The 44,497-nt window shown below is 69.0% G+C and carries 46 protein-coding genes and 4 pseudogenes; 15 read left to right on the top strand and 35 right to left on the bottom strand.

Annotated features, from left to right (window positions below):
* Both IEZ31_RS49075 and IEZ31_RS57795 read left to right on the top strand, forming a co-directional pair.
* Positions 1–663 (top strand): transposase (locus IEZ31_RS49075; protein WP_229837037.1); only part of this gene is annotated, 663 nt, incomplete at its 5' end.
* Between the two features lie 13 nt (positions 664–676).
* Positions 677–814 (top strand): annotated as a pseudogene (locus IEZ31_RS57795) (transposase); the annotation flags it as partial.
* Between the two features lie 124 nt (positions 815–938).
* Here IEZ31_RS57795 and IEZ31_RS49070 read toward each other — a convergent pair.
* The 9 genes and pseudogenes from IEZ31_RS49070 to IEZ31_RS49035 all read right to left on the bottom strand — a co-directional run bounded on the left by IEZ31_RS49070 (position 939) and on the right by IEZ31_RS49035 (position 10,101).
* Positions 939–1,607 carry an ISL3 family transposase gene (locus IEZ31_RS49070; protein WP_190257028.1) on the bottom strand — a complete coding sequence of 223 codons (669 nt, stop codon included), beginning with the start codon at positions 1,605–1,607 and terminating at the stop codon, positions 939–941.
* Positions 1,608–1,780: 173 nt separating this feature from the next.
* Positions 1,781–3,319 carry a histidine ammonia-lyase gene (hutH, locus tag IEZ31_RS49065; protein WP_229837042.1) on the bottom strand — a complete coding sequence of 513 codons (1,539 nt, stop codon included), beginning with the start codon at positions 3,317–3,319 and terminating at the stop codon, positions 1,781–1,783.
* Between the two features lie 162 nt (positions 3,320–3,481).
* A pseudogene (locus tag IEZ31_RS57790) lies at positions 3,482–3,928 on the bottom strand (amidohydrolase family protein); the annotation flags it as partial.
* A gap of 33 nt (positions 3,929–3,961) precedes the next feature.
* On the bottom strand, positions 3,962–5,722 hold the full coding sequence (locus IEZ31_RS49060; protein WP_190257026.1) for an ABC transporter ATP-binding protein: 1,761 nt from the start codon (positions 5,720–5,722) through the stop codon (positions 3,962–3,964).
* A complete protein-coding gene (locus IEZ31_RS49055) occupies positions 5,719–6,495 on the bottom strand; it encodes an ABC transporter permease (protein ID WP_190257025.1) in 777 nt (258 codons plus the stop codon). The genes IEZ31_RS49060 and IEZ31_RS49055 overlap by 4 nt, the downstream gene beginning before the upstream one ends.
* An 11-nt stretch (positions 6,496–6,506) precedes the next feature.
* On the bottom strand, positions 6,507–7,457 hold the full coding sequence (locus IEZ31_RS49050) for an ABC transporter permease (RefSeq protein WP_190257024.1): 951 nt from the start codon (positions 7,455–7,457) through the stop codon (positions 6,507–6,509).
* 31 nt (positions 7,458–7,488) lie between these two features.
* Positions 7,489–9,039 carry an ABC transporter substrate-binding protein gene (locus IEZ31_RS49045; protein WP_190257023.1) on the bottom strand — a complete coding sequence of 517 codons (1,551 nt, stop codon included), beginning with the start codon at positions 9,037–9,039 and terminating at the stop codon, positions 7,489–7,491.
* Positions 9,040–9,100: 61 nt separating this feature from the next.
* Positions 9,101–9,529 (bottom strand): hypothetical protein, encoded by a 429-nt coding sequence (locus tag IEZ31_RS49040; protein WP_190257022.1) that lies wholly within the window; start codon positions 9,527–9,529, stop codon positions 9,101–9,103.
* Positions 9,530–9,555: 26 nt separating this feature from the next.
* Positions 9,556–10,101, bottom strand: a complete 546-nt coding sequence (locus IEZ31_RS49035; protein ID WP_190257021.1) for a cucumopine synthase-related protein — start codon at positions 10,099–10,101, stop codon at positions 9,556–9,558.
* Between the two features lie 283 nt (positions 10,102–10,384).
* On the opposite strand from IEZ31_RS49035, the gene IEZ31_RS49030 reads away from it, so the two are divergent.
* Entirely contained in the window at positions 10,385–11,089 is a 705-nt protein-coding gene (locus IEZ31_RS49030) for an IclR family transcriptional regulator (RefSeq protein WP_190257020.1), read from the top strand.
* 321 nt (positions 11,090–11,410) lie between these two features.
* Here IEZ31_RS49030 and IEZ31_RS49025 read toward each other — a convergent pair whose 3' ends face one another.
* On the bottom strand, positions 11,411–12,526 hold the full coding sequence (locus IEZ31_RS49025; RefSeq protein WP_229837036.1) for an acetamidase/formamidase family protein: 1,116 nt from the start codon (positions 12,524–12,526) through the stop codon (positions 11,411–11,413).
* Entirely contained in the window at positions 12,523–12,963 is a 441-nt protein-coding gene (locus IEZ31_RS49020; protein WP_190257019.1) for a cupin domain-containing protein, read from the bottom strand. Before IEZ31_RS49020 ends, IEZ31_RS49025 begins: the two co-directional genes overlap by 4 nt.
* Positions 12,964–13,191: 228 nt before the next feature.
* Here IEZ31_RS49020 and IEZ31_RS49015 point away from each other — a divergent pair, with 228 nt between their 5' ends.
* Positions 13,192–14,565, top strand: a complete 1,374-nt coding sequence (locus IEZ31_RS49015) for an amidohydrolase family protein (protein ID WP_190257018.1) — start codon at positions 13,192–13,194, stop codon at positions 14,563–14,565.
* 17 nt (positions 14,566–14,582) lie between these two features.
* On the opposite strand, the gene IEZ31_RS49010 is transcribed toward IEZ31_RS49015, so the two are convergent.
* Positions 14,583–15,443, bottom strand: coding sequence for a hypothetical protein (locus tag IEZ31_RS49010; RefSeq protein WP_190257017.1), 861 nt, complete (start codon positions 15,441–15,443; stop codon positions 14,583–14,585).
* Between IEZ31_RS49010 and IEZ31_RS49005 the strand changes: the two genes are divergently transcribed.
* From IEZ31_RS49005 to IEZ31_RS48980, 6 genes are all read left to right on the top strand, one after another.
* Positions 15,435–16,571, top strand: coding sequence for a methylenetetrahydrofolate reductase C-terminal domain-containing protein (locus IEZ31_RS49005; protein WP_190257016.1), 1,137 nt, complete (start codon positions 15,435–15,437; stop codon positions 16,569–16,571). The two genes, IEZ31_RS49010 and IEZ31_RS49005, sit on opposite strands and share 9 nt — an antisense overlap.
* 5 nt (positions 16,572–16,576) lie before the next feature.
* Positions 16,577–17,620, top strand: coding sequence for a phosphotriesterase family protein (locus tag IEZ31_RS49000; RefSeq protein WP_190257015.1), 1,044 nt, complete (start codon positions 16,577–16,579; stop codon positions 17,618–17,620).
* 188 nt (positions 17,621–17,808) lie between these two features.
* Positions 17,809–18,501 carry a GntR family transcriptional regulator gene (locus tag IEZ31_RS48995; RefSeq protein ID WP_190257014.1) on the top strand — a complete coding sequence of 231 codons (693 nt, stop codon included), beginning with the start codon at positions 17,809–17,811 and terminating at the stop codon, positions 18,499–18,501.
* Positions 18,488–20,086, top strand: coding sequence for an AtzH-like domain-containing protein (locus IEZ31_RS48990; RefSeq protein WP_190257013.1), 1,599 nt, complete (start codon positions 18,488–18,490; stop codon positions 20,084–20,086). Before IEZ31_RS48995 ends, IEZ31_RS48990 begins: the two co-directional genes overlap by 14 nt.
* A gap of 174 nt (positions 20,087–20,260) precedes the next feature.
* Entirely contained in the window at positions 20,261–20,878 is a 618-nt protein-coding gene (locus IEZ31_RS48985; protein WP_229837034.1) for a cysteine hydrolase family protein, read from the top strand.
* A 29-nt stretch (positions 20,879–20,907) separates the two neighbouring features.
* Positions 20,908–21,879, top strand: a complete 972-nt coding sequence (locus IEZ31_RS48980) for a bile acid:sodium symporter family protein (protein ID WP_229837033.1) — start codon at positions 20,908–20,910, stop codon at positions 21,877–21,879.
* Between the two features lie 4 nt (positions 21,880–21,883).
* Here the strand turns inward: IEZ31_RS48980 and IEZ31_RS48975 are convergent, their stop codons facing one another.
* From IEZ31_RS48975 to IEZ31_RS48900, 16 genes are all read right to left on the bottom strand, one after another.
* Positions 21,884–22,837: a phosphorylase family protein gene (locus tag IEZ31_RS48975; protein WP_190257010.1), complete on the bottom strand. Its 954-nt coding sequence runs from the start codon at positions 22,835–22,837 to the stop codon at positions 21,884–21,886.
* Positions 22,834–23,859 (bottom strand): carbohydrate kinase family protein, encoded by a 1,026-nt coding sequence (locus IEZ31_RS48970; protein ID WP_190257009.1) that lies wholly within the window; start codon positions 23,857–23,859, stop codon positions 22,834–22,836. Before IEZ31_RS48970 ends, IEZ31_RS48975 begins: the two co-directional genes overlap by 4 nt.
* A gap of 32 nt (positions 23,860–23,891) precedes the next feature.
* Complete coding sequence (locus IEZ31_RS48965; RefSeq protein WP_190257008.1) at positions 23,892–24,770, bottom strand: MurR/RpiR family transcriptional regulator; 879 nt, start codon at positions 24,768–24,770, stop codon at positions 23,892–23,894.
* A complete protein-coding gene (locus IEZ31_RS48960; protein WP_190257007.1) occupies positions 24,764–25,873 on the bottom strand; it encodes a carbohydrate kinase family protein in 1,110 nt (369 codons plus the stop codon). The genes IEZ31_RS48965 and IEZ31_RS48960 overlap by 7 nt, the downstream gene beginning before the upstream one ends.
* Positions 25,870–26,727, bottom strand: a complete 858-nt coding sequence (locus IEZ31_RS48955) for an ABC transporter permease (protein WP_190257006.1) — start codon at positions 26,725–26,727, stop codon at positions 25,870–25,872. Before IEZ31_RS48955 ends, IEZ31_RS48960 begins: the two co-directional genes overlap by 4 nt.
* Positions 26,724–27,602 carry an ABC transporter permease gene (locus tag IEZ31_RS48950; protein WP_190257005.1) on the bottom strand — a complete coding sequence of 293 codons (879 nt, stop codon included), beginning with the start codon at positions 27,600–27,602 and terminating at the stop codon, positions 26,724–26,726. The genes IEZ31_RS48955 and IEZ31_RS48950 overlap by 4 nt, the downstream gene beginning before the upstream one ends.
* Positions 27,595–28,428 (bottom strand): ABC transporter ATP-binding protein, encoded by an 834-nt coding sequence (locus tag IEZ31_RS48945; protein WP_190257004.1) that lies wholly within the window; start codon positions 28,426–28,428, stop codon positions 27,595–27,597. The genes IEZ31_RS48950 and IEZ31_RS48945 overlap by 8 nt, the downstream gene beginning before the upstream one ends.
* Positions 28,429–28,432: 4 nt before the next feature.
* Complete coding sequence (locus IEZ31_RS48940; RefSeq protein ID WP_190257003.1) at positions 28,433–29,503, bottom strand: ABC transporter substrate-binding protein; 1,071 nt, start codon at positions 29,501–29,503, stop codon at positions 28,433–28,435.
* Between the two features lie 12 nt (positions 29,504–29,515).
* Complete coding sequence (locus IEZ31_RS48935; RefSeq protein ID WP_190257002.1) at positions 29,516–30,637, bottom strand: hypothetical protein; 1,122 nt, start codon at positions 30,635–30,637, stop codon at positions 29,516–29,518.
* Positions 30,638–30,645: 8 nt separating this feature from the next.
* A complete protein-coding gene (locus tag IEZ31_RS48930; RefSeq protein WP_229837040.1) occupies positions 30,646–31,689 on the bottom strand; it encodes a class I SAM-dependent methyltransferase in 1,044 nt (347 codons plus the stop codon).
* A gap of 321 nt (positions 31,690–32,010) precedes the next feature.
* Positions 32,011–32,754 (bottom strand): helix-turn-helix domain-containing protein, encoded by a 744-nt coding sequence (locus IEZ31_RS48925; protein ID WP_190257000.1) that lies wholly within the window; start codon positions 32,752–32,754, stop codon positions 32,011–32,013.
* Positions 32,755–32,850: 96 nt separating this feature from the next.
* Positions 32,851–33,792: a CPBP family intramembrane glutamic endopeptidase gene (locus IEZ31_RS48920; RefSeq protein ID WP_190256999.1), complete on the bottom strand. Its 942-nt coding sequence runs from the start codon at positions 33,790–33,792 to the stop codon at positions 32,851–32,853.
* Positions 33,793–34,404: 612 nt separating this feature from the next.
* A complete protein-coding gene (locus IEZ31_RS48915) occupies positions 34,405–35,247 on the bottom strand; it encodes an alpha/beta fold hydrolase (protein ID WP_190257029.1) in 843 nt (280 codons plus the stop codon).
* Entirely contained in the window at positions 35,247–35,648 is a 402-nt protein-coding gene (locus IEZ31_RS48910; RefSeq protein WP_190256998.1) for a Rossmann-fold NAD(P)-binding domain-containing protein, read from the bottom strand. Before IEZ31_RS48910 ends, IEZ31_RS48915 begins: the two co-directional genes overlap by 1 nt.
* 88 nt (positions 35,649–35,736) lie before the next feature.
* Entirely contained in the window at positions 35,737–36,159 is a 423-nt protein-coding gene (locus tag IEZ31_RS48905; protein WP_190256997.1) for a (4Fe-4S)-binding protein, read from the bottom strand.
* Positions 36,160–36,190: 31 nt separating this feature from the next.
* On the bottom strand, positions 36,191–36,487 hold the full coding sequence (locus IEZ31_RS48900; RefSeq protein ID WP_229837032.1) for a GNAT family N-acetyltransferase: 297 nt from the start codon (positions 36,485–36,487) through the stop codon (positions 36,191–36,193).
* 496 nt (positions 36,488–36,983) lie between these two features.
* Between IEZ31_RS48900 and IEZ31_RS48895 the strand changes: the two genes are divergently transcribed.
* Complete coding sequence (locus IEZ31_RS48895) at positions 36,984–37,451, top strand: MarR family winged helix-turn-helix transcriptional regulator (protein ID WP_190256995.1); 468 nt, start codon at positions 36,984–36,986, stop codon at positions 37,449–37,451.
* On the opposite strand, the gene IEZ31_RS58725 is transcribed toward IEZ31_RS48895, so the two are convergent.
* Positions 37,448–37,717: an aldo/keto reductase gene (locus IEZ31_RS58725; RefSeq protein ID WP_268241756.1), complete on the bottom strand. Its 270-nt coding sequence runs from the start codon at positions 37,715–37,717 to the stop codon at positions 37,448–37,450. The genes IEZ31_RS48895 and IEZ31_RS58725 overlap by 4 nt on opposite strands.
* On the opposite strand from IEZ31_RS58725, the gene IEZ31_RS58720 reads away from it, so the two are divergent.
* A complete protein-coding gene (locus IEZ31_RS58720; protein ID WP_268241758.1) occupies positions 37,649–37,969 on the top strand; it encodes a hypothetical protein in 321 nt (106 codons plus the stop codon). The genes IEZ31_RS58725 and IEZ31_RS58720 overlap by 69 nt on opposite strands.
* 148 nt (positions 37,970–38,117) lie before the next feature.
* Here the strand turns inward: IEZ31_RS58720 and IEZ31_RS59910 are convergent, their stop codons facing one another.
* From IEZ31_RS59910 to IEZ31_RS48880, 3 genes are all read right to left on the bottom strand, one after another.
* Positions 38,118–38,354 (bottom strand): carboxymuconolactone decarboxylase family protein, encoded by a 237-nt coding sequence (locus IEZ31_RS59910; protein WP_229837038.1) that lies wholly within the window; start codon positions 38,352–38,354, stop codon positions 38,118–38,120.
* Entirely contained in the window at positions 38,294–38,605 is a 312-nt protein-coding gene (locus IEZ31_RS57780) for a hypothetical protein (RefSeq protein WP_229837031.1), read from the bottom strand. The genes IEZ31_RS59910 and IEZ31_RS57780 overlap by 61 nt, the downstream gene beginning before the upstream one ends.
* Positions 38,606–38,829: 224 nt before the next feature.
* Complete coding sequence (locus IEZ31_RS48880) at positions 38,830–39,513, bottom strand: TetR/AcrR family transcriptional regulator (RefSeq protein WP_190256994.1); 684 nt, start codon at positions 39,511–39,513, stop codon at positions 38,830–38,832.
* A gap of 93 nt (positions 39,514–39,606) precedes the next feature.
* Here IEZ31_RS48880 and IEZ31_RS48875 point away from each other — a divergent pair, with 93 nt between their 5' ends.
* A complete protein-coding gene (locus IEZ31_RS48875) occupies positions 39,607–40,305 on the top strand; it encodes an NAD(P)-dependent oxidoreductase (RefSeq protein WP_190256993.1) in 699 nt (232 codons plus the stop codon).
* On the opposite strand, the gene IEZ31_RS48870 is transcribed toward IEZ31_RS48875, so the two are convergent.
* Positions 40,274–40,471, bottom strand: a complete 198-nt coding sequence (locus IEZ31_RS48870; RefSeq protein WP_190256992.1) for a class I SAM-dependent methyltransferase — start codon at positions 40,469–40,471, stop codon at positions 40,274–40,276. The two genes, IEZ31_RS48875 and IEZ31_RS48870, sit on opposite strands and share 32 nt — an antisense overlap.
* 265 nt (positions 40,472–40,736) lie before the next feature.
* Here IEZ31_RS48870 and IEZ31_RS57775 point away from each other — a divergent pair.
* A pseudogene (locus IEZ31_RS57775) lies at positions 40,737–40,947 on the top strand (IS701 family transposase); the annotation flags it as partial.
* Positions 40,948–40,959: 12 nt separating this feature from the next.
* Here the strand turns inward: IEZ31_RS57775 and IEZ31_RS48865 are convergent.
* A pseudogene (locus tag IEZ31_RS48865) lies at positions 40,960–41,348 on the bottom strand (transposase family protein).
* A 495-nt stretch (positions 41,349–41,843) separates the two neighbouring features.
* On the opposite strand from IEZ31_RS48865, the gene IEZ31_RS48860 reads away from it, so the two are divergent.
* A complete protein-coding gene (locus tag IEZ31_RS48860; RefSeq protein WP_190256991.1) occupies positions 41,844–43,538 on the top strand; it encodes an RICIN domain-containing protein in 1,695 nt (564 codons plus the stop codon).
* A gap of 273 nt (positions 43,539–43,811) precedes the next feature.
* Here the strand turns inward: IEZ31_RS48860 and IEZ31_RS48855 are convergent, their stop codons facing one another.
* Positions 43,812–44,402 (bottom strand): hypothetical protein, encoded by a 591-nt coding sequence (locus IEZ31_RS48855; RefSeq protein ID WP_190256990.1) that lies wholly within the window; start codon positions 44,400–44,402, stop codon positions 43,812–43,814.
* Positions 44,403–44,497 lie beyond the last annotated feature (95 nt).

Raw genomic sequence — 44,497 nt, 5'->3', positions numbered from 1 at the left:
GAGCTGGCCTTCGGTCAGCATCACACCAGGATCGACGACCGACCCGACATAACGCAACCAGCATCACGCAACACTAGTGTGCATGATCCGGTTCGTGGGGCGGCGTTCGGGGGAGCTGCGACGGTTCCGGCAAGAGTTCTACGCTTGTCTGACCTCGCGTGCGGATGCGGTGTTCGAGCGGCCGATGCCGTGCTGTGTGCGGACGGGCCGGTGCGGTTGCTCGCGGAACTGTCGTTGGTCGCTGAGCACCGTCGTGGTCATGGCTCGGCCGATGTCGCGGTGGTCGATGGCCGTATCGACGTCGAGTGGTTGCGGACCGCGCTTGCCGGGGTGTCGTTGCCGCGCGCTGCTGACGGGCGGCTGGTGTTGGCCGTAGACATCACATGCTGGCTGCGGCCGGAGGCACAGACCTCGCCGGAACGGATCCTGTGCCACACCCGCAGCCGTGGCAGCCGTGGCAAAGGCCAGGCCACTATGATTCCGGGCTGGCCGTACTCGATGATCGCGGCTCTGGAATCCGGACGCAGTTCGTGGACCGCCCCTTGGACTTCCAGCGCTTGGCCCCGGGTGACGATGCCGCCCGCCTACGTGACCATCAGCATCGATACCGCTAGGGTGGCTGGGTGTTTCGGCCGCGGCGGGGTACCCTTCGGACCTGACTGACGGGCGGTGGGCGATGATCGAGCCGCTGCTCCCAGCCCCGAGGACCGGTGGCCGGCCGGAGTCGCACCCGCGGCGGTCCATTGTGGACGGCATCCTGTACGTGGCGCGGACCGGCTGCGCCTGGCGGTACCTGCCGGCAGACTTCCCGCCGTGGCAGACGGTCTACTGGCACTTCAAGCAGTGGGAGGAAGCCAAGGTCACCGAGGCGATGCTGGCTGCGTTACGTGAGCAGGCGCGGGTCCAGCAGGGCCGTGACCCGCAGCCCTCCGCGGGCATCATTGGCGGATCGCTTCGGCATAGGCAGCTGACCCGTCCCGGCACACCACCTCGATGCCGGGATGCTCCCGCAGCCACGCGGCGAGGGTGGCAGCCTTACGGTCCGGCAGCACATCGACCCGGCGGTGCGTGACCGCGTCGATGATCAGGCTGGCGTATCGGCGTCCCCGCCGCAACGCGAAGTCGTCCACGCTGACCACCACCGGTGCCGGCAAGTGCGGGATCGGCAATGCCATCACCTGCCGCAGCACGGTCGAGCGCGACACCCGGGTCCCGAACCCCGACAGCACCGCAGCCCCCGCCCGACCCGCCACGGCCACACCGATCCTAGCGATCAGCGACGTCAGCCGCAGCGTGCACCGCGCCCACCGGGCGGCCAGCCGCGGCACCTGCTCCCGGAACGTCCGCCTGACACACCCACTGTTACGGCACGCCAGACGGCGCACCCGCAGCTCGAGGACCACACCACGCCCACCGACCGGCAGGTCCGCCAACCGCCGCACGTGGTAGGCATGCACCCGCCTGGTCCGCCGTCCGCACGCAGGGCAGGCCACCGCCGCGGACCGGGTCCGCGCCCGAATACATACCGTCCCACCTTGGTCAACAACATCATCGACCACTATGGACGCCAGGCCGGGGAACAACACCTTGATCAGATCGAAGCGCACCGGCGACACCCTGCCGCACCGTGATCAGCGAACTTCGATCACCCCGGCCACCACCGTCATTGCGCCAGAGCCGTTTTTCTTACAGTCCCCCAGGGCTTGACGGATGGCGATGTCATGCATGCTTGGATGCCAGATTGGGAAGCATCGACCAACGTTCGTAGGGGCGACGCACGCTAGTCCAGCGGACCGCAGGCGGACTCCAGTCGGGCACGGAATGCGCGTTCGGCGATGAGAGTGCGGGCTGACTCGAGGACGGGTGCCAGGAAGAGGTCTGGGCCGGGCATGCCGGCGAAGGCTGCTACCTCGGCAACGGCGATCGCGGCGGCCGGCGCGGGTGTCATGGGGGCGCGCAATTGGATACCGCGAACGCCGGCAAGCAACTCGACCGCGAGCAAGCTGGTGAGGTTGTCCAGCACGGTGCGTAGTTTGCGGGTGGCGGCCCAGCCCATTGAGACGTGGTCCTCCTGCATGCCGGAGGTCGGCACGGAGTCGACAGAAGCGGGTGCGGCGAGACGCCGGTTCTCCGCGACGATGCCCGCCGCCGTGTACTGGGCGATCATCAGGCCGGAGTTGACTCCGGGGTCGGGGGTGAGGAACGGGGGTAGGTCTCGGGAGCGGGTGACGTCTAGGAGACGGTCGACCCGCCGCTCGGAAATGGCGCCCACCTCCGCCGCCGCGATGGCGAGAAAGTCGGCGGCGAAGCCCAGCGGCGCGCCGTGGAAGTTGCCGGTCGACTCGACCCGTCCGTCGGTGAGGACCACAGGGTTGTCGACCACGGAGAGCAGTTCACGGGCGGCGACGATGTTGGCGTGGTCGAGGGTGTCCCGAGCGGCGCCGGCTACCTGGGGCGCACACCGCATCGAGTACGCGTCCTGGACTGCGTGGGTCACGTCGTTGCGGTGGGAGTCCATGATGGCCGAGCGCTGCAGCAGGCGGTGGATGTTCGCCGCTGATGCGGCCTGTCCCGGATGCGGCCGAATGGCGTGCAGCTCGGGCTGGAACGGTCCGATGGAGCCGAGCATCGCTTCGATCGAGAGGGCCGCGGTGACGTCCGCCATGGCGAGGAGGTGGCGCGCGTCATCGAGTGCAAGCAGCAGCATGCCGAGCATGCCGTCGGTACCGTTGATCAGCGCGAGCCCTTCCTTCGCCGCGAGCGCGATCGGAGCCAGCCCGGCCTGGGCGAGGGCGTCGCTCGCCGGCTGCCGGTCGCCGTCCTTGCCCAGCACCCATCCCTCGCCGAGCAGCACGAGCGCGCAGTGTGCGAGCGGGGCGAGGTCACCGGAAGCGCCGAGCGAGCCGTGCTCGGGCACCCACGGCGTGACGTCATGGTTGAGTAGCTCGACCAGGGCGGCGGCGACCTGCGGGCGGACCCCGGAGTGGCCGAGCGCGAGCGAGCGGACCCGCAGCAGCATCATCGCCCGGACCACCTCACGTGGCATCGGCGCGCCGATCCCTGCTGCGTGCGAGCGGATCAGCGCGTGCTGCAGCTCCGCTCGACGCTGTGGCTCGATCGGCGTACTCGCGAGCGCCCCGAACCCGGTCGAGACGCCGTAGACGGGGCGCCCGTCGCGTTCGATCGCGTCAACAATGGCGCGACTGGCGGCCATGGCAGCGACCGCGGAGTCGGCCAGCTCAACCCGCTGGGATTGCCGGGCGACCGCGAGCACCTCGGCGGGGCTCACTACGCGTGGCGTGACGTACACCGTGCTCATGCTTCTTCTCCGTTGCTCCGGGCCGAGTGGATGATGGGGACGCCGGGCCGGTGGGCGAGCGCGACCGCGGTCGGTGCGTCGAGCACCAGGCGCCGCGCCCAGCTCCACCGCGAGCCGCCCGCCGCCACCGAGGGCGAGCTGGTTGGCGTGCACGCGGGGGCGCAGTGAGACGGTGACCAGGTCGGCGCGGGCGCCCGGACGTAGCTCGCCCGCGTCGGGCCAACCCAGGCTGCGGTGACCGGCGACGGTGGCGGCCCCGAGCAGCGCGCCGGGCCCGAAGTGGCCACGCTGCTGCGTGCGAAGCCGCTCGTGCAGCTCGACCGCACGGGCCTCCTCGAAGAGGTCCACCACGGCGTGCGAGTGGGAGCCGAGACTCAGCACGGCACCAGCGTCCACGACCGCCCGGGCCGGCCCGATACCGTCGGCGAGTTCGCGCTCGGTGGTGGGGCACACGCACACGCCACATCCCGCGGCGCCGAGTGTGCGCACGCCGGCTGCGTCGAGGTGGGTCGCGTGTACCACGGTCGTGAACGGTCCGAGCAGGCCGGCCTGGGCCAGCAGCGCGGTTGGGGTCAGCCCGTGCGCGCCGACGCAGGCCTCGTATGAGGCAGACGCCCCCATCGTGGATCGCGGAGACAGGCATCAGACGGTCTCCTCGTTGAGCAGGCTGCGGGTGTAGGCGTGCTGCGGCGCGTCGAGCACCACGTCGGTGAGACCGGCCTCGACGATACGGCCCGAGTGCAGCACGACGACCCGGTCCGCGACCGAGCGGATCAGCGCCAGGTCGTGCGTGATGAAGAGCATGGCGAGACCGTGGTCGCGCCGTAGGCGGGTGAGCAGCGTGACGATGCCGGCCTGCACCGAGAGGTCGAGAGAGGAGGTCACCTCGTCGCAGATCAGCATCTCGGGCTGGGCGGCGAGGGCCCTCGCCAGCGCCACCCGCTGCCGCTCGCCGCCGCTGAGCCGGTCGGGGCGTTGGTCGGCCTGGTCGCGGCGCAGCCCGACTTCGTCGAGCAGACGTAGCGCCTCGGCCATCGCCTCGCACCGGTCGAGGCGGCGCAGCCACTGTGCCGCCATCGCGATGCTCCGGCCCACGCTGCGGCGCGGGTTGAGCGAGGCGTAGGGGTTCTGGAAGACGTACTGGATCGCCTTCTGCTGAGCTGGGTTACGCGCGGTGACCTTCCGCTCGAGCGCTGTCCCGCCCAAGTGAATGGTGCCGCCATAGCTGGTATGCAGGCCGGCGATACTGCGCGCGATCGTCGTCTTGCCGCTGCCGGACTCTCCCACCAGGGCGACGCACTCGCCCGCCGCGACAGTGAGGTCGACGCCGGTGGTGACCTCGTGCGACCCATGCCGGGCTCGAAGGCCACGCACCTCGACCAACGCCGTGTTGGGGCGGCGCCTGCCCGAAGTAGATGGTTGTGCGGCCGGGGGTGTCGCGTGCCGCACCCGCGGAAGTTCCCGGCACCGTGCGGTGTGGTCGGGGGTGACTGTTTCGACTGCGGGAACCTCGGCAGTGCAGGCTGTTGTGGTGAAATGGCAGCGCGGCGCGAAGTCGCAGCCGGTGCCGCGCTCACTCGGGCTGGGGCTGCGTCCGGGCAGGGCGGTGAGCGCCCGGCGACTGGCCGGGTCGGGGAGCGCGGCGAGCAGCGCCCGCGTGTACGGGTGTGCCGGCGCCACGCCGATCTGGCTTGTCGGGCCGTCCTCCACGATGCGCCCGGCGTACATCACCGCGATGCGGTCGGTGAAGGAGAGCAGCAGCCGCAGGTCGTGGCTGACGAAGACCACGCTGGTGCCTTGGCGCTTGCTCAGCTCGCGGACGAGGGCAACCACCGCTGCCTTGGTGGCAACGTCCAGTCCGGTGGTGGGCTCGTCCATGATGACGAGCTGTGGTCGGCAGGCGAAGGCCATGGCGATCGCCACCCGCTGCTGTTGCCCGCCGGATAGCTGGTGCGGAAAGCGGCGGGCGAAGTCTGGCTCGGTGGGCAACTGCACGGCGGTGTAGAGCTCACGCATCCGCCCGGCCTGTTCCGCGCGGTCGCGGATTCCGTGCGCGCGCAGGATCTCGCGGAACGCGGTGCCCAGCCGCAGGCTGGGATTAAGCGCGGTGGCCGGGTCCTGCGGTACGTAGGCCACCGTCGATCCACGCAGCGCTCGCAGGGCGCGTTCGGTGCGGCCGGTGACGGAGGTGCCGGCGACCGTGACCTCTCCCCCGGCCTGCCGCAGCCCAGCCCGGGTGTAGCCGATCAGACTGAGCCCGAGCGTGGTCTTGCCGCTGCCGGTCTCACCGGCGATCCCCACGATCTCGCCGGGCGCCACCGCCAGCGACACCCCCTGCAGCACGACCTCCGTGCCGCGAGGCGCGGCCAGCGTGACCACGAGGTTGGAGACGACGACGGTCATGACGGCTCCCTTGTGTAGCTGCGGGAGAGACCGTCGCGCAGCAGGTTCATCCCGATGAGGAAGACACCGATCGCGATGACGGGGGCGAGCACCGCCCACGGCTGGATGGTCAGCCCGCCCTGGTTGTCGTGAATCATCCGACCCCAGTTCACTCCGGTGGAGCCGAAACCCAAGTAGCTCAAGGAAGCGAGCACCACCACCGACATCGCGAGCCGGATGCCGAACTCCACCAGGAGATGCCCGGCGATGTTGGGTGTGATCTCGCCGGTGACCAGACGGAACCGGGAGACGCCGAGCGATCGGGCGACGTGGAAGTAGTCCTGCTCGATCACTCGCGCCGTTGCGGTTCGCAGCACCCGGGCCGACTGCGGGACGTGGGAGAGGCCCACCACGAGGACCAACGTGAGCGGCGTGGCACCGAGCCGGGTGAGGACGAGCAGCGCGATGACGATTTGCGGCAGCATGATCAACGTGTCGTTGACCGAGAGGAGCAGCGCACCGACGCGGCGCGGGGAGAGCGCGAGGGCCACCCCCACCAGGAGCCCCGCCCCGACGCCGAGCAGCGTCGCCACGATCCCCTCGACGAGGAATTCGCGCCCGCCGACGAGCAGGCCGCTGAGCACGTCCCGGCCGAGGATGTCCGTGCCGAGCAGGTGTCCGTTGCCGGGCGCTTGGAATGGCCGCCCGACGAAGGCATACGGGTCGTGTGTTATGAGGATGGGTCCGACCAGTGCCGCCAACACGACGAGCAGGGCGGCGGCGGCACCGATCACACTACGCCAATTCATGCCGTCCTCCGGGTGCGCAGCCGCGGGTTGGTGAGTACACCGCCGACGTCGGCGACGACGTAGACGAGCAGGGCGATCGCGGCGAGCAGCATGGTGATCGCCTGTACCACGGGAATGTCGCGGTTGTTGACCGCCTCGACCAGGGCCGAGCCCAAGCCGGGGAAGGCGAAGACGGTCTCCACCGCGACGATGCCGCCGGTGAGGTAGATCAGGGTGGTGGCTGCGACCTGCAGGCTCGGCCCGATGGTGTTGGGCAACCCGTGGCGCCAGATGATGCGCCACTCCGGGACGCCGGAGAGCCGGGCCCAGAGCACGTGCTCGCTCGCCAACTCTTCACGCAGGGTCGTCTTGACCGACTCGGTCAGGTACGGCAGCGAGCCGACGACCAACGCGAGCGTGGGCAGGGCGAGCAGCTCCGGTTGCTGCCACGCGGGGTGCGCCGGGTCGACGACCGAGGTGGGTGGCAGCACGCGCAGCACATTGGTGGCGAGCACGACCACGACGAGGATGGCGATGATGAACTCCGGGATGGCGAGGACCACGAGCGCGGCCGCGGAGACGGCCTGGTCGATGAGGCCCTCAGGGCGACGGGCCGCGGCGGTTCCCAGCAGCAGGGCCAACGGAAACAGCAGCAGCGCGGTCGCCGCCACGAGGGTGGCGGAGTTGAGGATGCGGGTGCCGATGAGGTCGCCGACCGGGCTCCCCGAGGCCAGCGATGTGCCGAGGTCGAACCTCGCGAGGTTCCCGACCCAGTTGAGATACTGGTGCAACAGCGACTGGTCAAGCCCCAGCTGCTGCCGCAGCCGGGCGATCTGGTCCGGGGTGGCGTTCTGCCCGAGCACCTGCCGGGCGATGTCGCCCGGCAGGGCCTGGGTAAAGAGAAAGACCAGCAGCGACACGACGAACAGCATCAGCAGCGCGGTCACGAGCCTCTTGATGATCTTCATGTCGCTACCGACCCTCCGCAGATGATCTTGCTCACGGACTGGTGAAGCCCACTTCGTAGAAGTTGTAACCGCTCGCGCCGTCGCTGTTCGGGTACGACTTGTAGCCGGACACCCTGGCGCTGTAGCCGGAGATGTTGTTGAGGAAAACCGCGACCACGTACGGTCCCTCGTCGTACTCGATCTTCTGCATCTGGTGCACCAGATCGATCCGGGCCGCCTCGTCGACCGTGCGGACCGCCTTCTCGTAGAGGGTGTTGTACGCGTCGTTCTGCCATTTGGTGGCGTTGTACGGAGCGTTGTTGACGATGGTGAAGGCGGCCTGGTCGAAGATCGACAGCTGGCCCCAGAAGGAGAGCGAGAGCGGGTACGTGCCGTAGCCGTCGCCGTAGTAGGTGGCGGCGTCGACCTTGTTGAAGTGGATGGTGAAGCCGGCCTCCTTGGCCTGCTGGACCAGCACGTCGTTCTGCCGGTTGGCGGTGGGCTGGATCGGGGCCGCGGTCAGCTGCACCTCCACCCCGTTCGGGAACCCCGCCTCGGTGAGCAGCTTCTTCGCCTCCGCTAGGTTGCGCTCGCGCTGCGGCAGACTCTTGTCGTACCCGGCGTCGAAGGGTGAGAAGATGTCGTTGCCGACGACCGCGTGCCCGCCGTAGACCTGCTCGACGATCTGAGCCCGGTCCACCGCCAGCCGCAGCGCCTGGCGCACCTTAGGATTGTCGAAGGGCTTCTGCTGGACGTTCATCTGCCAGGTCAACGTGCCGCTGGTCGGATACTCGAAGACCTTGTAGCCGCTGCCCGCCGCCTGCACCACCGGGACCAGGCTGGAGTCCATGCTGGAGGCGACCTCGATCTGGTTGCCGATCAGCGCGTTGACCTGAGCGGTACCGTCGGCGAAGCTGATGAACTCCAGCTTGTCGGCGTAGACGGGCTTGAAGTAGCTGGCGTTCTTGGTGAAGGTGACCTTCTGCCCGGCGGTGAAAGCGTCCAGTTTGAATGGCCCGGACCCGATCGGGCTCTTCGGGTCGAACCCGGTCGGCACGATCGCCATGGTCGGCGAGGTCAGCGCGTCCGGGAACACCATCGTCGGGTACTTGAGGGCGAACTGCACCGTCCGGTCGTCGACTTTCGTCACCTTCTCCGCGTCCACGAACGGCAGCGAGCTCGCCGGGGGCAACGGGTCGGCCGGGTTCAGGATGCGCTTGATGGAGTAGATGACGTCGTCAGCGGTCACCGGCTTGCCGTCGTGCCAGGTGGCCTGGCGCAGCTTCACCGTCCAGATATCGGCGGTTGTGCCTGCCATGACGGACTCGGCCAGCCGCGGCACTACCGTACCGGCGGTGCCGTACTCGGTCAGGGTATCGAAGAGCTGCCGCGCGATCGCGTAGCCGCCGACGGTCGTCGCCCTGGCTGGGTCGAGTGAGTCAGCGCTGTTGAGCGCGCTGATGCCGACGCGCAGCGTGCCACCCGGCGACGGCTTCGCGGTGGGCGCGGTGGTGGAGGGTGTGGTGTCGGCGCCTGAGCTGCAGGCGGCGAGCAGGAGACCGAGGCATGCCACGATCGCCGCCCGGCGCACATTTCGTTTCATTGAAACTCCTTTGCACGGTGTATGGAAATGCCGGCAGGGCGGATGCTTCGCGGCGAGGCGGCTACTCCTCGTACAGCGAGACGCGGACTTTGGCGCCGGGCTCGAGCCACGCCTTCGTGCCGATCAGTTCGAGCTTGTCGTGTCCTTCGATCACCTCACCGATCGAGGAGACCGGCAGCGGCTCCGAGGCGAGGTCGCTTCCGTACACAATGGACATCTGTTGACGGGGGCCGTAGAAGGAGACCGCGCCGCGCACGTCGCCCTTGGTCGCTTTCCACTCCGGACCGAAGTCCTCCGGGTAGTAGACGTTCTCCCAGGCGGCCATGATCTTCGTCTGGATCAGGAGCAGGTCGCCGGCGATCTTGCCGTGCTGGAGGAACGAGGTGAAGGGAAGCGCCTCACGGATCTTCGCGGCGACACCCGGAACCTTTTCCTCCCAGATTTCAAGGATCGCGACGTCTTCGCCGTCCACGTTGAACTGCAACTTCATGATCAAATCCAATCTGCCGGAGGGAACTACTGGGCCGCGCGGGCTGCCTTGACGATCTTGTCGAGCGGGTTGGAGCGCGTGTATCCATGGGTGACGCCCCACGGGAACGCCATGTCCACCCAGCCGTGCAGCCGATTGATATAGGTCATAGCCGCACCAGTGAGTCGGGCGAACTCGTCCAGCGTCTTGCAGGCGTTGACCCCGCCTACGTACTCCTTGACCAACTCGCCGGCGCGCGGGAGGCCGACGAAGTCGATCATGTTTGCCTTGTACTGGCACATCTCGTCCATATAGAGCTGCAGCGTGCGCAGGTCGGCGCCCTCCTTGACGGCGGCGAGCTCCCAGGCGAACCAGAGGATCTCGTCGGTAAAGGTCCGCAGCTCGTTCTCCGCGAAGATCAACGTCGTCAGGTAGGTGTTCTTGGTACCCGTGCCGCGGGGGATCTCGCCGCGGCACATCGCCATCACCTCGTCGGGCGGGCATTCCCAAATGGCGTCACGCTCCGCGTCGAGCAGGGCGATGACGTCCTCTACCGACGTCGCGATCTTTCGGATTTCCGCCTTTGCCGGCATGCACTGCTCCTTTGTCGAACTGATGCGGCGACGCTAGGCGCGCCTTCAGAGCACTGTCAAGGAGCAGCATGTATTGTCATCTAGTGAAAAGCTCCTTGGCGGCCGAGGCCAAGGCCGCCAGGGCGTTTCGACGAAAATCCAAACGGATTACCTGCGCGTTTCGTGACCGCTCAGGCGGGACAAAACACCGCACGAGGCCGACTGGACGCGGCGCCCGGAGTCGGCGATACTTGCCACCTAGCGAAACTGGATGCTGTTGCATGGAAGGCTAGAGGACGTTACTGTGGCCAAAGTCACCGAACCGTCGACGCCGGGCGACGTCTCGTCGACCCGTACCGTCGACCGAGCGCTCGCACTGCTGATGACCCTGCTGGAAGGGACCACGAACGGCACCCTGAGCGATCTCGCCCGAGCGACCGGCCTGTCACCGAGCACCGCCTCACGCCTGCTCTCCACCCTGGCACAGCACCAGCTGATCCGTCGTGACAGCGATGGCCGACACTGGGCCGGTTCGCGAATGAAGCAGATTGCCGCGGCGACCCTGCGCGAGGAGCCCCTCTACGAGCTCGTGGGGCCCCACCTGCACGCGCTGGTCGAGGAGACCGGCGAGACCGCCAGCCTGGGCGTCGCGGCCGGCAAGGACCAGGTGCTCTACCTGCGCCAGGTCGCCAGCACCCGACAGGTGCAGACCATCACCTGGACAGGCCGGACGATTCCCCGCAAGGACACGGCGCTCGGCGCTGCGCTCGACGGGAAGCCGACGCCCCGCGGGTACGTCACCTCGCAGCGGCCGGACAGCGACGTCACCGCCGTCGCCGCGCCGATCATCGGCCACGACGGCACCATCCTCGGCGCCATCAGCATCAACGCCCCCACATACCGGACGTCGGAGCCTGACGTGGAACGCTTCGGCCAGGCACTCGTCCGCCACGCCAGCACACTCTCCTCGAGCCTCGGCGCACCGGCCCACCTCGTCGGAACTCGCTGACCACGCGCCCCGCAGCACCGGTTCTCGGTACGGCCGCGGCCTACGCTCGGACGCCCCGGGCCGCGGCGCGGTCCGCGCCGAGCGCAGCGGTAAGGACAACACGGTGGCGTCGCCCTTCGCCGGTACTAGCGTAGACATCGCCTTCGATGCGATCCTCGGCACAGCACGGGCGTTCGCCGCCGACGTGGTGGTGGGGACGAGTACGACGCGGCGGCGCTGGGACCGCCGCCGGTCCAGCACGCGATCGCCTGGCGCTCAGCCGACGCCTCGCCCGCGACCACGAACGCCGACCCTCCACCACAAAACAGTCGAAAATAGGCACTACAAACCCGAAGTCGGCAGCAGCAACTCGGCGAGGTCCGACTTCCGGATCTTGCCGTGCACCCCGGTGACCTGGTCAACCACCTGCGAAATCGCAAAGTCTCCGGCCGCAGAAAGGTACGCATAGGCGTGCGCTGGGTGCATGCCACGGTCCACGAGCATCTGCACCGCGGCCCGTACGCACTGCCGCATGGCGTCGGCGAGATCGTGGTGGAGACCGATCGGCACCAGGAGATCCGCTGTCTCGGCCCACAGGGGCCGGGCGGGGAACTCCTCGGCGGGCACGACGTCGAAGCGGATGCGCGCCCGTAGCGGCGCCTCGAAGGCGGTCAGCGCGACCTCGCCGTCGCCTTGGGCGAAATGGGGGTCTCCCACGTAGGCCAGCGCGCCCGGTACCTGTACCGGCACATGCAGCGTGGCGCCTCGGGTGAGCAGAGCGACGTCGATATTGCCGCCGTGTGCCCCCGGCGGCACCGAGTTTGGACGATGCCGCTGCGCGACGGCGACACCCATCGTGCCGAGGAAAGGGGCGAGGGGGAAGCGGACGTTCCGGGCCGATCCCGGCGCGACGGGCATCGACCCGTGCAGCCCGGCCCGGTGATCGTGTTCCACCCTGCACAAAATCGACACGGTCTCGGCCGAGCCGCCGAGCGGAAACTCGTCCGGCAGGGCGCCGCGCCCGTGCCGGTTGGAGACCACGCCGTAGCGGCACCGCAGCTGCAGATCCTCGACGGTCATCGACAGTATGTCGCCCGGTCTTGCTCCGCGTACCTCGATCGGGCCCGTCACCACGTGCGGCCCGTCGGCCGATGGGTCATGGTCGACCTCGGCGGCCACTGTTGCCGCATCGCGGAGGATCTGCGACGCAGGGATTCCACGGTGAGTGAAGAACGCGTATGGATCGCGCCCCTGGTCCTCCAGGATGCCTTCGTGGCTGACGGTGTCGATCACCAGGCTGGTACCGGGATCGATCGTCACCGCCGGCTGGTCCGTGGCGCAGGGCAACCGACCCCATAGGACCGTCCGGGGCATCGCCGGCAGGTAGCCCGCACGGGCACCCGCCGGTGATGTCACCGTGCCGCTCTCGGGCTGCAGCACCGGGCTCGTCGTGGTCACGCGGGATCGTCCGACGACACCAGGGCCCGCCGGTCTTCGTGACTGAGCCCAACGGGCGTCCCATCGGTCACGAGCTTGGCAAACCCGTTGTCCTTGGCCATCACGGTGATCGTGTACAGCCGCTCGGTCGCGCTGGTGTTGACGATTCGATGCTCCGAGCCCGGTTGCAGGACCAGGATGTCGCCGGGCACGAGATCCACGGCTTCGTCGTCGCTATATGCCGTCGCCTCTCCCCGTAACACGATGAAGACCTCGGCGGACTCCTCGTGGGAGTTCACTGGCTGGGCTCCCGCAGGGTCCCAGATCTCGAGGAACACGCTGGCGCTCGTGCCGTGCACCGGTCCGGCCAGTTCGGCGAGCCGCACGGTGTCTCCCGGGGAGATCAAGTGTGCCGGGATCTCGGCCAGCTTCCGGACGATCGGCCTGTCACCGCTCATGGTTCTCCTTCGGGGTAACGGGACTTCCATGTAGGCATTCGCCTGCGCGCTGGATGAATGTATACCGCAGCTCGCAGCGCGCTCGTCAAGCGAAAGTTGCTGCTAGAGGCCAATAGCCGCGAGCGGAAACAGCAACTTAATGTGGTCGACATGTCGAATGTATACAACCATCTCATCGCTTGCCGGGCCCGGTGCCGGCACGGCCATCGACCCGGTTGAAGGAGCCACATGCCCGTCACGCAGTTGCTGGTGTCCAGCGCGACGCTGATCGTCCCCTCCGCCGACGGATGCGCGGCACTGCCCGACGGATGGTTGCTGGTTGACTCGGCAGGCCGCATCGCGGACCTCGGTACGGGTGCCACACCTCGGGCCGAGCCCTCGACGGCACGGCTGGACGTGGCAGGTGCCTTCGTCGGTCCCGGCTTCGTGTCCTCGCACAGTCATCTGTTCACCAGCGGGTCGCGCGGACTCGGCACGGACCAGACGCTGTACGGATGGGCCGAGGCCATGTACCGGACCACCCGGCACTGCTCCCCCGACGACATCTACTGGTGCACGCTGCACGGCGCACTGGACTTCCTCGGTGCCGGCGTCACCACCGCCTACGACTTCTGCGACACCCGGCTGCGGTTCGAACCCCTTCAGCAGGGCCAGCGCAGGACGGGCAGCGAGCTGCGTCCCCCGGAGTACGCCTTCCGCCAGGCCGACGCCAAGGCCGACGCCGGTCTGCGCTTCGTCAACAGCGTCCAGCTCGACGAATTCGTGGGTACCGAACAGGAGGTCCTGGACCGGCTCGGAGACGTTGTCCGCTACGGGCAGGGCGCAGATCCCCGGTACTACTTGCGCACCGCGATCAGCGGGGGCGTCCAGTGGTCCGCGGATCGAGGCACGGCCGTCCTGGAGGTCGCCGCCATGCGACGGTTCAACCTCCTGAACCAGCCACACTTCCTCGAAACCCGCGAGCATCTCGAACAGCAACGGGAGAAGTTCGACTGGTACGAACAGGCGGGGGCACTCGGCCCGGACCTGGTGTTCGGGCATTTCGTCCAGGCCACGCCGGAGATCGTTGCCCGCGCCGCGGCCGCGGGGTGCGCCATGTCCTGGCAGCCCACCGCCAACGGCCGGCTCGCCTCAGGTGTCGCGGACATTCCTACGGTCCGGGCCGGCGGCATGCGGGTGGGTGTGGGCCTTGACGACCAGTCGTGCACCGATCTGGCGGACCCGTGGCAGAACATGAGGATGGGTCTGTACATGCTGCGGGCCGTGACGGGTTCGCCCACTCAGCTGTCCCCGGGCCAGATGCTGCGCATGCATACTCTCGGGTCCGCGGAGGTGATCGGCGTCGAGGACGTGGTCGGCAGTCTCGAGGTCGGTAAGTACGCCGACTTCGTGGTGGTCGACCCCCGTTCTCCCGACGTCGGCCCGGTTTGGGATCCGATCGCGAGCTACGTGTTGGCCTGTGGGCTGCGCAACCTGCGAGACGTGTACGTCGGTGGCGAGTTGGTCAGCCGGCAGGGACGCTCCACGAATCCTCTTGCCGGCCGCGCCTCGCAGGAACTGCACACCCGGCTTCGCGCGCTCGCGCTGGCGGCGACTGGATGAGCCGCACCGGCGACGCGTCAGAGCACGCCCGCACGGACATCTGCCTTGGCCCGCTCGACGGCCTGGTGCAGCTCCGGCGGCGACCCTTCGGCGAGCATCAGGTCGAGATAGCCCGAGTCCAGCCCGCACGCGAGGACGGCAGGCAGTTCCTCGTCCCCGTGCAGCCGGCGCAGAATCTCCCCCACGACCCCGGCGATGTCGCTCCGCACGAACGCCACGTGGTCGTCCAGGCTCCCGAGGAAGCCGACCGTCGCGGCACCGTGCTTTCGCGCGCTGGCGCATCCGGCGGCCCCCGCGGCATCGGCCGAATGCGCCACCACGGCGCACCCGCCCGGCCCTGCCAGCAGCTTCCCGGACGACTCGCCTCCCGCCCGGTCCTCGAACGTGGTGAGGTGATGCACCATGACCGGACCGCCACGGGCGCTCATCGCTCCGGCGGCGTACGCGGAAGCCATCCGCCGCTGGGTCAGCACGGGTGGGCCGGCGATCAGGCCGATCGGGTCGCCGCCGGCGAGTGTGGCCGCGAAGGCACCGGCGCAGTAGCCCGCCTGGTCCCAGCACCAGTCCACGAGCGTCACACCTTCGAGGCCGTCGCGGGTCGGAGGACGATCGGTCAGCACGATGCGACGGTAGGTCGTGCGGTGGCGGCGCACCCAGTCCAGATGCTGGATGCCATGGCACACCACCGCGTCCCACGACGGGTCCGGCAGCTCGGGTGCACCGTGACGTAGATCGATATCGGCGCCTGCGGCGGTGGCGCCTGCCACTGCCTCCAGCGCGCCGTCGACGAAGCCGCCGTCACCCGCCGGACCTGCTAACAAGACGCCTACCCGCACCCGAGCAGTATAGGTCGCAAGAAGGGACCCCCGATGCAGCACGTGCTACCGCTCCTGGAGACCTGTCCGAAGTCCATGCAGATCGGCCCCTGCGGAGGCGTCGGCGGCGACGGCGGCTGCGAGATCCGCCCAAGCGTCCGCTGCACGTTCATCGACGGGACGCAGGAGGCCGTCGGGCAGTTGGAGCCGCGGGATGGCAGCGGCGCCGCCGTGCCGCGCAGCGGCGGGATGTTCGAGCAGGGGTTGCGGGCCGGCAGATTCATGATTGTTGCCGAGGTCAACGGCGCCGACACCGCGGACGCCTCCTCGTTCACGGCCGCCGCCCGGACTCTGGCCGACCTCGCCGACGTCGTCTCCGTCACCGACCACTCCGGGGCCAACGTGCACATGGGCAACGTCGCCGCGACGGCGCACCTGCTTCGGGCCGGCGTCGAGGCAATGCCTACCTTCAGCTGCCGGGACCGTAACCGGATCGCGTTGCAGGGTGACCTGCTCGGCGTGGCCAGCCTCGGCGTCTCCAACGTGCTTGTCGTCACGGGCAACCACGTCGAGGTCGGTGACAGCCCGCAGGCGCGGCCGGTCTTCGATCTCGACAGCACCCGGCTGATCCGCGTGGCGGCGGATCTGCGTGACCACGGTCGTCTGGACAACGGGCGGGAGGTCGAATCCGCCCCGCGTTACCTGATCGGGGCGGCGGCCCATCCCTTCGCCCCGCCGTACGATCGGCGCCCCCGGCACGTCTTGCGCAAGGTGGAGGTGGGCGCCGACTTCTTGATCACCCAGCACATCTTCGATCTGCCGCTGTGGCGCCGATTTCTGGCCGACGTCAACGAGACCCGGGCCGGTGTCCCGGAGTTCTTCCTCCTCGGGGGCGTGGCGGTGCTGCCCGACGAGCCGACCGCACGCCGGGTCAACGCGGGACTGCGTGGCTTCTCGATCCCCGAGCAGACCCTCGCCCGGCTGCGCAGATCCGCCGATCCCGGTGCCGAAGGGATCGCGATCGCGGCCGAGACCGTCGCCGAGCTCGCGCACAGTCCGGGCGTCTCCGGTTGCCTGCTGGCGCCGGTGACGGGTCGTACCAACGCGCTCACCGCCTCCGCCGAACAGGCCGACATCCTCGGCGCCGTGCTCGAGAAGGCGGGTCTCTCCGGGCAGCGGGTCGCGGCGTGAGCCATGTGACCACCGTTCTCGGTGACGTCAGCGCGGCCGAGTTGGGCATCGTGCTGCCTCACGAGCACCTCATCGCCAACGCCACCGCGCAGTGGGTACCGCCGGAAGACCCGGGACTGCTCGAGGAGTTCACCAAGCCGTACGACCTCCAGGCGCGTGGCGACGTACAACTGGCCCCGTTCTCCTACCGCGAGCCGATGTTCCAGACCGACCTGCACGTGGCGCTGCACGAGTTGCGCACGCTCAAGGAGTTCGGCAGCCACACGGTTGTCGAACTGTCGATCCCGGGCATCGGCCGGGACCCCGTCGCCCTGAAGACCATGTCGCAGATGACGGGCGTCAACATCGTGATGGGATGTGGCGAGTACGTCGAATTCGCCCATTCGCCGTTCATCAAGCACGTACCACCCGAGGTGATCAGAGACGTCCTCGTCGAGGAGATCGAAGTCGGGGTCGGTACCACGGGCATTCGGGCGGGGATCATCGGCGAGATCGGTACCAGCAACACGCCGACCGCCGCCGAGTTGAAGGTACTGCACGGCGCTGCCCTGGCCCAGATGCAGACCGGTGTCGCCCTCAACATCCACCGGTCGATCTTCCCCGATCCGCTCGGCACGCTGCCGGCGATCGACTACGTGCTGGACCTGGGTGTGGACCCGCGGAAGGTGGTGGTCAGTCACGTCGACGAACGGCCGGAGCCCGAGTTTGCGCTGCTGGCCGCGGAACGAGGCGTCTTCGTCGAGCTCGACACCTTCGGGATGGAGCAGTGGGCGATCTCGGCCCGCCGGGGCGGCGACTATCCGCGTCGATCACACGACCAGGACCGCTACCACATGGTGCAGGTCCTGCTCGATCGCGGGTTCGTCGATCAGGTCCTGCTCAGTCATGACCTGTGCATGAAGCCGCAGTTCATCGCGCATGGCGGGTGGGGTCTACGGCACCTGAGCCGAAACGTGGTTCCCCGGCTGGCCGCGCTCGGGGTCTCCGACGCCGAGATCGCCAGCATGCGCGTCGACAACCCTCGTCGGGCGCTGGAGCGTGCACGATGACCCCGGCCCGCACCGCCGCACCGACCGACGACGAAGCGGTGAGGTTGAAGGGGCGGCGCCGTCCTGATAGACCGTTCCCCGTGGCGCGGCGCCCCAGCCGGCGTCGGGACTTCGGCCCGGCACGTGCGCACCGCCGTCCCACCGTCCCGCCGGGACGCCTGACCGAAGTGTTCCCGGAAGGGAAAGTCATGAACGAAGGCGCCGCCACGAGCGGCCGGCGAACCTCGCGCGCCGGACGCAGCCTCGTCGAGCAGGTCACCAGCCAACTCCGCGAAGACATCGTCACCGGCCGGCTCGCGGTCGGGGAACGACTGACCGAGCTGCGGCTCGCCGACGCCTACGGCGTCTCCCGGGTACCCGTCCGCGAGGCGCTGCGGCTTCTAGAGGGCGAGGGCTTCGTGACCACCACGAGTCCACGGATCCGCACGGTCACCCGGATGACCCGAGAGGACGCGGAGAACCTGTTCGAGGTCCGGGCGACGGTGGAGGGCCTGGCGGCCGCTCGGGCGGCGAAACGGGTGGCACCCGCCAGGCTCCGCGTGATCCGGGCGATCCTCGCCGAGGGGCAGGACTGTGTCGCCCGGGGCGAGATCGAGGTACTGCCGCAGCTCAACACCGACCTGCACCGGGCGATCGCGCTGGCCAGCGAAAGCACCATGTTGCTGGGCCTGTTCGACCAGATCTCACACAAGATCTCGTGGTTCTACGCCGATGTCGTCACGCGCAGGGCGCACAGTTCGTGGCACGAGCACGCCCAGATCGTCGCGGCGATCGTCGAGGGCGACGCTCAGCTCTCCCGCTCCCTCATGCTCGAACACATCGCGGCGTCACAGAGGCTCACCCAAGACGAACAGGAGGACGGCGCCGATGACGGCCGGTGATCCCGATCTCCGTTCCGCCGACCCGTCGCTGCTGCGCGCCTTCATGCGGTACGAGCGGGCTCTGATGGCGAACGACGTGAGCGTCCTCGACGCGCTGTTCGCCGACGACACCGGCACGATCCGCAGCGACGGCGGATACACACTCGTCGGGCACGAGCAGATCGCGGAGTTCCGCGCCGGCCGGCAGCCGCCTCCGCCTCGACGTCTGGTGCGCGTGCATGTCAGACACCTCACGCCCGATGCGGCCGTCATCGTCGCCGAGTCGAGCAGGCAGGACGGCGGGACCGGCGTCCAGACACAGGTATGGCAGCGACGTGACATCCCCGGGCCGGGCACCGAATCCGCCTGGGTCGTGACGGCGGCACACGTCTCGACGGGACCGCCACGGGCCGCGGCAGCCGGCGCGGCCCCCGGGGTGTCGCCGGGGACGTGGCGGGTGCCGCCGGGCGCCGATGCTGTGGTGGCACAGGGCGCCGAGCGCGGACCACTGGCCCGGGCCCGAGTGGCGGTGAAGGATCTGTTCGCCGTCGCCGGCCACCCGATCGGCGCCGGCAACCCCGCGTGGCTGGCCGCGGCATCGATCGAGCGCGAGCACGCGGATGCCGTGCATCGGCTGCTGGCCGCTGGTGCCGACGTGGCCGGGATCGCGCATACCGACGAACTCGCGTTCTCCCTCGCCGGGACGAACATCCACTACGGTGCGCCGGACAATCCCGCGGCGCCCGGCCGGGTCACGGGCGGATCCACCAGCGGTCCCGCGGCCGCGGTGGCCGCTGGAGCGGCCGATATCGGCCTCGGCACGGACACCGCCGGATCGATTCGTGTACCGGCCTCGTACTGCGGCCTCTACGGCCTGCGGACCACGCACGACGCGGTGGACCGGCGCGGACTCGTCGGCCTCGCGCCGTCCTTCGATACGATCGGCCTGCTCACCAGGGAAGCGACCCTGCTCGCCGAGGCGGCGGACATTCTGTTGCCGCCGGCGGGGACCCACGACATCGACGACCTGGTGGTCGTACCCGAGCTTCAGGCGCTCGCCGAGCCCGCGGTGCGGGTCGCCGTGCGGGCCGCCTTGCGGGCCCTGGCACTGCGTGCTGGATCACGGCTCCGCACCGCACATCTGGATCCCGACCGACTCGAAGCCTGGTTCGCGGCGTTCCGGGCCGTTCAGCAGGCAGAAGCGTGGCGGCTGCACGGCCGGTTCGTCGAGGAGCACCCCGGCGCGCTGGATCCGGCTGTGGAGGCCCGCTTCCGGCAAGGCGGCCGCATCGGCGCCAAGGAGGAGTCCGCGGCACGAGTGGTACTTCGCGCGGCCCGCAACGAGCTGCTCGCCCTCCTTCCAGCCGGAACGGCGCTTGCGTTTCCCGCGACCTCGAGCCCCGCGCCGCAGCGCGACCGGGATCCTGCCGAGGTCGAGGCCGTCCGAGCGGCCACGCTACGGCTGACCTGCCTGGCCTCGCTCACCGGTGCCCCTGCGCTCTCGCTGCCGACGCCACGGGTCGGCGCCCTCCCCGTCGGTCTGTGCCTGGTGGCCGCTCCGGGCGAGGACCGCTCCCTGCTCCGGCTGATCACGAAAGACGGATGATCCATGCATACTCCGGCCCGCGGTTCGAGAACACACGCCACATTGTTGAACCGCAACTCCTGGACTCTGTCGGCCGACCACGTCGACCTCCGCCGTCCGGTCCGTCCGCCACGACCGGTCGTGGTGGACGCGGCACCACAGCGGCTGACGATCGACCTCGCCCGCACCGCCGTCGTGGTCATCGACATGCAGAATGACTTCTGCCACCCCGACGGTTGGCTGGCGGGCATCGGCGTTGACGTCCGAGCGGCACGCGACCCCATCCCCGTGCTGCAAAACCTGCTGCCGGCGGTCCGCGACGCGGATGTACCGGTCATCTGGGTCAACTGGGGCAACCGCTCCGATCGCGCGAACCTACCGCCCGGCGTCCTGCACGTGTATGACCCGGCCGGAGCGGGGACCGGGATCGGCACCCCCTCCAACGCCGCCGCCTCACCGGTCCTGCAGGCCGGCTCATGGGCCGCGGCGACCGTGGACGAATTGATGATCTCACCGGAGGACTTCACGATCGACAAGTACCGAATGAGCGGATTCGTCGACACGCCGCTGGACTCGGTGCTGCGTAACCTGCGGGTGGATACCCTGCTGTTCGCGGGAGTCAATGCCGACCAGTGCGTGCTCGCCACACTGATCGACGGCGCGAACCTCGGCTACGACGTGGTGATGATCGAGGACGCGGTGGCGACCACGTCACCGGAGTTCTGCATGCGGGCCACTACCTACAACGTCCGCCAATGCTTCGGCTTCACCGCTACGAGCACCGCGGTCCTCGCCGGGCTCAGCGCCCGGTGAACGGGCCCGCGACCGGCCCTCTCCGGTCCGTGCTCCGGCGGATCGACCCGTTCATCGCAACGCTGCTGCTGGCGGTCCTGCTGGCCTCGTTCCTGCCGGCCCGGGGTGCGGTCGGCGACGGGCTGAGCCAGGCCGTCAGCGTCTCCGTCGCCTGGCTGTTCTTCCTCTACGGCCTCCGGCTGCCCGCCCGTGAGGCGCTTGCCGCCCTCGGCCAGTGGCGCCTCCACGCGAGCGTGCTGACCGCGACGTTCGTGCTCTTCCCGGTGCTCGGTCTCGCGGCCCAGTTGCTGGCCCCGGCGGTGCTGCCCACAGGACTCGCGCAGGGGCTTCTCTTCCTCAGCGTCCTTCCCTCGACGGTGCAGTCGTCGATCACATTCACCTCGATCGCGGGCGGCAACGTGGCCGGAGCGATCTGCGCGGCCTCGTTCTCGAATCTGGCCGGCGTGTTCCTCACGCCCGTCCTGGTCGCGCTCATGCTCGGTGGCACCCTCGGGCTGTCGGTCGGCCTCGTGGGCAAGGTCGCCCTGCAACTCCTGCTCCCCTTCGTGGTCGGCCAACTGGCTCGTCGATGGTTGGCGGCCCGGATGTCCCGGCACCGGCGGATCACGACGCTGAGTGAGCGGGGGGCGATCGTCCTCACCGTGTACGTTGCCTTCAGCCATGCCGTCGTGGACGGTATCTGGTCAACGGTCTCGGCCGGCGCCCTTGCGGTGCTCGTCGGTAGCTGTTCGCTGATGCTTGCCATCGTCCTGGCTGTCACGTACAGCGCCGGGCGCAGACTCGGCATGAGCCGACCGGACCAGGTGGTGCTGCTCATGTGCGGGTCCAAGAAGTCGCTGGCGAGCGGGGTCCCCCTCGCCACGGTCTTGCTGCCGGCGGCCATGATCGGGGTGACGGTCCTGCCTCTGATGATCTTCCATCAGATTCAGCTCATCGTTTGCGCGGTCATCGCGCGACGGCTCGGCCAGGACTCCGGCGGGCGACCGGCAACCGCGGAGTAACCGGTCACGGTGGCGGGGCCCAGTACCGCCGCCCACCGCGCACCCGCGCCTGGTCGAGTCGCTGCAGCCGGCGCAGCCCGCCGACCAGCGTGGCCGTCGCGTCGGCCATGCCCGCGCCCGGCTTGAGCGAGCGGCCGGCGGGAAAGTTGTCGGTCACGCCGAGCACCGCGCCGGTGCGTCGGCCGAACAGTGACCCGAGTGTTACCACGGCCGACGCCTCCCGGTCGTTGCACAGCACCCCTGCCCGGATCCAGTAGTCGATGGTCTCCCGGTGGTGGGGTTGCAGGTAGCCGCCCACGGAAGGGCGCCCGTTGCCGAGGATGTCGGAGTCGGTCGACCGGGTGACTCCGGCGTGAACGGCCACCCCGTTGTCCTGGGCGGCGCCGACGAAGGCGGCTACGACGTCGTAGGAAGGCGCGGCGGGGTAGGCCGGGTCGACGTAGGCACGGGTCGTAGCCTCCTCCCGCACCACACCGGTGGAGACCACGACGTCGCCGGGATGGACGAACGGGTGCAGCCCTGCCGCGGTGCCGAAGTAGATGAAGACCTCGGCCTCGGTGTGCTCCATCAGCTCCACCATGGCGAGTTCCAGCTCGGGAGCCCCGCTGCCGGTGGCGACGACACTCACCCGCTCACCCTCCAGCGACGCCGTGCTCGTCTGGAACAGCCCGGTGGCCGCCACGGGCTCCGCCGGCCCGAATGCTGAGGCGAGGCGCTGTGCGTGCCCGATACCGGCGGACGCGACCTCCTCGCCGAGCGGATCGCGCACACTCAGCACGACGTACCGGCCGACGTCGGCGGGATCTACGCCGGTCAGCGCGGGTCGGCCGCCGACGCGCAGCCCGCGGGCGGGCAGTACGTCGCGGTACGGATGGGAGTCCAGGACTGCGCGGCGGATGCGCCGCACGGCCTCCAGGTCCGGCTCCGCGATCCCCGACGGGTCAAGGTAGCCGCTCACGATCCGAGATCCCAGACCCGCGCGGTGCGGACGAGCTCGAGCGCTTGGGCCCGGGCCGCGGCGTGCGAGTCGGGCGGCCCGAGCCGGGACACGACCATCGCCGCCACCGCGCTTGCGAACGTCGCGGCGGACGCCACGTCGGCACCGGCGATCCGGCAGCCGAGGAACGCGCCGCTGAAGGCGTTGCCTGCACCCGTGACGTCGATGGCCGGTACCCGCGCGGCGGAGACACGGAGCAGGCGCCCTTCGTGGGCGACCACCGATCCGGCCCGCCCGGCCCGCAGTAGCACGGTCCGCGCGCCGAGGTCGGCGATGCGCCGGGCCGCCTCCGCGGCACTCAGCTCGCCGGCGGGACCGGCATCGGGGCCGACACCGAGCAGGGCCCGGGCCTCCGCCAGGTTCAGCGACACGATCGCAACGGAGGGCAGGACCGCGCGCAGCCGCGGCAGATCGGCGGGGGTGCAGATCGAGGCGGGCAGCTCCCACAACAGCTGCGTACGATGCCGGCGCACATCCTCGAGTAGGGGCTCCCAGAAACCCGGATGCCAGTCCCGGAACACATAGCAGCCCGGTGCCGCCCGGACGGGCTCGGGCACGTCGGTCCATACCGCACGCATCCGCACGTGTGCCGGCCACCCGCCGACCGGCTCCTCGCGGCGTTCCTCTCCCACCGGGTACGTGATGATCGTCCGGCTGGTCTGTGGTCCGTCGGTGACCAGCGCGTCCGTCCGGATCCCCAGCCGATGCAGGATCGGCCGGTACGGCCCGAAGTCCGTGCCGACCCGAGAGGCGATGGAGACTCCGGCCGGCCTCCCCGGCCTCCCCGGCATCACCGCCGTGGACTCTTCGTCGAGGGTGGCGGCGACTCCAACAGCCGCCCAGAAACCGGAACCGCCGAGGACGACGGTCTCGGCCGGCGAACCCGGGAAGACGTCGAGCACGACCCTGGAGACGACGAGTACTGCGGGTGGCGCCGCGGTCGACGGACACGGCGGCGGTAAGGCCGGTACGGGTTCGGGCATCGGATTCTCCTGTGTGTACATCGCCGGGATGGTCAGATCCGCCAGGACGACTCCATGTCGTAGTAGATGTCCAGCGATGCGCGAGCCCGCTCGGGCGAGGCCCGGGCCAGCGCCAGGTACAGCGCGTCGACGACGGCCAGGTGCGCGAGCCGGCCGGAGAGCGACTCGAAGCGGAACGCCAGCTCCCGCCCGCTGGCGACCAGGGCGTGGTCGACCCGGTCGGCCAGCCGCGAGCGGGGAAAGCTGGTGATCGCCACGGTCGGTACGCCCCGCGAGCGGAGCGCCTCCGCACAGCGGATGAGGTCGCGGGTCGCACCGGTGTGGCTGATCAGCAGCCCGCAGGTGCCGGGCGGAGCCGTGCGGGACATCAGGTACTTCAGGTTCGATGCGTCGGGAGCGCGCACCCTGAGGCCGATCGAGGCGAACTGGTCGTGCACGCTGCGCGCGACCAGGTAGGACGCACCGAAGCCGATCGCGAGAATCTCGTCGGCCGCGTTGATCTTGGCGACCGCCTCCTCGAAGGTCACGGGATCGATGCTGCCGGCGGCATCGCGGATTACCTGCGCGGTGAAGGTCATGACCTTCAGCAGCACGTCGCCCGGTGCGTCGCCCGGCTCGACGTGGTCGTAGGCGTACTGGTCGAGCGAGGCCGTGTCGCGCGCCAGCGAGATCTTCAGGTCCTGAAAGCCCTGGAATCCCAGCGAACGGCAGCACCGCACGGTCGACGACTCCGCGGACGCCGCGCCCTCGGCAACCTCGGCGACCGTCATGTGGACGACGTCGTCGGCGTGCTCCAAAATGAAGGCCGCGACCCGTGCCTCGCTCGGCGCCAGCGTCGGCAGCAGCGACCGGATGCGCGCGAGTACTGAAACCCCTGGTCCCGAGAATCCGTCCTTCGCCTTCTTCACCACGTGCGCTTCGTCCTTCCGCTTCGGCGACCCGCTGTGTTCCCGTCCGTCCCTGGCGCCCCGCTCGCCTGCTCGGCCTCGCAGCGGCCGCACTGCCACGCGTGCTCGCCCGGCAACCATGCCGACCGCCCCTCCTCGCGTGGTCGCATGTCTCCGCGCGCGCCGGGGAAACGGCAGGCCATCGCCGCGGCCCGCTGCCCCTGATGGAGCACCGAATCCAGCAGGTCGGGCACCCGGTCACCGTCTTGCCCAGTACGGACGGCGGCCGGGACATCCAGGATGGGCAGAATATCGGGGAGGCCCGGCTCGCCGCGCCATCCCTCGCCCACCAACGCCGCCGCCACCGTCGCGGTAAAGGCATCGCCCGCGCCCATGGTGTCGACCACCTCGACCGGTTCGGAAACGGGCCGGTGTGACCAGCCCGGCCAGCCCGGCGCGGCCACGGTGCGCCGGCGCAACCGCAGCCCTCGCGGCCCGTCGGTGACCACCTGCAGCCGGGTACGCCCGTCGATGGCGGCCAGAGCCCCGGCATAGTGCTCCACCTCCTCGGCGGAAACCTTCACCACATCGCAGGCGGCGCCGGTCCTGCGAGCTACGTCCGGATCCGCCTCGGTGAGGCTGGCCTCGAACCAGCGCAGCCCCGCGCATCGATCGATCAAGGCGTCCGCGGTTGCCCCGGCGACATCGGCGACGATCAGGTCGGCGGATGCCGCCGCGTCGAGGACCGCTGCGGGCAGTTCGTCGAGCGCGGGGATCTGCAGCGTGTGTCCCCGGGGGCGCCCGCAGCGCGGGCAGGCGTTCATCCACCGCGCCGCAGTGCCGGGCGTGCCGGCGACGAGGAACACCCGAGGGGTGAGGTACCCGGCACGGGAGATCGTCCCGTGCGTGCCGACCCCCCAGCGGGTCAGGTCCTCGCGCACCAGGTCCGCGGCCGGATCGTCGCCGACCAGGCAGACCAGCTCGACTCGCCAGCCCGCGGCCGCCAGCCGCACGGCGATGTTGGCCCCGCTGTTGCCGACCGCGGCCCGGGCGGTCCTCGCCCGGGCTTCGGCCGCGACCAGGTCCAGCGCGACGGTGCCGACGACGACCGCCCGTCCGGCACTCACCGGTCCCCCCGGCCCGACGCCACGTAACGGTCCTGCAGCACCGTCTCCAGCACGCCGAGCACCGTGTAGACGAGCACGGAGCAGACGAGAACGGCGAGGATCCCCGCCCACATCTCGACGTACCAGTAGTTCGCGCGGGCGAGGTTGATGTAGGTGCCGATACCGGCGCCCGTGGCGATGTACTCGGTCAGGATCACTCCGGTCAGCGCGGCCGGCAGGCCGAGCTTGCCGGCCGAGACGAGGCCCGGCACGGCTCGCGGCAGGCGGACCGACACCAGGGTGCGCATCCGGCCGCCGCCGAGCACCCCGCACAGATCGAGCAGCGTCGGCGGCACCGAACCCATCGCCGAGACGATGTTGACCAGGGCCGGGAAGAACGTGATCAATACACACACCGTTACCGACGTTGCCGGGCTGCGCCCAACGAGCATGATCACCACTGGTGAGATCACGATCACCGGGATCGTGCCCAGCAGCACCGCGACCGGCATGAGTGCCCTGGCCAGCACCATACTGGAGACGACGACCGAAGCCAGCACGATCGACACCGCGATCGCGATCGCATAGCCGAGCACCACCATCGCGAACGTGCTCCCCAACGCGACGGCCAGCCGGTCGAGGGTGCCCGGTTCGGCCGCATACCGGATCGCCTCGACCGGCGAGCGCAGGAAGCTGTTGGCCGGCAATGCGACGTAGGCGACCTGCCACAGCAGCAGCACCACCCCGATCGGCACCAAGCCTCCGCACAGTTCGCGGAGGACCAGCCCGGGCAGCGATCTGTGCCGCAGGCGCGAACCAGGCATCGGCGTGCCCTTTTCCTGCGCCACGACATCCGCCTCGGTCGCACTGGTCATCGCCGGCCTCCGTCCACGCTCATGGCCTCCACGCTCCGGACCGGCAGGGCAGGCTCGCCCGCCGCCGCCCCGGCCGCGGGGCCTGTCGCCGTGCCGATCCGCCGCCGCGACGCTCGTGGCTGCGCGGTCCACGGCAGCAGGCTCGCCACGACACCGACAGCGCCGTAGAGCAGGGCACTGAGCCCGGTCACGACGACCCCGAGCGCGTAGGCGCGTGGGGTGTCGACCCGGGCCAGGCTGTTAATCATGAGGACACCGACGCCCCGCTCTCCGCCGAAGTACTCCGCGAGCGTCGTGCCGAGCACCGCGGCGGGTCCGGCGATGCGGGCGGCGACGACGAACTGCGGGCCCGCCGACGGAAGCTGGACACGGAGGAAGTAGCGCACCCGACTGCCGCCGAGCACGTCGCGGAGGTCCTCCCACTCCTCGTGGGTGGCGGTCAGGCCCTGGACCAGGGCCACGTATACAGGGAATACCACCGAGATCGCCGCCAGCACGACATGGGGGCCCGGCAGGTCCAGGAACAGGAACAGCAGCGGGGCAACGGCCGCGAGCGGCAGGCAGAACACGATCGTCAGCTGCCGGGTCAGCGGCCGGCGTAACACCGGCACGACCACGGCGACCAGGGCGAAAACCACCCCGACGGCGACCCCGGCCCCGAGCCCCTCCGCGGCGCTGACCAGGGTCGCCGACAGCCCGATGGCGATGATGTCGCGGTCCTCGACCAGGGCCGCGAGCACCGCGCCGGGCGTGGGCAGAAGCTTCCCGTCGCCAGGCAGTACCGCAGCCAGCCAGACCCATAGCCCCAGCAGCGCCGCGAGCCCCACGACGGGTGGCGCCACCACCTTCGCCCGGCGCGCGAGCCGGCTACCCACCGCCTTCCCCCTCCCCGCGCAGGACCGCCTTGACCCTGGTGCAGACGTGGAAGAAGTCGTCGGCGTGCAGCAGCTCGGGCTTCCGCGGCCGGGGAAACGGTACGTCCACGACCGCCGCAACGTGGCCGGGCCGGCTGCCCATCACCACAACGGTGTCGCTGAGCAGCACGGCCTCGCTGACCGAATGGGTCACCATCACCGTGGTGACCTCCTCAGCCATCCAGATCCGCTGCAGCTCCATGTTCAGGTTCTCGCGCAGCAACTCGTCGAGGGCGCCGAACGGCTCGTCGAGCAGCAGCAGCCGCGGCCGGGTGACCAGCGCCCTCGCGATCGCCACCCGCTGGCGCATGCCGCCGGAGAGCTGGGCGGGGCGAGCCCGCTCGAAGCCGCTCAGACCGACCAGCACGAGCAGCCGCGCCACGAGCGCGTCGTCGCGGGCCAGCCCCGCCATCTCCCTTGCGAAGGCGACATTGCGCGTGACGGTCCGCCACGGCAGCAGCGCCGCGTCCTGGAACGCCATGCCCACCTCGTGCGCCCGCACCCGCTCCGCCGGCGACCGGCCGCCCAGTGCGACCGATCCGGCCGTCGGCTGCTCGAGGCCGGCGAGGATACGCAGCAACGTGGACTTGCCACAGCCGCTGGGCCCGACCACCGACACGAACCCGCCGGCCGGCACGGTCAGGCTCACGTTGCGCAGCGCCTCGACCGTCCCGCCGGACGTTTGGAACGTCCGGCTCACGTCCGTCACCGCGATGTCGACGGTGCGGCGCCGGCCCTCCGCCGCCGTGGCAAGCTCCTGCACGCCGGGAATCCCGTGCTGCACCATCGCGTCACCCCTTGGCGGGCGGAAGGGTGCCGAAGCTCGGATCCTCGGCCTTGATCTCGTTGAGGAGGGACATGTCGACGTACCCGGAGCCGTCGAGCGGCAGCGAGGTGCCGAGGATCGTGTTGAGCGTCTTCATCGACAGCGTCAGCTCGTCGCCGGCCATGTAGCCGATGCCCTTCGCCTCGGTCGTCGGCGAGTAGAACAACTTCGACGCCGCCGTAGTGATCGACTTTTCGCTGCTGAGCTCCAGGCCCAGCGTCTTGCCGTAGCGGTTCACCGTGAGCTGCGCCGCCGCATCCGGGTCGGCAATCATGTCGAGCTGGCCCTGCAGGTCGGCCTTGAGCAGCCGCTTGATCTCGTCGCGCTTCTTCGGGTCGTTCAGGGCGGCCTGGCGCACGGTGTAGACGTCGACGTAGTAGCCGAACCCGAAGTCCTGCAACAGGAACAGGTCGACCGACACGCCGAGGGCCGCGAGCTGGCCGGGCGCCTCGGTGCTGAAGCCGAGATAGGCATCGACATCGCCGGCGACGAGCGCCTCGGGGCCCGTCGTGATGGGCACGATCTTCACCTTCTTGGTGTCGATGCCGGAGACGGCCGCGAACTGGTTCCACACCGACATCGCGGTCGTCGAGACGCCCATCCGCTTGCCCTCCAGGGCCTTTGGCGTGGTGATACCACTGCCGGACTTGGAGATCACCGAGAGCGGGTTCTTCTGGTACATCGTGGCGACGACCCGGTAGTCGCCGCCCTGCTGATTGAGCGTGGCCGGCTCAGTCAGGCCGGCGAAGGCGACGAGCGCCTTTCCCGAACTCAACGCCGCCATGAAGTCGACGTTGGGGCCACCGGTCATGATGTCGACCTTGAGCCCGGCCTTGCCGTAGTAGCCTTTCTCGTCGGCCAGGTAGCTGCCCGCCCAGGTGCTGTTCTGGATCCAGTTGAGCTGCAGACCGACGCTGCCGGAACCACTATCGGCCGAGGAGTCGGTGTCCGAGGAGCCGCCGGAGCAGCCGGTCAGGGCCAGCAGCGCGGCGACCGCGCCGGCCGTAACGAGCAGTCTGGTGCGCGGAAACATCATGGTGTCGTCCTTTCAGGAAACGGTTCGGGGGCTGGGCAGCCCGAGCAGGGCGCTCAGGTCAAGGTCGTAAAGCAGGTCACCGAAGGTGTTGCGGCTGCCCCAGCCGACCTCGATGCCGCGGACCCGGGCGAGCGCGCCCAGGACGTACATCAGCTGGACCAGGCAACCGATCTGTTGTGCCGCGGCGCCGTCGCCCGGTACTGCCAGCCCGGCGGCCGGCAGATGCTCGGGGATACTGGCCATGGTCGCGGCCGCGATGTCGGCTTCGCGCGGCGTGTACATGGCCAGAATTGCGATCTCACCCTGGCGTGGCAGCAGCGTCTGGTAGCGGCCGTGGGCGAAGTTGCGGTACTCCGACAGCACCAGCTCGCCGAGGCCGGACTCGGCGAACTTCGAGTCCAGGTCCACTGCGGCGGTGCGGGTGTCCGGCCCGTGGAGGAAGGCAAGCATCGGACGGGCCAGCACCTCAGCGAGGCGTTCGACCAGCCCGCCTACCGACGCATCGACCTGCGTCCAGCCCGGGTTCAGCTCGTCCAGCGTGGCCGGGACGACGCCCAGGCGCTCCGGGAACGCCTCGGCGTAGGCCCTGGCGAGCACCAGAGCCTGGCCGACGAGGACATTCACCGCGACCCAACTGTGTACCTGTGGGAGCAGGTCGTAGGCGAAGACCGGCACCGCGGAGCCGGCGAGCAGTGCCTCACCCGCCGATCCGGTGCTGCCGCAGAACACCGCCGCGTCCCGCGGCTCGGCCGCGAACAGCTTGCAGGCGGCGAGCGAGTCGCTGTGCGCGCCACCCGCCGTCACCAGCACGATTGCGGTGTCGGGGCCGAGATCACCCAGGTACAGGTCCATCGGCTCGCGCGCCGCCGCCATCCGTCCGGTGGCTCGCTGGTGCAGGCTCGCACCCAGTTGGGCCACCGCCAGCGAGCCTCCCGCGCCCACGAACGCCAGCGGGGACTGCGCGTGCTCACGCAGCCAGGCTGCCAATGGCGCGACGTCGACGGCGGCGGCCGCGGCGTAGGTGGCGGGGATGTCTCGCAACTCGTCGTCGAAGTCGACGACGACGTAGCGGTCGAATCCGGGAGCCTCCGGCGAGGGGGGCGGTGCGGGTGTGGACTTCCGATCTGCGTTCATGGTCCTCTTCATTCGGATCGCCCGGTCACGGCTGGGCGGCGGGCGATGATCGTGTCGTTGTTGGGATCGGACGGCGCGCGCGTGGTGACGACGTCGACGAACCCGGCGGAGCGCAGCGCCGCCTCGTAGGCGGAGCGGCCCCACATGCCGCCGGGCGCGATCCCAGGGCGCCGGCGGGCGAGCGGCAGGCAGTGGTAGATGCCGAAGGCGAGCACACCAAGGGAGTGCGGATCGGCCACGTTGTCGGGCATCGCGTCTCCGAACCCGAGCTCGTGGAGGTAGACCACCCCGCCGGGGGCGGTTATCGCGTGCAGCCGGGTGAGCAACCCAACCGGATCCGAAAGGTCGTGCACGACGTTGGCCGCCATGACGAGGTCGAAGGGGCCCTGCGGAAGGGCGTCCTCGATGTCGAGCACGGCGAACGAGACATTGTCGAGTTGCGCGGTCCGGCGGCGCGCCGCGGCGACCGAGTCGGGCGACTGGTCGACCCCCAGGAACCGTGAGTTCTGGAACTGCGCTCCGAGGATCGCCACCGCCTGGCCGGTCCCGCAGCCCAGATCGAGAACCCGTGCCCCGGTGCGGAGCAGGTCGGTGACGCCGAGAAGCGGGACGACCTCCTCCAGCAGCACCTGAGCGAAGATCGGCCCGCTCTCGGCCTCGAGAACCTTGACGATGCGGCCCTCGTAGCGCGCGGCGGACACCCCGCCACCCGTACGAAAGGCGGCGACGATATCGTCTTCGAGTGCGGCCAACGCGGTCACCTGCATCGTGATCCGTGACCAGTGCTGCGCCCCACCGCGTGCGGTGAGGGCCTGCTCGTAGCCCTCCACGAGACGGAACCACTCGATGCCCGCCTCATCCACCGTGCCGACGACGAGCGCGCCCGCGGCCATTCCCCAGGCCCACTCACGCACGTAGCGCTCGTCGGCACCGGCGCGGGCCGCGAGTTCGGCGGCAGTCAGCGGCCGATCAGCTGCGGCCAGCACCTCGTGCAGTCCAAGCCGCTCGCCGAGTGAGAGCAGCAGCGCAAGCCACGCATGGTTCATCACCATCGCCACGTGCTGGACAGCCTCGCCCACGGCGGGCGCCGCTGCGCCTCGCGGAGTGACTCCGGTCCCCGGAGGTATCGCGTTCACGGGGAGCACGTTATGGCGCAAAGTTCCAGACCTGAACGCCCGTAACGGAGTCTTCTTCCAACTTTACAAGCGCGCAATAGAACCAAGTCGGGCCAGACGTGTTACAAGGCCAGCGCCATCCGCTCGCCCCTCTTGCGCGACGTGCGATAGATCGAGGCCCAACCGCGCCCGTCAACGGATCAATGCCTCGTTGCACTCAGCTGCAGAGCTCGGGGTCGCCGCGGCGAACCCGGGGTCTCAGTCGAGTGCGGAGCCTGTGTTGGCACCAGCTGTGCTGATCCGATGCGCCCGGCGCAGCACGTCGAGTTGAGCACGGCTGTAGAGCGCTTCGAGGGCATGGCCGGCGACGCTTCGTGCCGCTCCGGTCTGCCGCGGTGTGCGTGCTTTGGGCACCAGCGTGACGGGGTTGGCGGCCGTCGCGGCGTCCATGAATGGAGCGATCTGTTCGGCAAGTGCCTGTCGCGTGGCCTCGTCGGCGTCTTCGGGAAGGTCGCGGAACTCCTCGTCTAGTGCGTCGTTGGGGCGCGCCTCAAGAATCTGATGCACCGCTTCCATCGACTCGTCTGAGAACAGTTGAGCATAGATCATGAGGAGCGCTCGGTCATTGTCGCGCAGGTGCTCCGCGACACTGTTGAAACCGGGCGGGACGTCGGATGTCGCCCCGGGCTGGGACAAGACCGCCAGTTCTCGTCGGATGTCCTGAAGCCGCTCTACCGTCGCTTCGAGCTCGGCGTCGATGATCCGAAAGACTGACGCTTGACCGTCAAGGTCCGTTCCCATCGTGGCGACCTGCGTGAGCGGGACGCCCAGTCCGGTCAGTCGCTTGATCTGCAGGAGCCGTGTCAGGTGGCGGATCGTGTACTGCTTGTAGCCATTGGGTTTGCGGTCGGGCTCTTCGAGCAGGCCGATCTCGTGGTAGTAGCGCACCGTTTTCACCGTAGTTCCCGACAGCTCAGCGATCTCGCGAGTGCTCCAGGTCATGGTCTCCTCTCCTCTTTACATGCCACCTTCGCCGAGCGGCACTCCGCTCACCCCTCTCGCGGGCTCGAGCGGGGCGGCTCAGACGCCGCGACGAGATCAGCGGGTGGCCCGGATCCCTCGCTCGCGCAGCCAGACGAGCACGAGCATCGCGATGTTCACCGCCCCGAGGATCAACACGGCCGCATCACCGGTGTCGGAGGACCGGTCAATGGAGAACGGCTCGCCGTCCGACATCAGCGTGTTGACGGTTGTGAACAGGACGTTGTTGGCGACGTGGAACGCGACCGGCGCCTCGATACCGCGGCTCATGATCGCCATCAGTCCGGTGGAGGCGCTGATGAAGGCGTAGTAGCCGAACAGCCAAGGGTCGGTGGACCCGTGGAGCAATGCGAAGGTCAGGCTGGAGACGATGAGGCCGAGGACCAGGGCTGGACGGACCGTGCGCACCCAGGATGCGGCGGCGGGCAATGCGGCGCTTCGGAATATCAGCTCCTCGCCGAGTGCCTGGAGCGGCGTAGTCAGGAGAGTCAGCACGAGCATGATGATCGTCGTGCCGGACACGCCGAAGGCGATCCACCCTGGGGAGTCGGGGGCGACGAGTGCGACCACGCCGATCCCCGCGGCCACCAGGAGTGCCGCGCTGAGCAGGTAGTGCGTCAGGCGGTGGGGATCGAATGGCCGCGGTGAGCTGATCAGCCTGCGCCACGGCACCTTAGCCAGCCATGTCAGGATCAGGATCGCCAGCACGCCCGTCGCGATGGTGGCGAGGTTCACGGCCAGGAACTTCAACGGGGTCATGGTCGGCGCCATCGGGTCGTCGCTGCCCTCTATGACGCCGACGAGCTGGTAGCCCAGAATCTGCAGGACCAGCAGCACCACCGGTGGTACGAGAATGACCACAAGCGGTTTCCACCAACTCATGCGCAGGTGTGCGCCGAACGGCCGAGAGTCATCGACGACCGGCCGCGAATACGTTGGCGTCGGCCGACTCGGGCGGTTCGTCGTGTCTCGCGGGTCGCCGGAATGCAACGCGTCCATCAGGAGTGCTCCTCTTGGCTTCAAATCGGAAGATGCGCTCACGAGTGAAAACCGTGCCGTCGGGGCATGGTCAAGTTGTCAAGGCGGACGCCTCGGCGGGAATTGCGGCACAGGATGGGAAAGCAGTTCACGGCCGGCCAGCCGCTCGTCCGCGCTCGCACCGCCGACGACGAGCGGCGGTCACTGATCGCCCTCGCCGACGGAGCGCTCGACGCGGTCCTGGTCGGCCCCGGCGACCTGATCGACAGCGAAGCTCCCGCGGCGCCGCTACGGCGCTCGGCTGCATTGCGGGCACGGCGCCCGGGTGGGCCGCTGTCCGTTGTCCACCTCGACGACCGCCGCAGTAGATGGGCGGTGACGCCGGACCGGACCGTGCCCGTCCGGTACGAACCGATCGCGGGGAGGCCCGGCGCGGCGGCCGTCTTCCGCAGCTTCGCCGACGGTACCGAACTGTCCCGGCTGACCATCTCAGGTCAGGGGTTCGCCGATGGCGGATCGCGTTCACCGTCGTCCCCGCGCGCTCGGCCAACTCCCCGGGTGCTCGACGGCATGTCTGCGTCTGTCCGGTTCGGCGGAGGGCGGTCGCCTGTCCGCCCTCCGCCGAACGCCGTGTCAGATGGCGAGGAAGTCTTTCAGTGCGGTGTTGACCTCGTCGGCGTGGGTCCAGAGCAGGCCGTGGGGTGCTCCCTCGATCTCGACGTAGTCGGCGTCGGGGACGGCCTGACGGAACCGGCGCGCGGTCGCGTCGATCGGAAGGATGTTGTCCTTCGTTCCGTGCAGGATCAGCGTCGGCTTCCCAGCGGCGCGCACCGCCTCCACATCACCTCGGAAGTCTTCGATCCACGCCGGCACCACCGCATACGCCGCGACCGGGGCGCTGCCGATCGCGACGTTCCAGCTGCCGGTGACCACTTGCTGGCTGATGCGGGTGCCGAGGTTCTCGTCCAGGTTGTAGAAGTCCTGGTAGAACTGCGTGAACCATGCGTACCTGTCGGCTTTTGCCGCGGCCGCGATCCCGTCGAAGACCTCCTGCGGAATGCCCTCAGGGTTGTCGTCGCGCTGCACGAGGAACGGTTCGAGCGACGCGAGGAACGCGAGCTTCGCGACCCGCTCGTGCCCGTAGCGGGCCACGTAGCGGGCGAGCTCGCCGGTGCCCATCGAGAAGCCCACGAGCACGACATCGCGCAGGTCGAGCGTCTCCAGCACCGTGTTCAGATCCGCGGCGAACGTGTCATAGTCATAGCCGCCGTGGACCTTCGACGACTGGCCGAAACCTCGGCGATCGTACGTGATCACACGGTAGCCCTGGTCCAGCAGCTCGCGTGTCTGCTTCTCCCAGCTGTGACCGTTCAGCGGATACCCGTGGATCAGCACGACCGGTTGACCGGTGCCCTGATCCTCGTAGTACAGCTCGATCGGGGTGCTGTTCTCGTTTCCGACGGTGATGTAGCCCATCATCCGTATCCCTTCGATCTTCTGTTTTTGGCGGACTCGACAGCGCCGGTCACCTCCGCGAAGCGGCCCGCCCGGACGCGTTCGAAGGTCAGCGCGGAGAGATCTCGTTCGAAACCCGTCATGCCGGCGACCGCTTCGACGATGGTCACCTCCCGGTGCGTCACGGGCCGACCGGCGGCGGCGGAGAGCAGTTCCGCAGTACGCGGCATCGACAGTGACTCCGGGCCGGACAGTTCGTACACCTGGCCGGCGTGCCCCGCGTCGAGCAGGGCCCGCTCAGCCACGGACGCGATGTCCCGGGCGTCGATCCAGGCCACCGTCGCGCCCCCGCCGGGGAAGGAGAACTGCCCGGTGTCGACGATCGAGTCGCGGTAGAAGCGCGGATCGGTGAAGACCTGCATAAACCAGCTCGGCCGCAGGATCGTCCAGATCCGGCCGCCCCGTACCGCCTTTGGCTCATCAAGGGAACCGACAGGCCGGGGTGTCGGGTCAGCCCTGCGGTATCTGACCGCAAGGCCCCGCGTGATCGCAGTACGGCTGCAGGCGGCTCTGCCCGCAACCACACAGGACGGCCCTGGTCTCGGCGCGCGCACCTTGCGATGTGTTCACTCTCAACTCACCGCGCACAATCAACTGTCCGGTGGAGTCACGCGTGATCTGCGTGGGCCGGTCCGGGGCCTCCGCCCCGCCGTCTACGAGTTCGTACTGCAACGCTCCGGAGGGACAGCGCCGCACCACTTCGGCCAGGCGCTCGGCCTCGGCACCGTCGGGCCGGATCCACGGGCGCTGACCCGTGTCGAAGACCTCCGGCAAACCGCGGACGCACTCGGCGGCGTGCAGGCAACGCCTGGCCTCAAAGGTCACGGTGATCGACTGGCCCTCGTACGCCTTCTTCGCGGTTCCGCTGCTCATACTGACCTCCGTCGCTGCCATGCCCGGCTGTTCAGTCGCTGACTCTGCTGTGGGACTGGTACACCAGTTCCTGGTACTCGGGGTGCCGGGCGATCCACCTAGCGAAGAACGGGCAGGTGGGCAGGACCAGCAGGCTCGCGGCGCGGGCCTCGTCGAGGGCGGCGCGGGCAAGGGCCGCGCCAACTCCCCTGCCCTCGTACTCCGGCGAGACCTCGGTGTGTACGAACGCGATGAGTTCCGTGGTGCGGATGTACTGCGCGACGCCCGCGACCTCGGACTCTCCTTCGACCCGAGCCTCGTACCGTTTGGCTTCGGGAACATCGCTCACATTCACTACCATGTGTCCTCCATCAGATCTCACGTGCGAGACGGGCCGACCTGTGCGGCGGTCAGGTCAGCGGCCGCTTCCGGCGTGTCCGGCGAGGAGCTGCGTCTCCCAGGCGAAGGCCACACCGGTGGTTGGTTGATGCATCATCTACACTAGAGGCTGATTGTTGATGCGTCAACCATTTCTCCGAGTCGTCGGTTTCATGCACTACCGGGCGGAATGCGGTAGCGCATGGGTGACACCGCGCCGCGTCTCGCCGGTCCGGCACTGCCGTCAAAACCGTGACCAAGTGCGATCCCCGCTCCGGCGAGGATCACCGCAGCCCCATCACCTCCGTACCCGGAGGGGCGACGCCCGACCCCGGGCGTCTTCCGCGAACGGCCGCAAGCCGTGGGGCGTCAAGCGTGCCTACGCTCACCGCATTGCGGGCATTGATCGGCTCCGTCGGAGGTGTCCGGCAGACATGAGCCGTGCACGATGTAGTTACGCTCCCCGCATGGACGCAACGCCCCACTGGCTTACCTCGGAACAGCAGGCCGCCTGGGACAGTTTCATCCGCATGCAGGAGAAGCTCATCGGACGACTCTCTCGCCGAGTCCAGGCCGACTCCGGCATGTCCGCCGCCGACTACATCGTGTTGGTCAAACTTACCGAAACCGGCGGTGGACGGATGCGCTTCATGGACCTGGCAAAGCTGGTGGAGTGGGAGAAGAGCCGCATGTCCCATCAAGTCAGGCGGATGACAGAGCGCGGACTGGTGGCCAAGGAGGAATGTCCCGACGACGGACGCGGAGCGTTCATCGTCGCCACCCCAGCCGGCTTCAAAGCGATCGAAGACGCGGCACCCCTGCATGTCGAACATGTCCGCCGACTATTCATCGACGCCCTCAGCCAGGAAGAACTCGACATGCTCGCCAGGATCTCGGACCGCGTCCTTGCACATATGGAGAGGCAGCCTGACTAATGCCGAGGGCGGCAAGGTCGAACGCGCCAGGGCCTGCTCAGATTTGGTTCGTGCCTCCGTCGACGTAGAAGTTCGCGCCGCCGACGTAGCTGCTCTGTTCCGAGGCCAGGCTCGGCGCAGGTGGGCAGGACGTCGGGTTCGGGGTCGCGGGTCCACAGCGAGTACTCGCTCTGCACCGCGGTCACCGGGTGCACGGCGTGGGCGCGGCGGATCGTGGCCGCGGCGGCCTCGGAGAGGCCGAAGTGGCGCAGCTTGCCGGCCTGCACGAGTTCGCCGACGGCGCCGGCGACGTCCTCGATCGGCACGTCGGGGTCGACGCGGTGCTGCTAGAACAGGTCGATGGTGCCAGTCTGCAGTCGGCGCAGCGACGCGTCAGCGACCCGTTTGATCTGCTCGGGACGGCTGTCAAGCCAACTGAAGGACCGTTCTCGATGCGCCATCCGAAAGTGACGCCCCGCTCGACCGCGCCGCGCAGCACGCCGATCATGGCGTCGCGGTCGCCGGGGTTGGGTCCGTAGCTCTGGGACATACCCATGGCGCCCAGGCCGATGGCCGAGACCCGCAGGCCCTGGCCGAGAGTTCGGGTGTGCATGATGGCTCCTTCAATGTGTACGGGCGAAGCGACGAGGTGCGCTCAGCAAGACACTGCTCCTCACCGGGCGGCGCTCAGGCCCGTTGCGCCAGGACCTGGTCGAGGCTTGCTGCGGCGCGCTCGCCCGGCCCTGGCCCGAGACGCGCGGTCAGGTCGGTGACGAGGGCTCGCAGCTGGGTGGCGGTGAGGCCGGTGTTGAGCGCGATACCAAAGTGGGACCGCAGTTGGCTTTCGACGCCGTCGAGGCTGGTCAGGGCGGCGACAGTGGCGATCTCGCGGCTTTGCCAGTCGAGGTTGTCGCGGCTGAAGATGTCGCCGAACAGGTGCGTTTTGAGAAACCGGTCGATCGCGGGCGCGCACTCGAACAGGGGGCCGGCACGGGCGCGCCGGACAGCTGGGTCTGGTTGGCGGTGCCGCGCACAAGGATGTCGATATCGGCGAGTAGGGGCTTCGGCTCGTCGCCGGCCAGGTCGGTGATGCCGTCGGCGCGGCGTTGGTCGAGCAGGGTCATGAACGTGCCTAGGGCGTTGAGGCTGCGCGGGAAGCCCGCGTAGGCGTACATCTGGATCAGGATCTCGTTGATCTGGCCGCGGTGGTCAGGCTGCTCGCCGTGCTGCGACTATGGGGAAGTTCGGCAGGTGGACGTGGGCGTCGATGCCATCGGGGCCGTCGGCGGCGACTTCGGGGCGAGTCCGGACTCGGCGATCTCGGCCAGGTGGCAGCCGAGGCTGCTGGGCTGGTTGAGGTAGCTGGAGCGTCGCGGCGTCCGCCGCATGGCCGTGCGCGCTACGACGCCCCGTCGGGCCGGAGTCCGTCGAGGATGAGGGCGAGGCCGAAGGCGAACTCGGCATCGGAATCGGCGGCGGCGCCGACCCGGGAGGCTCGCTCCGCGACGACCTCCGCCAGATACGGGTACTCGCCGGGCGGCAGGTCCGCCATGAACCGCTCCGCCAGGTCATGAGCGCTTTCGTGTTCGCCGATCGGCAGACTTCGCTCCTGGAGCGCATAGCCGTAGATGTAACTGTCGATCAGCGAGACGGCATGGACGGCCATCGTCGGGGAGAAGCCTCCGGTACGCAGCACCCCGAGTACCGCATCGTGATGCCGCAGGGTTGCAGGTCCCGATTTGCGCCGGGAGTCCATCAGCCCGATGGCCCAGGGATGGCGACGCAGCGCCGCATGCGCGGAGACGGCGCGCCCCTGCATCGCCGTCTTCCAGGAGGCCGCCGGATCGGGCAGCTCGATCTCCCCGAACACCAGATCGATCATCCCGTCGAGAAGATCGTCACGGTTGGCGACGTGGTTGTACAGCGACATCGCCTCGACGCCGAGCCCGGCGGCCACCGCGCGCATCGTGACGCCGGAGAGACCTGCATTGTCGGCCTGTCCGACCGCCGCCTCGACCACGCGCCGGCGGTTCAGCGGCGCACGGCGCGGTGCGCCGCCGAGGGCTGTGTTCGTCGCGCCCATGTCGGGCTCCTCGCCTCTGATCGATTGACCTGACGTACAGCGTAAGTATATGTTACTTACAACGTAAGCCCAATGGAGCGAGAGGAGACAAACATGGACGATAACGGCATCCGCAGGGTCTGCATCATCGGCGCTTCGGGGAGGCTCGGGCAGTACATGGTGGCGCACGCGCTGGACCGCGGCTACGAGGTCGTCGGCGTGTGCCGCGAGCGCAGCGTCGGCAAGCTGCAGGCCTTCGCGGACCGGATCACGATCGTGCCCGGCGACACGAACGATCGGCGGGTCATCCGGACAGCGGTGGCCGGGTGCGACGGCATCCTCACGGTCCTGGTCCCCTGGGGCGTGCGGCAGTACTCGTCGGGCACGGCACAGGCGGTGCTCGACTTCGCCGACCCGAACGCGCGCCTGGTCTTCTCGTGCGGCTGGCATGTACCCCGCGACGAGAACGACCGCTACCCCTGGGCGACTCGTATGGCGAACTCCGTCGTCACGCGGGTGATGCGCGCGCTGCGCGTGATCGACGTCGAGGATCAGCTCGATGCGGCTCGCCGGATCTTCGCGAGCGATAGCCGCTGGACGGTCGTCCGCGGAAGCGATCTGGAAGAGGGTGAGAGCCAGGGCCTGCCGGTGTGGAGCCGCCACGTCGGGGATCCGATCCTCGCGAGCAACAGGACGCGCCGCACCGACTATGCGCTCTTCATGCTCGAAGCACTCACCGACGACGCCCTGATCCGGGAGGCCCCGGCGATCGTCGGCCGCCTCACGCCCAGCGCCCTCGCGCACGCCGGATGAGACGCTGCGCCTGCACGCACGCCTGCATCGCGCCGGTCCAGTCGGGGATGACGGGCAGGACCATGCTGGCGACCGCGGCGTCGAACGGTGCGCCGAGGTCCGGCAGAGCGCACAGGTCGGCCTGCACGTACCGGATGCCTTGCGGCGTAACGGTTTCCTGCTCCACGGCGAAGTCGAACGGCGACTGGCCGGGCGTCTCGGGGAGCCAGCCCGGCGGACGGCCGCGCCGTGCTGGAGGTCGCGGACGAGGGGCCCGGGGATACGGCCGAGCAGCCGGCCCTCGTCTTCGACCGGTCCTACGGCCGACCGCTCCCGGATCCGTGCGTGCGGCGCCAACGCGGAACTCGGGCTCGCCATCGCCCGAAGGATCAGGTCGATCGCCTCGCTGCCGTCGTTGATGCTGCTGGACGAGTGCGGGCGCATGGTGAGCGGTCTATGGCTGCGCGGTGGTGCAGATCCGGCCGTTGCGTCGCTCGGGTTGGGGGCATCGGCTACTGGCCCGGCGCAGCGTCAGTGACCCGTGCAACGTCGCTTACGACGTGTGTTTGGGCCGGCCGACACCGACTTTGACGAGTTGATCCGGGTGGCGGGCTCGAGGTTTGCGATCGAGGAGTGTGCTTTCAGACCGCGAAGAACGAGACCAGCCCAGCCATTTCATCCTGCGTAGCGGCTGGTCTCGACGTGGTGTAGGGCGAGGATGGCCTGCACGATCGTGGTGGTTCGGCGTGGGCAGGACCGCAGCTTCGTCAGGAGCTTCCAGGTTTGAGGGTGGCGATCGCCCGTTCGCTGCGGGCCCGGAGCCTGGCGTGGGTCTTGTTTCCGGCCTTCTATCGGCGCGACAGCTTGGGCCGGTGGCGGTGGCGTTTGAACGGGGTGCGGACCGTCCCGCCGGCGCCCTGGTAGCCCTTGTCCGCGAAGGTCGTCACGCCCGGATCGAGGCGCCGCCACCGGGATCGATGCTGGTTGCGATGACGGCGGATGCTGGCGGCCAGGTGGTTCAGGGTTCGGCTGGACAGCGGGATCGTGGCGGGGTAGGCCAGCACAGCGAGGCTCCCCGGTCGGGGCATCGGATCTTGGTCGACTGCCGTCTTACCTGGGAGCCTCGCCCTCATCGATCTCCGGGTCCGCCGCACACCCTCCGAGCTGCAACATCAGCTTGGAAAAGGCTCAATGCATTCATAAGTGTGGATCAAACACACCATCCGCGCCGGCTACGTGTCACATCGACATACTTGAACGCCTAGTTTTTGCGTCAGAATAGCGCCGGTAATCGCCGCGTTGCGTCAGGCCGCAGTGATCCGGGCTGCCGCACCGGCCGGTTTCTAGTGAGGTTCCGTGTGCGGTCACTGTCATGCAAAGCGTTGACAGCGGCCAACAGGGTTCCGGCTACGACGTGGGCTCCCCCGAGCACGTCCCCGCCATACCAGTCGGAGTAATCGTCGACGACCAGCGGTGCTACACGGCGGGAACCCTCACCCTCTCGTAACCGGCAATCGCAGTTATGCGGCCAGGTCGGCCCGTTCAGGAAGGAGATTGCTATGCGTTCTCGTGTCCGATCCCGACTGGTGTTGTACGCCGGAGGCACTGTTCTGGCGGTTGTCGTCGCTGGGTTGGTCGCACCGGCGGCGGCCTCGACGGCCACGACGGAGATCGTGGCCGAGCATTCCGGCAAGTGTCTGGATGTTCGCGGCGGGCCTACGGCCGTCGGGGACGGGGCTTTGGTCGAGCAGTGGTCGTGTTCCGGTCAGGCCAACCAGGCGTGGACGCTCAACGACCGTGGTAGCGGCCAGTACGAGCTTGAGGCCGGCAGCAGCGGAAAGTGCGTCGATGTGATCGACGGTGCTACCCGCAACGGCGCCGGCATCCAGCAGGCCTCCTGCTCCGGCCAGCCTCGGCAGCTGTGGACGTTGCGCGCTAAGGGTTCGGGCCGCTACGAAATCATCTCGGTATCCAGCGGCCGCTGCCTGGACGTCACCGGCGGCCCAACTGCCACCGGCGACGGTGTGTTGACGGAACTGTGGGACTGTACCGGTCAGACAAACCAGTCTTGGAGGCTGACACCCCCCTCGAACAGCGATATCGCCACGCCGGTGGTCGCCAAGCACTCTGGCAAATGCTTGGACGTGCGCGGTGGTCCGGCCCAGACCGCCAACGGCGCCGTCATCGAGCAGTGGACGTGCACCGGCGAATCGAACCAGAACTGGACGTTGCGCGACATGGGTTCCGGCCAGTACGAGATCATCGCGCAGAGCAGCGGCAGGTGCATCCAGTCCGTCAATGCCGGCACCACCAACCTGACTGGAATCGAGCAGTGGGACTGCACCGGCCAGCCACACCAGTTGTGGCGGATGGAGAACACCGGCGCCACCGGTGAACACCAGTTCGTGCATGTGCCCAGCGGCCGTTGCCTAGACGTCACCGGTGGTCCAAGCGCGACTGGCGATGGTGTGTACCTGGAACTGTGGGACTGCACCGGTCAGGCCAACCAAACCTGGACAATCGGTACACCGACGTCGCCCCCGGCTGGCGATGGCCCGTACGGACAGGACCGGAACCTGTACAGCCTGGCGTTCTCTGATGAATTCGACGGGTCTGCTTTGGACACATCGAAGTGGACGGACCAGGTCTGGTACCTGCCGACCGATTCGACACCCAACTACGTCATCAGCAACGGCAGCCTGAAGATGTTCCCGGTCGCGGGCACCGAATACACGCGGGACTACCGGCACATCACCACCGACGGGAGGTACTACCAGACCTACGGATTCTTCGAGATCGAGGCGAGACTGCCCTACGGCAAGGGACCCTGGCCGGCGTTCTGGCTGTACAACCACGACTCGTCCAGCGACTACCGGCCGGAGATCGATATTATGGAGGCCTATCCCGGTGGCGGCCCGGACAGCGGCTGGTCGGATGCCAACCTGCACCCGACCGCGTTCGCCGCGACCGTTTGGCGCGGTGACCCGGGCGACCGGGCCGGAACTAAGACATTGCAGACCTCGGATCTGTCCGCGGTCTACCACAAGTACGCCGTCAAGTGGGAACCCAACCGGCTCACCTTCTACTTCGACGGCCAGCAGTACTACACCGTCGACGTCAGCATGCCCAACCGCATGTACATCCTGCTCAGCTTCCAGTTCGGCAGCGCGAGCAGACCTGGCGACCCGTCAACGCCCACCGGACCGGGCAACTCGTTCGACATCCGCTACATCCGGGCGTGGAACTTCCGGTAGGTTCGCCGCGGCAGCGGGCGGATGATTTCTCGCATCCGCCCCCTGCTGGCCGGGTCATCCAGACGGTTCACGACACCTTCGATCGGCCAACGCCGCCGTTGGCATACTTCGAACAGGCCACTGCGCCGCGGACTCCGGTAGGCGACCCTGCTCATCGACACGTGACCCACCGCCGCATCGATGTGCTGCCATGGAGCGACCGATGTCTGGGAGACCGCCGCCACGCCGGCCGGCCTGGCCACCACCAGCACCGACCGAGCCGCCGTTGCGGTTTCAGAAGACCCGGAACGCCGTGCCGCAGGCCGGGCAGGTCGTGCGGCCGAACAGGTGGGTGATCGCCGTGGCGACCTCGGGGCGGCCCGCTTCGAGGGCCAGCGCGTGCAGGCGTTCGGGGAGCGGGCCGGGCAGCCCCGGCTCCGTCCCTGCGAGGTCGGCGTACGTCTCCTCGTCGCACGACGGGCACGTCACGCCGACCTCGCCGTCGTTGATGCGGTCGAGCTCCTTGCCCCAGCGTTCGTCGCCCTCGAAGCCGAGGACCGCCTGGAGCAGGTACACGAAGTCGCTGTCCGGTGACGTCGCGACGGGCAGGCGGTCGAGGGCCATCGCGCGGAGCGCGGCGATCTCGGCCGCGTAGTGCTCGCGGCGGCTCTCCGGCGCGTCCACCGCCACGAAGCCCGCGAAGATCAGCGCCTTCTCGCGGTCCTCCGGGCGGAAGGCCGCGCAGGTGGCGGCCAGCCAGGGCAGCAGCTCGGCGCTCGCCGCGTCGTACTTGCCCTGATGGGACGACTGGTGCCAGATCTCGTCCCACGCCCGGGAGCGCGGGTCGGTGGCGGCCGCATCGAGGAGGGGCTTGAGGTCGGTCACTGCACGGGCCTGGTCCGGGCGGCGAGGACCGCGTGGGTCAGCTCCATCCAGCGGGTGCCGCAGGCGCAGCGGCGGTACCGCACGGTGCCCTCGGA

This window comes from Dactylosporangium sucinum (assembly GCF_014647515.1).
Classification (GTDB): domain Bacteria; phylum Actinomycetota; class Actinomycetes; order Mycobacteriales; family Micromonosporaceae; genus Dactylosporangium; species Dactylosporangium sucinum.
This window is presented reverse-complemented; position numbering and strand designations above follow the sequence as displayed.

Bases quoted from the DNA above. Each gene is read 5' to 3' on its own strand.
- hutH (WP_229837042.1), bottom strand. From the start codon at position 3,319: ATGAGCACGGTGTACGTCACGCCACGCGTAGTGAGCCCCGCCGAGGTG.
- IEZ31_RS49060 (WP_190257026.1), bottom strand. From the start codon at position 5,722: ATGACCGTCGTCGTCTCCAACCTCGTGGTCACGCTGGCCGCGCCTCGC.
- IEZ31_RS49050 (WP_190257024.1), bottom strand. From the start codon at position 7,457: ATGAAGATCATCAAGAGGCTCGTGACCGCGCTGCTGATGCTGTTCGTC.
- IEZ31_RS49045 (WP_190257023.1), bottom strand. From the start codon at position 9,039: ATGAAACGAAATGTGCGCCGGGCGGCGATCGTGGCATGCCTCGGTCTC.
- IEZ31_RS49040 (WP_190257022.1), bottom strand. From the start codon at position 9,529: ATGAAGTTGCAGTTCAACGTGGACGGCGAAGACGTCGCGATCCTTGAA.
- IEZ31_RS49035 (WP_190257021.1), bottom strand. From the start codon at position 10,101: ATGCCGGCAAAGGCGGAAATCCGAAAGATCGCGACGTCGGTAGAGGAC.
- IEZ31_RS49020 (WP_190257019.1), bottom strand. From the start codon at position 12,963: ATGAGCGGTGACAGGCCGATCGTCCGGAAGCTGGCCGAGATCCCGGCA.
- IEZ31_RS49015 (WP_190257018.1), top strand. From the start codon at position 13,192: ATGCCCGTCACGCAGTTGCTGGTGTCCAGCGCGACGCTGATCGTCCCC.
- IEZ31_RS49005 (WP_190257016.1), top strand. From the start codon at position 15,435: ATGCAGCACGTGCTACCGCTCCTGGAGACCTGTCCGAAGTCCATGCAG.
- IEZ31_RS48995 (WP_190257014.1), top strand. From the start codon at position 17,809: ATGAACGAAGGCGCCGCCACGAGCGGCCGGCGAACCTCGCGCGCCGGA.
- IEZ31_RS48990 (WP_190257013.1), top strand. From the start codon at position 18,488: ATGACGGCCGGTGATCCCGATCTCCGTTCCGCCGACCCGTCGCTGCTG.
- IEZ31_RS48970 (WP_190257009.1), bottom strand. From the start codon at position 23,859: ATGCCCGAACCCGTACCGGCCTTACCGCCGCCGTGTCCGTCGACCGCG.
- IEZ31_RS48955 (WP_190257006.1), bottom strand. From the start codon at position 26,727: ATGACCAGTGCGACCGAGGCGGATGTCGTGGCGCAGGAAAAGGGCACG.
- IEZ31_RS48945 (WP_190257004.1), bottom strand. From the start codon at position 28,428: ATGGTGCAGCACGGGATTCCCGGCGTGCAGGAGCTTGCCACGGCGGCG.
- IEZ31_RS48940 (WP_190257003.1), bottom strand. From the start codon at position 29,503: ATGATGTTTCCGCGCACCAGACTGCTCGTTACGGCCGGCGCGGTCGCC.
- IEZ31_RS48935 (WP_190257002.1), bottom strand. From the start codon at position 30,637: ATGAACGCAGATCGGAAGTCCACACCCGCACCGCCCCCCTCGCCGGAG.
- IEZ31_RS48930 (WP_229837040.1), bottom strand. From the start codon at position 31,689: ATGGTGATGAACCATGCGTGGCTTGCGCTGCTGCTCTCACTCGGCGAG.
- IEZ31_RS48925 (WP_190257000.1), bottom strand. From the start codon at position 32,754: ATGACCTGGAGCACTCGCGAGATCGCTGAGCTGTCGGGAACTACGGTG.
- IEZ31_RS48920 (WP_190256999.1), bottom strand. From the start codon at position 33,792: ATGGACGCGTTGCATTCCGGCGACCCGCGAGACACGACGAACCGCCCG.
- IEZ31_RS48915 (WP_190257029.1), bottom strand. From the start codon at position 35,247: ATGGGCTACATCACCGTCGGAAACGAGAACAGCACCCCGATCGAGCTG.
- IEZ31_RS48910 (WP_190256998.1), bottom strand. From the start codon at position 35,648: ATGCAGGTCTTCACCGATCCGCGCTTCTACCGCGACTCGATCGTCGAC.
- IEZ31_RS48905 (WP_190256997.1), bottom strand. From the start codon at position 36,159: ATGAGCAGCGGAACCGCGAAGAAGGCGTACGAGGGCCAGTCGATCACC.
- IEZ31_RS48895 (WP_190256995.1), top strand. From the start codon at position 36,984: ATGGACGCAACGCCCCACTGGCTTACCTCGGAACAGCAGGCCGCCTGG.
- IEZ31_RS57780 (WP_229837031.1), bottom strand. From the start codon at position 38,605: ATGTACGCCTACGCGGGCTTCCCGCGCAGCCTCAACGCCCTAGGCACG.
- IEZ31_RS48880 (WP_190256994.1), bottom strand. From the start codon at position 39,513: ATGGGCGCGACGAACACAGCCCTCGGCGGCGCACCGCGCCGTGCGCCG.
- IEZ31_RS48875 (WP_190256993.1), top strand. From the start codon at position 39,607: ATGGACGATAACGGCATCCGCAGGGTCTGCATCATCGGCGCTTCGGGG.
- IEZ31_RS48860 (WP_190256991.1), top strand. From the start codon at position 41,844: ATGCGTTCTCGTGTCCGATCCCGACTGGTGTTGTACGCCGGAGGCACT.